This is a genomic window from Pseudoalteromonas sp. SR41-1, assembly GCF_014164015.1.
Lineage (GTDB): Bacteria > Pseudomonadota > Gammaproteobacteria > Enterobacterales > Alteromonadaceae > Pseudoalteromonas > Pseudoalteromonas distincta.
Genome location: NZ_JACJEK010000004.1, coordinates 173,015 through 221,231, shown reverse-complemented (window position 1 = coordinate 221,231; position 48,217 = coordinate 173,015). Strand labels below are relative to the sequence as shown.

The window sequence follows — 48,217 nt, the reverse complement described above, 5'->3', positions numbered from 1 at the left end:
CTCATTTTCTTCTCTTTCACTTCTCCTTGTGAGTAATATTTTTAAATACTGTTATTCACAAAGAGGTTTAGAGGCGCTGCGTTTTTAGAGTAAGTGATTGTATAAAAATAGTATTCAAATACGAGTAAGCACTGGTTTTTACCTTCTCATTTTCTTCTCTTTCACTTCTCCTTGTGAGTAATATTTTTAAGTACTGTTATTTACAAAGAGGTTTAGAGACGCTGCGCTTTTAGAGTAAGTGATTGTATAAAAATAGTATTCAAATACGAGTAAGCACTGGTTTTTACCTTCTCATTTTCTTCTCTTTCACTTCTCCTTGTGAGTAATATTTTTAAATACTGTTATTCACAAAGAGGTTTAGAGGCGCTGCGTTTTTAGAGTAAGTGATTGTATAAAAATAGTATTCAAATACGAGCAAGCACTGGTTTTTACCTTCTCATTTTCTTCTCTTTCACTTCTCCTTGTGAGTAATATTTTTAAGTACTGTTATTTACAAAGAGGTTTAGAGACGCTGCGGCTTTAACGTGAGCAAGCTCTAAACCCACAACACATCTACTTTTCTCCTGTGGCGATGGGTAATGAATCACTTGCACCCCACTCACTCCACGAACCATCATAAACGCTTAAATTACTGTAACCACATTCAGTAGCAAATAACGCTAAAACACAGGCTGTAATACCTGACCCACAGCTAAACTGTAACTGCCGCGCATCACCGATTACGTCACTAAATATCGCTTTAATTTCGGCAAGTGGTTTGACTTCACCTTTATTAAGTAAATCCATAAAAGGCAACGAGCGACTATTTGGGATATGCCCGCTACGCATGCCTTTTCGGGGTTCACTTTCTTCGCCTGTAAAACGCTTATAAGCACGTGCATCTAGCAATACAATGCTGGGCTCATCAATTGCGTCAACCACTTGTTGGCTATTGATAAAATACTCAGGATTATAGCTTGCCGTAAAATCACCTTTACCTAACGATTTACTATAACCTTGCTGTGTGGCGTAACCACTCTCTAACCACTTTTTAAGGCCACCACTGAGTACTTTTACGTTGTGATGCCCCATAGCTTTAAACATCCACCACGCCCTTGCTCCGCTAAATAAACCGCCATCTTCGTATACAACTATAAACGAATCGTTATTTACGCCTGCATTTTGCATAACATGAGTAAATTGCTGCTCGCTGCATACCGTACTTGGTAAGGGATTTGATCTATCGGCCAACTCATTTTTTATGTCAAAACGTTTAGCGTTGGGCAGCATTGCTTGTGGCGAATAAGTACCCAAAACACCTGGGCGCAGCATACCTGCATCAAATATCACTAATGCAGGATTATTAATTTGCTCGTGTAATTGCTGACAGCTAATTAGGTTTTTCACTACGATTCCTTATCACCATGATACTTAGCAAACTCGTCATTACCCGTAAAACGCGCTTCAATCGCTTTAATGTGTTTATCTTCAGTGTGTTTCCAAACGCCAGGAATACAATATACATGTTCAATAAAGCTAAAAAACTTATCCTTTAATAATGTATTTGGTTGCCAGCCCTGCATTACTTCGTTCAGATTTGCTGCAAGCTGCTCTGCAGTGCTCGCATGCTTTACCAAACCCTCAATGTTGTAACAGGCTTGTCCAAGAGTTAAAACTCGTTTATTTAGCAGTAATGCTTCTAAGCCGACCGTTGAATTAATCGTTAATACGGCTTCTGCGCACTTAATCAAATCACTCGTTTGATTTCCATTTGCAAAAATTGCAATCGGATCTTTTTCATAAAGATGAGCGTAATGTTTATGCCACGACGGATGCTCTTTAAAAACCACTTTTAAACTTGGATCATTTAAGCTTTTGACGGCTTTAATCACCTCGTCGTAAAACATGTCCATAGAGTTTATCCACGGAGAAAAGCTAGCTAATTGAGTATCGTGAGGTACTTGAAAAGGCGCAAATATATAGCGTTGTGGCACATCGGCGCACTCAAATTCACAGCGCTTTTTATGATCAGCTCTTGGAATTAAATCCGGCGCAGAAAAGTTTAACTTATTTTGTGGGTCAAAATTTAGGTAAAAAGAAGGGTCACGGCTTAACGACGCATTATAGTTAATACCATTAGGGTCTAAACTGCTTGTACCGGGTAGTAAACCATTTTCATAATAAAACTGCTTTACACCTAATGCTTTTGCAGCCATAGCAACGGTTGTATTTGGAAGTTTATTGCCGTTCCAAATGACAATGTATTCAGGATTAGTCTCGGTTAATAAGGCTAAATACTTGGCGTATCGTAATCGTTCAAATAAAACTAAACCAGCACTATAAACCGCAGTAACGATAGAATTATTCCAAGTTGTATTACGTGCTCTTTTACGTTTTAGTTGAGAGTTGACTACACCAGTAAAATTAACTTGGAACGCATCTTTTAAATATTTCACAGCAGAAAGTTTAGGCGCTCCCATGATGTGTAATTGGCAATTCATCGACAATTTTTTGATTATTTTTTTATAGTATTTTGCGTGTACATTTTTGCGAGAAATAAATAGATAAGCCATACAAGCTATATTTGCCAATTGTTGTTTTTATGAAATAATTCTATGTGGACAATGCAATCAAAGCAAGGTTCCCTTTACTTAATAATTACTTTGAAAGCTTTATAGTTACATTTTTATAATTTCATCACGAAGTGGCGCCATTCTAGAAAGAATATCGTTTTGTAAGCTATGGCTAACATCTTGCTCATTCATTGCATTTATAAGCAAATCAACAACATGATTAAAATCTTTCTCTGTAATATGCATACCAGTATGAATTGCCACCATAGAGTCACCATCGTATGTACACGGGCCCTCTACTAACATGCACATATGATTAATAAATCCTTGGCGGAAATGCGCTATATTACTGTGTTCAAAGTAATGAATTATCTGCTCGTCATTGCCTATTTGATAGATAAAGCTATCAACAATTCTGCCTATCCCAGCTTTACCATCCAGCTTTTGATAAAGTGAGAGCTTAGTAGAATTTGCACACCCACTAAGCAACCCTAAACAAATCAAAAAAATACCAACGCTTTTCATTACCAATACCCTGTAACCGATAAATACCAACCTGTTTGATCGTCAGCTTCTGCAATGCTTCCTAAATCAAGGTAAGCCGCAGTCACACTCACATGCTTGTTAGGCATCCACGCTACAAATAAGTCTTTACAATCTTGTTCGCCTAAGTTTAAGTTATTTGATTTTTGACGATACTCAACACCTACGGCTATTTCGCGACTAAAAAATATAGCTGTGCTGCCTTCAAATAATACTTTTCCGCTAGTATTTTCTCCACCGTAACCAAGTAAACCAAGTTGATTAGCTTCACTGTATCTTGTAGTTACGTTCCAAAACCAGTTATAGCCAGCAATAGCCCCTAAATGTAATTTACTAGCAGCGAGGTAGTAGTCAGTACCGCTAGTCTCTTCTGCGCCTACAAGTGTTGCAATACTGCCATCACCCAGTGATTTATGCTGAATCCCTAAGCTAAGCTGTGGCCAATCACTGTAAACAATATCGCCGTACAAACGTATTTTAGCACCTGTAATTGATTGCTCTATTTCAGCATCAAGTGCTGGTACATCAAAGCGCTGTTGGGCATAACTAAGCTCAACACGATTAAATAAATTAAGTTGTGCACCACATACGTCAAGTGTGTAGTCGGTTACATCTGCGCGACTACAAAAGCCATTTACCGAAAATTCATCATCACTTGCGTACCCAGCAAGTTGTGCCCACGGTACAATCCCCCCGCCGCCACTGCCTTCAATTTGAGAAACTCCCGGCGTAGCTAGCAGTTTTCCATTGCTTGCAATGCTCGGCACACTAACTATTAAAAACAAACTTGCTAATAAGTATTTAATTTTTTGCATAGTATTCCTCCAGCCATTCTTCTAATAGTTCTGCTTTTAAAGGCCTACTTAAGTAATAGCCTTGTGCATGGTCGCACTGCATGCCTCTAAGTAAATTTAATGAGCCAAGCGTTTCAACCCCTTCAGCTACAACCGAGAAACCTAGCTGATGTCCCAACGTAATTGATGATTGCACTATAAATTGATCTTTTTGCGATTCATCAAGTTTTAGGATAAAGCACTTATCTAGCTTAAGCTCATCAATAGGCAGCATTTTTAATCTACCAAGTGATGTTTGCCCTACACCATAATCATCTAATGATATTTTAACGCCAATTGCCTTTAGGTTTTCGAGCGCTTTAATACCTTTTTCTTCGTTTTCGATCATATCGCGCTCAGTAAGCTCAATAGTGATCAGCTTAGAATCTAATTTGTACTTTTTAAGCGTGCGAACTAATGCAGCGTGAAAGCCCGGAAATGCTATATCTTGCGCAGATACATTTATTGCAGCCTGTAAGTTTATATTTTTAGACTGCCAATCAGCTACTTGTGCTACAACCGTATTAACAACCCACCCAGTAAGCTCAACAATAAGCCCCGACTGCTCGGCTAAGTCAATAAACAGTTCAGGATTAACCCAGCTACCATCTTTTCGCTGCCAGCGAATAAGCGACTCAACTTTATCTATTTTTTGCGATTTCAAATGTAATTTTGGCTGATAAGTCATAAACAATTGACCATCGTCATCACTAATAGCCTGCTTTAGTTCATCAAGCATTATTAAGCGCTCTAAGTGCGCTTCGTCTTCGCCATTTTGATAGTAATGTATGCTCTCTTGTGTGTTTGCAGCACTTTCAACTGCAATTAGCACACGGCGCATTAAGTCATCACTTGCAATACCTTGTGAAGGATACTGCACAATGCCTGCACTAAAGCGTAAGTTAATTTTTAGTTTTTGAATGGTGTAGCACGCTTGTAATTGTGCCATTAAGCCAACAATACCGCTTTTGTGTTCACGCGCTGCCGCAGTCGGAAACACAGTTAAAAACTCATCGCCGCCAATACGGGCATGAAAGCCCCCTAACTCATCCGAAAACTCACTTATTCTGCAAGCAACGGCCTTTAGGCAGTCATCACCAATGCGCGGACCGAGCTTATCGTTTATATGGCGAAGACCTTTTATGTCTATTGCAACGAGCGTGTACTCGGCTGATGAATCTAACTCATCATCAAGCACCTCAAGCATTGCTGAGCGGTTATAAAAGCCTGTTAGGGAGTCGTGACGGGCTTGAAAGCTAATTTGTTGCTCGCGCTGATTAATATCATTACCCATGCTATCAAACGCTGCGACTAGCGTGTCTATTTCGGTACTTTGCCTTTGGCCTTTAAATTCAAAAGCATAATTCCCTTGTGCAAATTGCCTTGCTATTACAGCTAGTTGAGTAAGTGGCGTAGTTAAATTATTTGCAAATATGCTGCTTGTAATAACACCTACAAACATAGTTAAAATAGCTAAAATAATAAGTGTAAAAAGCAGTTTTTCGAAATCACTATAACTTTGTGTTAAATCGGCACTCAGCAAAATAATTATGGGATGGGTCAACAACGATGGTAAATCTATTTCTCGGTTACGAAACACTAAATACTCACCAAAAAACCGCGATGTGGTTACGGTACTAAAATAGCTAACAGGTTCAAATTGCTCAGGGCGATTAGCTAATGAGCTAATAACAATATCGTCAGCACTGCCTATAAAACTTACATCCATGCCTGTTAAGCTTTTTAGTTCATGGGCTACATTGTCGTCAATTTTAAAGCCCACCAAACTATAGGCTACTGTACGTGGCGCTTTTACAGGTAATAAAATAATTTGATACAGCTCGTTATTAAGCACCACAAAACTAGACTCTTCTGGCGCACTTAAAAGCTCTTCCATCAAGGGCTTTAAGTTGTGTGCAAAAACGTCTTCGTCAGTATTGGCGGAAATTAGCTTACCCGATAAATCAAGTAACAACATTAATTCGGCATCAATACGCTGACTGTGATTAAACAACACGCTGCTGATTGTACCTGCATCTCGCGTTGCTACAGCTTGCTTAAAACCAAAATCGGAGGTGAGTACTTTTGCAGCGGTTAACAGTAGGCTTTCTTTTGACTTTAAATATTGCTTATAAACATTTTGCGCTACGGTAATATCTTGATTTACTTTTTCTTCTTGAAATTTACTCGTAGACCACCAAAAACTAAACAAGCTGACCATAGTGGTTAATAACACTAAGCCAACACATAAAATGGTTATGCGATTTCGTAAACTATTAGTCATTACCAGCCTTAAACTTACTACCAAAGGTATTTCTGGGTGCTGGAGTTGATGTGTTTACTGTTATCTGTAACTGTTTTTGAGAATTAATTGTTATCATTTTTTTATTCTCCAATGGTGCTGTTTGTAATGGATGCCACACACTCACTTGTGCAGGCAGTGTATTAATAGGCAAATTTACATAGCCTTTTTTATCTGTTTTATATACGAATTCGCTGTTAGCTACATAAATATAGCCAACCATAGAGTCATGTATATTACACCCCAAAACAACAACCCCTTGTTGCTCAAACGTAATGGGCTCTTTTGGTTGGCCTGAATATAATCTTAGTTGAAAAGGCTTAGCTTGTGAAAAAGAATAAACATGATGGCGAATATTATCGCTGTTAGGAAAGTTAACTTTTTGACCCTGTTGTACAACTAATAATTCGGGTAAAAACTGCTTATGGACTTGATCCATTATAGCAATGGGCAAATTTGATGGTGTGGCTTGTTTACCAGCAATATTAAGCTCAACCACAGCACCTGATAACTTTTGGCCGTGTTGATCTTCTATTACTAATTCAATATTCGCACTTAAAGCAAACTGACTAAAAAACAAACCTATAGCTAAAAAGTAATGACTTTTAGCAAACTTTTGCAATGCCCGTTCAAACATAACAATACCTAAACATTAATGTTAGGTTAAGTTAATTAGAGACGAGCACTAATTGCAAGAATTATAGCCCAGTAACTAAAAATAAAGATTTATTTACTGGCTTTATTAGCACTTAAGTGCTGTTATTTAACAATTAATCCGTAATCGTTATCTAAAATAGTAATAACTTCTTGGCGAGGTTCTTCAGGGATCACGATATCTCTGCCAACAATTTTACTCGCTATGCCAACATAGGTATTTGACACTTCAAGCATTACTGATTCTGGTAAAATATAATCTTTAGCTAACTGCTCACGCTCACTCATGCGATCTTTATTTAATAATACGTCGCTCTCTGGCACGTTATTAATCAGTAATTGACGAAAGCCTTCTTTAGAATTTTCAACAATTTTACCGTCTTTGTAAGCGGCTTCATCCCAAATACGTGACGAATCAGGCGTGCCTACTTCATCAATATATATAAGCTGTTGCGCGCCATTTAAATCCTCTACATAACCAAACTCAAATTTAGTATCTACAAAAATTTGGTCAAGCTTCGCTAGTTCATCACTAATTAATTTAAAACCTTCAACTAACAGTTTTTCGTATTTGGTTACATCATCTGCCGATTTAAAGTTAAATACATCTAAGTTATTAGTAATATTAGCGCGAGTAATATTTACATCATCAACAGGCGGAATATCAGCAACGCCTTCAATAATACCTTTTGTTGACGGCGTAATTAAAACGTTATCAAGCTTTTGGTTCGCTTTTAAACCCTCTGGTAATTCAATACCACAAAAGTTACGTATGCCTTTAGCGTAATCGCGCCACATGCTACCCGTAATATATTGGCGAGCAATTGCCTCTACCTTCACTGTACTGGCTTTACGTACAATCCACACATACGGATGCGGAATATCTACAATATGATTGCCCGCAAGACCCGCTTTATCAAATAACTTAAACCAATGGGCTGCCACTGAGTTTAGCGCTATACCTTTACCTGGTACGCCATTTAAACCGTTTTCGCCCTGCCAAATGCAATCAAATGCAGAAATTCGGTCTGAAATAACCATAATCGCAAGCTCAGTACCTGTCGGTACTTGGTAGCTTTTGTCTTTGATTAATCGAGCGCTGTCTTCATCAGTTAACCAATAAACTGAACGAACTTTACCGCTGTGTACTTCACCTTTGGTACGAATGGGTAAATCATCGTTTACGTCTAAAACTTTATAGCTAGTCATGCTATCTCCGGGGTTAGGGATGCTCTTTGAGCAAAGTATGGTATGGGGTTATATGGGCTGTATAATAATCTAGCCAACCTCAAAGCTCAATCGGATGCTTAAAACAAATAAAGGCATATATTTATAAGCGAGTCGCAATGGGGTAAACTTAATGTGCTAACCAGCCTGAGGAGATAGCTTGAACTACTTAACTGCCACTAAAAATAAAAAATACTTAATGTATATTTCTCAGAATTATTCATACGCTATCTTGAGACCTTTGCAGGCGCAAATATTGACACATGGTGGTGAAGTACGCTGGTTTTTAGCGGGTAGCGAAGTAAACCCCGATTTTTTAACCACAGACGAGCCACGTTTACATACCATAAAAGATGTTAAAAGCTGGGCTCCAAACATTACATTTATACCGGGAAATATAGTACCTAGTTTTATTCCGGGTAAAAAAGTAGCTGTATTTCATGGTTTTAATTCTGAAAAGCGCAGCTCTGAAGGTAATCGTGGTCATTTTACTATTCGTGGTTGTTACGATTTATATTGTACGCAAGGCCCAAATACAACAACCCGATTTAAAGAGCTAGCTAAGCAGCATGGTTTCTTTAAAGTAACTGAAACTGGCTGGCCAACACTCGATCCACTTTTTAGTAACACTTCAAATAATCCTTATGTAAGCGACGACCCTCGCCCTACTTTACTTATATGCTCTACTTTCTCACGAAAGCTATCACTTGCTCCTAAATTATATGAGCAAATAAAACATTTTAGTGAGCAAGGTAAGTGGCGTATTTTGATGCAGTTTCATCCTAAAATGCCTGCCGAATGGGTTAATAAATATAAAGCGCTGAGTAACGAAAATCTAACATTTATTGAAACCGATAACGTTTTGCCGTTACTGCAAGCTGCTGATGTTATGCTTTGCGATACATCGTCAGTTCTTTTAATGTTTTTACTACTACGTAAACCGGTAGTCACGTTTTGTAATCAAAAACCACTTCCTCATTTACTTGATATTACCGACGCAGATGAAGTAGAAGCAGCTATTGAACACGTGCTTACTAAACCTAGTGATTTAATGCAAAATATTGAAAGCTATTGCCAGGAACTTCATCCGTATACCGATGGCCAATCTAGCCAACGCGTATTAAATGCAGCTAATGAATTTTTACAAAGTAACGAAAAACTAAAACCCAAGCCATTAAATATAATAAGACAGCTAAAAATGCGTAAAGATCTAAACTACTGGGGTTGGTAATCGGATAATGATAAACCTGAAAAACGTAACTTTTAAGTGGCATAAAAGCGATAGCTCACCCACGCTCAACATAAAAGAGTTAGTTATAGAAAAAGGTGAGCATATTTTTTTACACGGTCCTAGTGGCTCAGGTAAATCGACCTTATTAGCGATTCTTGCTGGCATTAATACAGCCACCAGCGGTGAGGTATCAATTTTAGACCAAAACCTAACTACATTAAGCAATACCACCCGTGATGTTTTTAGAGCGGATCACATTGGCTACATTTTTCAAAACTTTAACCTGCTTCCTTATTTAACTCCTATTGAAAATATAACGCTTGGGTGTGAGTTTTCAAAAAGCCGAAAACAAAAAATATTAAAGAAATCATCAAATAAAAACTCTGCCTTACAAAAAGAAGCGATACGGTTATTAAATGCTTTAGGCCTTACTGCCCAGTATCACCATAAAGATGTAGCGACACTGAGTATTGGACAGCAACAGCGCGTTGCTGCCGCTCGCGCATTTATAGGCAGCCCTGAACTAATAATTGCCGATGAGCCCACATCTGCACTCGATACAAATAACCGTGAGAGCTTTATAAAGCTACTGTTTGAACAAGCAAAGTTATCTAATAGTACGTTGGTATTTGTGAGCCACGATGAAACACTAAAGCCTTTATTTAACCGCTCCATTGATCTTATAAATTTGCAGGAGCAGGTATGATTCTCGCTAAACTTGCTTACAAAAGCTTATTAAATCGCCGCGCAAGTGTACTGCTTACATTATTTACTATCGCAATTAGTGTAATGCTACTTTTGAGTATTGAACGTGTACGAATTGATGCTAAAAGTAGTTTTAGTAATACTATTTCGGGCACTGATTTAATTGTTGGTGCGCGTACCGGCGATATACAGTTGCTGCTTTCGTCAGTATTTAGAATTGGCCATACTAATAACGGCGTAAGTTGGAAAAGTTATCAATACATAACAAGTCAGCGAGGCGTAAAATGGAGCATACCTATAAGCCTAGGCGACAGCCATAAAGGCCAAGCGGTACTAGGCACAACACTTGATTACTTTAGCCATTATCGCTTTGCAAAAAAACAAAATTTAACCTTTAACAAAGGCCACCCTTTTGCCGTAATTAACGAAGTGGTGCTAGGTAGCGAAGTTGCAAATAAACTAGGCTACAAACTTAACGACTCTATTGTTATATCGCACGGCATGGGGAACACCAGTTTTCATCATCATGACGATAACCCATTTAAAGTCGTCGGCATTTTAAACCCAACAGGCACGCCAGTTGATAAAACGCTGCACATTCCTTTGGCTGCAATCGATTTAATTCACGGCGGTAAAGCGAGCCATGAGCATGAGCATGAGCATGACGAACATAACAACCTAGTCGGTCACCCTAAGCAAATTACAGCATTTTTAATGGGATTTAATTCGCCTTTGTACACATTACAAATTAGGCGCAATATAAATCAATATAAGCCAGAAGCCCTGCTTGGCATTATGCCAACCGTAACACTTAAAGAGTTATGGGAAATGCTCGCCATAGTAGAAAAAATACTATTACTATTCTCAGCTGTTGTCGTGTTAGTTAGCTTACTTGGTATGTTAACGACATTGCTTGCAAATCTGAGCCAGCGACGTCGCGAACTTGCTATATTGCGCTCAGTAGGCGCTCGCCCTTGGCATTTATTTACACTTATAAGTATTGAGTCATTACTGACAACTTTACTTGGTTGCCTAGTGGGTAGTGCGCTTTACTATTTAGTTATTTTTTCAGCCAGCGGTTACTTACAAAGCCATGCCGGTATAAGCGTAAATATCACAATGCTCTCTTACTATGAACTGGGCTTAATCGGGGTTATTATGGCCGCAGGTTTTGTTATTGGCTTAATACCCGCTACTCGCGCTTATTTTTATTCACTCAGCGATGGCATGAGTATAAAAGCATAATTTTTAGGTATTTTATGACATTTTTTAAAACAGCTTTTCAATACATTGCTGCTATTAGCTTATTATTTATAAGCGTAGCGAGCTGTGCCAATCCACCAAAAGAAATTTTTTGGGAAGACTTAATTCCCAAAGGTCATATGCAAATAGACACTCAAGCACAAGCTAATCACGAAGGCAGCGATCAAAACTGGGTGCAACCCGATTTAGATGCTCCAGTGGTAAAAGCGCTTGATGGTCAATCGGTAAGTTTGCCAGGTTTTGTTGTGCCACTTGAGGGCGATAGCGAAGTCATTACTGAGTTTTTACTCGTGCCTTATTTTGGCGCCTGTATACACGTACCACCACCACCGCCAAATCAAATAGTCCATGTAACGATTAAAGGTGGTGTGCCTATAGATAGTCTGTACGACGCAATCGTTGTAACCGGAATAATAAGCACAGAAACATGGTCGGGCGAAATCGCGCAGGTAGGATATAAAATGAAGGCAGTCGGTGTAGCACCGTTTGAGCTTTAAAATAAAGGGCCCGCTTTTAAAGCTGGCCCTTAAATCTCATTAAATTTAGAGTCATTAAAATTCAAATAACTACTTTTGGCAATTTGAGCAAAAAATAGTACTGCGTTGCCCTAATCTAATTTCTTCTAATTCGTTTTCGCACGTCATACATGGCTTACCTTTGCGCCCATATACTAATAACTCTTGGGCAAAATACCCAGGCTTACCATCACTTTGTGCAAAGTCTTTAAGCGTTGTACCACCTTGTGTAATAGCCGCCGCAAGCGTGTCTTTTATAATAGGGATAAGTGCTTGATAACGTTTGAGCGATACTTTTCCCGCTTCTCGCTTTGGATGTATACCCGCTTTGAATAACGATTCATTCGCGTAAATATTACCAACACCAACCACCACTGCGTTATCCATAATAAATTGCTTTACGGGTACTTTTTTATTGCGCGATTGTTCGTACACGCGTTTAGCAAAAAAATCATCGGTAAGCGGCTCAGGACCAAGCTTAGAGAGTAGCTTATGCACTTCACCGGGCTCTTGCCATAAGCAACAACCAAAACGACGAGGATCGTTTAAGCGCAGCGCTTTACCGTTGCCAAAAATAAACTCTACATGGTCATGCTTTTTAAGCGGCTCACTTTTATCTACTACACGCAAATTACCTGACATACCCAAATGTAAAATAGTGCTCCCAAGCTCACAATGTAAAAGTAAATATTTAGCTCGTCGTTCAATACTAGTAACAATTAGCCCTTCAAGTTGATACACATCATCGGGCACTGGCCAGCGCATACTGGCATTGTAAATATTTACCTTTGTGACAACTTGGTTTTGTACGTGGGGAGTGATACCCATTCGGCTCACTTCTACCTCTGGTAATTCAGGCATTAATTAGACTCACTTTGTGAAAAATCAAAACTAGGGAATAACTGCTGAGCAGTTTTTAAATCGAGTGCGAGTATTCGCTGGCTTCTCTTTTCGAGTAAATAATATTGTCCATCGCCTTTGTAGAGCAAATAAACCCACGGCATACTTTCGCCAGCTAACTCAAATGTAGCAACGTATAAAGGTGCATTAGGATTAAAAACAACAGACTCATTAACCCCCATTAACGCCGCGCTTTGCCATTGGTTAACTAAATCACTAAGCTGCTGCTCAGACGCTTTCCACACGAGCGGTATATCTTTTTGTAGTGGTGTTGTACGCCAACTTGTTCCTATGCGCTCAATTTTTTGATCAACAAATTGCAGTGTGAGTACAAAACTTTGCTGGGGGAGTACAGCTTGTAACGCTGGTTTATCCTCCCCTCCTAAAAATTGCTTATGCCAGCCATTTAAAAAGAAGATCATAATCAACATCGAAAATATTATAACGTTGTTCCAACCTTTACGGCCCAGTCGCATATAAATACACCTAATAAATTCAAGATTTTAAAGTGTAACTAAAACTTAATTGCGCTGTCTATATGTTAAAGGCCGCAGACTTTGTTAGAATATCGGCAAATTTAAAGGAGTTCCGTCAATGTCTATGTATGTAGTGGGCCATAAAATCCCAGATTCAGATTCTATTTGTGGTGCAATTGCACTGGCTTATTTAAAAAACCAAATTGATGAGCCAGCAATTCCAACTCGTCTTGGTGAAGTTTCACCTGAAACTCAATTTATCCTTGATAGATTTGGTTTTGAAGCACCAGAGCTTAAGTTAAGCTACGCTGGTGAAGATGTGTATATTGTAGATCACACAGAAAAAACACAAGCACCTGATGATATCGACCAAGCTCGCGTTGTTGGTGTGGTAGATCACCATAAATTAGGTGACTTAACATCATCGACTCCGCTTGAATGTTGGATTCGTCCTGTTGGTTGTTCAAACACCATTATTAAAATGATGTATGACTTCTACAACGTAGAAATCCCTAAAGACATCGCTGGTATCATGATGTGTGCAATTTTAAGCGACACAGTTGTATTTAAATCGCCAACATGTACCACAGCCGATATTAAATGTGTTGAAGCGCTAGCTGAAATTGCAGGCATCGAAGACTTTAAAGAACTTGGTATGGATATGTTCCGCGTTAAATCTGCGGTAGAAGACACACCAGCACGTGATTTAGTAATGCGTGACTTTAAAGATTTCAACATGAACGGTAACCTAGTAGGCATTGGCCAGCTAGAAGTAATCGACCTTGCTGTTTTTGACGATATTAAAGCAGACCTTGCAGCCGATATTGCTAAGCTAAAAGTTGAGGGCAACCGCCACTCTGTATTTTTACTGCTTACCGATATAATGAAAGAAGGCTCAGAAATGCTAATTGTATCTGACGATGCAAACTTAGTTGAGCAGGCTTACGGTGTAAAACCAGAGAATGATAAAGTATGGTTAGATGGTGTACTGAGCCGTAAAAAGCAAGTAGTACCACCACTACAAGATGCATTCACAAAAATCTAATGATACCAATTTTATTAAAAACATGATTATTTTATCGCATTAAATAAATCACTAATTTAATGCTATTGGTATAACGTTTTTTGATTTAAAAGCCTTGTTGGTTATGCCAACGAGGTTTTTTTATGTCAATTCGCTAATCATAGTTTAAAAACAAAAAACCCAGCCTAAGCTGGGTTTTTAAATTCTAAAAGAAGAACTAAAATTACTTAATTTTAGCTTCTTTAAAAAGAACATGTTTACGAATCTTTGGATCAAACTTTTTGATTTCCATCTTCTCAGGCATGTTACGTTTGTTTTTGTCAGTAGTGTAGAAAAAACCAGTACCGGCAGTTGAAACTAAACGGATTTTATCGCGCATGATTCAGATCCTTAAACTTTAACGCCGCGAGCACGGATTTCTGTAAGAACCGTGTCGATGCCTTTTTTATCGATAATACGCATACCTTTAGTAGTAGTGCGTAATGTTACAAAACGTTTTTCACTTTCAACCCAAAAACGGTGTGTTTGTAGGTTAGGTAGGAAACGACGTCTAGTCGCGTTTCTCGCGTGTGAACGGTGATTACCAACCGCTGGACGCTTACCTGTAACTTGACATACTTTAGACATGTCTATATATCTCCAATAACTTCGCTCGAGCTTAATTTAATCTAAGGCCGTGTATTTCCGCCCTAGAGATAAATCGAAGGGCGCTCTTTATACAGCTTTTACAGGCAAAGATCAAACACTGATCTATCCAATCAGCTCATATATGTAAATTTGATAGCGGCTAATTATAAAGATCGAATGCCCTTAGGGAAAGTAAAAACTGCATTTAAATTAAACTAATTTGCCAAAACACGTTAAACAGCTCATTTTTAACACACTTATGTGTCTAACAAAGCTAAATCAGGCCTCGCTCGGCAAACGAAACACAGGTTTCTCCACCAACAATGATGTGATCGAGCACACTTATGTCGACCAATTGCAGTGCTTGCTGCAATTTATTAGTAATAAGTTTGTCTGCTTGGCTCGGTTCTGCAATACCACTTGGGTGATTATGCGCAAAAATAACAGCGGCTGCATTATTTTTAAGGGCAGCCTTTACCACTTCACGCGGATAAACACTGGCAGAATTAATTGTGCCATAAAAAAGTATTTCGTCTTTTACTAATCTATTTTGGCTATCTAGGTATAACACCATAAATACTTCTTGTTGCAAGCCTCGCATTTGAATTGTTAGATAGTCATAAACTGAGTTAGGCGAATTAAACACTGCATCTCGTTGGCAACGCTCCTGCATATAACGTTGGCTTAGCTCTAATACAGCTTGTAGTTGCACATACTTAGCGGTCCCTAACCCCTTTTGAGAGCAAAACTCCTCAATACTGGCATTAAACAAATTATGTAGGGTTTTATTTTCATTTAATAGATGCTGAGCCAACTCAATTACATTCATTCCTGGTAACCCTGTTCGTAAAAATATGGCAAGGAGCTCAGCATCAGTAAGCGCTTTAGCTCCTTTGGAGATGAGTTTTTCACGAGGTCGAAGTGAGTTTGGAAGTGAAGTAAGTTGCATTGTTCATCCTTGAGAGGCGAAAGTGTCTTATAAATGTAATGCAAATTTAAAATTTAGCCTGTTATTTCGAATTAAAAAACTTCGCTGTACGGGTAAAGATTTGTTATTTTAAGCCCAATATTTAATAAAAACTGATGAACATTCATGACTAACTTAACAAACAAAAAAATTGTACTAGGTATTACCGGCGGTATTGCAGCTTATAAATGCGCAGAACTCGTTAGGCGATTAAAAGACGCTGGTTGTGAAGTAAAAGTAGTTATGACTGAATCAGCTAAACACTTTATTACACCACTGACCATGCAAGCCGTTAGTGGAGAAACAGTCTCTGACTCATTACTAGACCCTTCTGCTGAAGCTTCAATGGGGCATATTGAATTTGCAAAATGGGCTGACTTAATTTTAGTTGCCCCAGCTACCTGCAATATTATTGCTAAAATGGCAGCCGGCATTGCTGACGACCTACTAACAACGTTACTGCTAGCAACGCCTGCAAAAGTAGCTGTAGCACCAGCCATGAACCAGCAAATGTATGCACACGCAGCTACACAAGCAAATTTAGCCACATTAAAAGCACGTAACGTACTTATTTGGGGCCCAGGTAAAGGTGAACAAGCCTGTGGCGATATCGGCGCTGGGCGCATGTTAGAGCCACATGAGCTAGTTGCACTATGTACAGCAAAAGAGCAACCGCAATTACTTGCAGGAAAAACAATTACAATAACGGCAGGCCCAACGCGTGAGCCTCTCGATCCGGTACGTTTTATATCAAATCACAGTTCTGGAAAAATGGGTTATGCACTGGCAGAAGCCGCTTTGCAATTCGGTGCTAAAGTTAATTTAATTTCGGGCCCTGTCACTATACAAGCCCCTACTGGCGTAAACCTTATTAATATAGAAAGCGCTGAGGAGCTATTAACTGAGTCACTTACCTATGCATCACAATCTGATGCTTTTATAGGTTGCGCTGCTGTTGCGGATTATCGAGCTGCAAACATTGCGACTCAAAAAATGAAAAAGCAAGGCGACGAACTCACCCTTACTTTAACTAAAAACCCTGACGTAATTGCAGCTATTGCAAACCTTACACAAAACCGCCCCTATACGGTTGGATTTGCCGCCGAAACTCAAAATGTAGAAAGCTATGCTAAAGGTAAACTACAAAATAAAAATCTAGATATGATTTGCGCTAATGACGTATCAAAAAGTGGCTTAGGGTTTAATTCCGATCATAATGCTTTAACACTGTACTGGCACAATGAACAACTAGAATTACCAACAACAAGTAAAGTAGAAATAGCTCGCAAGGTGATCGAACAGCTGGCTAAACATCTATAAAAAGGCTGGAAACAAACTGAATAAAACATTAACATACGCCAATCATTTGAACAAAAAATGACTAGGGTTCTTAACTGCGCCACTAAGAATAACTAATAAAAAGGAATGTTCATGCCTGCGACAAAAAGAAGTAATCGCAAAGAGCAAATACTGCAAGCACTCGCACAAATGTTAGAAACTAATTTAGGACAACGCATCACCACAGCAAAACTAGCTGCTGAGGTGGGTGTGTCTGAAGCCGCGCTATACCGTCATTTTCCGAGCAAGGCGCGTATGTTTGAGGGCTTAATTGAGTTTATTGAAGATACCCTTTTATCTCGTATAAATATTATTATTGAAAACGAAAAAGAAAGCCAAACGCGCATTTATAACATTCTATTATTACTTCTAACCTTTGCTGAAAAAAACCCAGGTATTACTCGTATTTTAACGGGCGATGCTCTGCAAGGTGAGCAAGAACGTTTACGCGAACGTGTACAAACCTTGTTTGAAAAACTAGAAACTCAGTTTAAACAAGTGCTTCGTGAGCGCAAATTACGTGAAGGTAAAAACTTTCAAAGTGATGAGCTTACACTTGCAAACTTTTTACTTGCCTACGTTGAAGGCAAAATGAATCAGTTTGTACGTAGCGACTTTAAAGCAAAACCTAGTGTTCAATTTGAAAAACAATGGCTTGAGCTACAAAAAATTTGGCTGTAATGTTTGCTAAATTAATAAATTGAATACTAAAAAACGACCTGCGGGTCGTTTTGTCGTATGTAGCTGCCATTTATCTGATCCGCTCGAATTATGAACCAAACTCGTTACAATGAAACAATGTCATAATACGAGAATCAATAATGAAAACAAAACTCACCTTATTAAGCACGGCACTCGTTGCCAGCTTAACTAGCACCGGCATACACGCCAAAGAATCGCTACAATTTAAAGACGTATTTAGTTTTAAATCAGCTAAAAGCACACAACTATCTGACAATGGTCAAGTACTCACTTTTAGTGCAACGCCGTATCGTGGAAATGCAACTGGTCAAGTTTACTCACTACAAAGCAATACACTCATCGCAGAAGTAGAACGCGGCACTAAGCCTCATATTAATAAAGCCGCTAACTGGGTCGCCTTTACACAAGTACCTACCTTACTTGAAAAAGAAACAACCAAAAAAAAAGACACACTTAAAAACAATCTGGTACTCGTAAACACACAATCAGGTGCCCAACAAAGCTTTGCTAATGTAAAAGATTACACGTTATCTGATGACGGTATGTGGCTTGCTTATCGTTTAAATAAAAAAGACGATGACGCAAAAGTAGAAGATAAAACCGATAGCACTAAAAACGAAGAAGACAACGCTATCACGCCCGATAAAAAAGATAAGAGCTATGCGCTTGTTATCGTAAATTTATCTGATAAACGCACTCATACAATAGAAAACGTATTTAGCTACGCTATTAACTCAGCTAACAGCCAGCTATTAGTGAGTCAAAGTTACAGCGATGGTAATAACAACCAAATAGCGTTAATTGAGCTCAGTGACTTTAATAGCAGCGTATTAATTGATGAACCGGGCGTAATCGCAAATAAAATAGCGTGGCACCCCTCTGACAATATTGCAGCGTTTACATTGGGTAACTATGTAAATGATGACACGCGCCGCCGAAGCTACACTTTACAGCTATATAAAAACGAGAAGCTCTCAACTATAGATTCACCTAATAAAGCATGGACGTTAGGGAAAACAGCCACCCTTGAATGGTCAGAAAATGGCGAGCGCTTATATTTTGAAAACCATCCTAAATTAGCAGCTAAAGTAAAAACTAAAGAATATACCGACGAAGCCTCACTGTACGACTTTGATACCATACGTGAGCATAAAGGTCTTAATGTATGGCACAACAACGATGCGCAAATAAAACCACGTGAAGAGCAGCAATGGAACGAAGTTAATAAAAATCGCCATTACAGTGCGGTGTATCACGTTAACTCGCAAAAAGTTGCGCAACTTAGTACACCAAACATGCCTGAGGTTGCACTAAACCCTCAGCGAGATATATCTTTACTTGGCTCATCTAACATCCCCTACCTAAAAAAAATTATGTACGGCGGTTTTTTTGCTGATTACTTTGCAGTAAATATACACACCGGTAAACAAACTCCAATTATAAGTAACTACCCGTTTAGACCGAGCCTTGCCCCTAATGGTGAGTTTGCAGCTTATTTTAGCGATAGCCAAATACAGTTAAAAGATTTAAAAAATAATAAAGTAACACCGCTTACAAAAGCGATTCAGGCAACCTTTGCTGATGATAAACACGACTACCCATCTACTCAACCTGGTTATGGTTTTGCTGGTTGGATGACCGATAGCAGCCAAGTGCTTGCTTATAGTAAATACGACATTTGGGCGTTTGATGTAAAAACGCAGCAAGCTAAACGCCTAACTAATGGTAAGCAAAGCAATACGCAGTACCGTGTTATTAAGCTTGATAAAACCCAAGTGGGCTTTAAAAAAGGCGATACATTACTTGTCTCTGCTATTAACTTACAAACTAAACAAAGCGAAGTTGCAAAGCTCGACTTAACCACTAACACACTAACTAAGGTGCTTAGCGGTGATAAACGCTTTGATATGGTTAAAAAAGCCAAAAAGGCTGACAAGTACTTATTTACCTCGCAAACTTATAGCCAATTTCCTGATTACTACCAAACAGATTTTAGCTTTAGTTCACCAAAACAAGTGACCACGCTAAACCCACAAATTAGTAATTTTGCTTGGAGCGAAAAGCCAGAACTAATAAGCTATAAAGGCTTTGACGGTGAAGATTTACAAGGTGTATTAATAAAACCAGCGGGATATAAAAAAGGCGATAAAGTACCTGTGGTTGTGTATTTTTATCGTTACATGAGTCAACGCATGTTTGATTTTCCTAAAATGGAATTAAACCATCGCCCTAATTTCCCTATGTTTACCTCAAACGGTTATGCGGTATTTTTACCTGACATTCGTTTTGAAATAGGTCACCCGGGTAAATCGTCAACGCAAACCATGATCAACGCCACCCAAAAATTAATAGATTTAGGCATAGCCGACCCAGATAAAATAGGCTTACAAGGTCACTCTTGGGCAGGCTATCAAAGTGCGTTTATGATAACCCAAACAGATATGTTTAAAGCGGTTGTATCTGGCGCGCCAGTATCAAACATGACCAGTGCTTACAGTGGCGTACGTTTGAAATCAGGTCTTGCTCGTCAGTTTCAATACGAAACAGGACAAAGCCGTATAGGTAAAAACTTATTTGAAGCACCAGAGCTGTACATAGAAAACTCACCGGTGTTTTTTGCAGATAAAGTAAATACCCCTATTTTAATTATGTTTGGCGATAAAGACGATGCAGTGCCTTGGCACGAAGGCGTGCAGTACTACTTAGCGCTTCGTCGCGCAGGTAAAGATGCAACCTTTTTACAATACGAAGGTGAACCACACCACTTGAAAAAGTTTCCTAATCAGGTCGATTTTTCAGTACGTATGATGCAGTACTTTGATCATTACTTAAAAGGCAAACCTGCTGCTAAGTGGATGACACAAGGCGAAGCATTCGTTGAAGAGTAAATAACCCACACAAAAAAGCCGATATTGCATAAAACAATATCGGCTTTTTTGTTTTTAAAATTTGTATTTCTTATACCAATTCGCTTAATTAAATAAGCTATTTTGAGGCTGGAAAAACGTGTTGATAGCTAGGCAAAAAATTCGATATTTAGTTGTTCTCGGCAATTGCTCCTGCATTGCTCTACCTTCTGCATCCATGCAGTCGTAAATGAGAATTTTTTAACGCAGGTAACGACACGTTTAGCCCCGCAAAATGATTAAGTATTATTGCGGATTGGTATTAAGCTACAAACACAACTCTCTAAATGGTAATGTGGCTGCGCCAATTGATACCGGAAAATTATCAATATTAGATACCACCAGCTTTGGCATAGGGCGTTTAGCGCCACGTCTAAATTGTGCATAAACCTCAGTTCGTGCAATAACTTTTTCAGCCAACTCTTTTGGAATATGGCCACCAATAATAATCGCTTCAGCATCTAATAATGCAGAGCAACAGGTTGCCACTAAATCAAATGAGTCTTGAACTTTAAACAACCACTCTTCAACGCCAGGCCAATCGGGGTCAAAGTTGTCATGCAGGTCGTAAATAGAAGTAACCGCTACGCCATTTTTTTTCAAAATACGTTTTAGTAATTCAAGATTGGGGTGGGCATATAATTTAGGCGGTAGCATGTCGCCAAGCTCACCTGCGTTTCCGTATGTACCGCGCAGTACGTCGCCATTATTTACAATACCACCACCAAATGCGGCCGACACAAACATATAAACAAAGTTTTTATACTCGCGTCCAATACCAGCAACACCTTCACCTGCGGCTGCACCTGTAGCATCGTTAACAACCCAAGTAGGGAGTTGAAAATGCTGCGACACAATATCGATAATATCAACCTGCGACCACTCTTCTAGCATATGGTGGGTATTCATTTTCCCATCCATTGAGCTAAAAAAGCCAGAGATACCCACGCCCATTCCCAGTACTTTTTCACTTGGAATGTCACGCTCAGCGCTTATATCTTCTACCAGCTTTTGTGCACATTTAAGCACATTATTAATGCTCATATCCGACATTAGCTGCATATGGGTGTAAACCACCTTTCCCGTAAAATCCATTACAGCAAGCGAAATAGCATCAAGCAAAATAGCTAAGCCAAAGGTAAATCCGTAATCGGGATTAAGGGCAATGCCAAACCCAGGCTTACCTTTTTTATTAGGAATTAGCGTATCAGTTTGTACAATTACACCGTGTTGGGTTAACGACTTAAGTAAACGCGACACAGTTTGCTGTGGAATACGAGTTGCGCTCACAATATGACTTTGGGTTACGCACTTTTCCCAAAACACCACTTTTATAATATCGCGCTCAATATCTTGAAATAGCTTTTCGCCTTTTCCAAGCTCAAAACCAGAGCGTAATAAGTTACTGTTGTTTAACGAAAACATAGGTATTAACCCTAACAAAATTGGAGCACAAGATTACGTGAAACCATTATAAAGAACAAGTGGGCAAACTGCGCCTACTCAATCACTATCACTCTAAAATCATTCACATTTGTGTTAGTTGGCCCAGTAATAATTAAATCATCAATGGCTTTAAAAAACTGATGGCTATTATGACCTTCTAACTGTGCGTGTAAGTTTTCGCCAGCGTCTTGTGCGCGAGCAATTGTACTGCTATTTATATACGCACCCGCTACATCTTTACTACCATCTACACCATCGGTATCACAAGCAAGTGCGTAAATACCCGCTTCGCCATTAAGCGCCTCAGCCAACGCCATTAAGTATTCTTGATTCGGCCCGCCATCGCCATAAACATCAGCAACGGTTACGGTAAGCTCGCCACCAGAGAACAACATAGCGCGCTTGCCTTGGGCTTTTTGATCAAGAGCGATAGCCGCATGTTGCTTTGCAACCTCTTTAGCCTCGCCTTGAATATCATACCCTAGTACCTGGGTTTCCCAGCCTTGATGCTGTGCAACACCTATTGCGCTATCAATAGCATGCTGCGCATTTGCAACAATAAAGTACTCCCCCACGGTGTCAGCAACTCGTTCTTGCTCTGGTTTTAATAAATGCGCTTCAACCTCTGCTATTACCGGCCAATTGTACTTTTGTAAAATAGCCAGTGCATCGGCTTTAGTACTGCCATCGCTAATAGTAGGGCCCGATGCTATATCACTTGGTTTGTCCCCTACTACATCTGAAATAATGAGCGTAACATAATCCGACTTAGCGGCCTGCGCTAACTTACCGCCTTTAACAAGTGACAACTGCTTACGCACTACATTTATTTCATCAACGCTTGCACCACTTCTAAGTAAAAACTGATTAAGCTTTTGCTTTTGTGAAAAAGGCACATCATCAACAGGTAAGCACATCAACGACGAACCGCCCCCCGAAATAATGAACAAAATAGGAATATCAGCCGGATTATTTTTTACAAGCTCCAATAACTCTTTGCCAGCAGCTAAGCTGTTATCGTCTGGTGTTGGGTGGTTTGCACTAAGTACTTTAATTCGCCCAGTATCACCGCTACTTTCGTAGCCATAACGCGTTACCACTGCGCCAAAACATTTATCACCATAAAAGCGATTAACTTCGGCAGCCATTTCAGCGGCGGCTTTACCCGCCCCTACTACACACAAACCTTTGCTTGCATCTATATTTTCTAAATACTTACTCATGCAAGCACTTGGTTTACAGGCATTTACCGCAGTGGTAAATAAATCAATTAAAAACGACTTTTTAGAATCCATTAGTCACAGCTCACGAAAAAATTGAAGGAATAGCTAAACAAATTAATATCATCACAACAAACATGCTAAGTAGCATAACGATATCTTTGCCAGTTAAAATTGAGTTTGATACGGTCTCGGCATTTTGTACTTTTGTGACTTCGTTTACCTCTCTTGGAATTAAACGACTCGTAACATAAATAATCACCGCAGCGCTTACAAAACCAATAAAGTTCCACCAAAACCAAAAAACATCTGGCGCAAATACCGACACCAACAAATTAATTAATACACCACTAATTAAGCCAATATTGGCATGCAATGCAGCACTGCGTTTACTTAATACAGCAACTAAAAATACCGCCAGTATTGGGCCATAAAATAACGAGCCGACTTTGTTAATAGCTTCAATAATGGTCGGCGCAATGTCACCGGCAAAAAGTGATAGTACTAAGGTAATTGCGCCCCATGCTAAACCTAAGTATTTAGCTAACTTTAAGTAAGATGGTTGGTCTAGCTCTTTATTAGATATACGGCTGTAATCTTCAATACTTACCGCCGAAAGTGAATTAATTGCAGAGCTAAGTGACGACATCGCTGCCGACAAAATAGCGACAACCAATAAACCAATTAAGCCATGCGGTAGGTAATCTAAAATAAATATAGGCATCATCCAATCAGGGTTATCTGCTGGAATTTTTGCTAAAAATTCAGGGTTGCTCATTGCCAGAGTGCCAACAATTAAACCCGACACGCAATATAAAATAGTAATAGGGAAGCGCACTACACCATTTGCTAAAATCATGTAGCGTAGGTTTTTAGGATCTTTTGCACTGAGCGCACGTTGCGCTTGCGTTTGGTCACACCCATAGTAAGAAGCGTAAAGTACCACACCACCAAAAATCATCGGTAAAAAGCCAAAGCCATCACCACTAAAACCAAATGAATCAAACTTAATCGCTTCTAATCGGCTCGAATCAACATTGGCAATAAAGGTATCAACCCCACCTAAGTGATATAGTCCAAATCCAATACAAGCAATAGTACCCAGTACAATGATGATCATTTGAATTGCATCACCGTACACTACAGCTTTCATCCCACCTTGCAGTGAATACAAAACGGTTATAACACCCGTTAATACAATAGCTTGCCATGCTTCTATTCCCATGGTGCCTTGTAAAATAAGCGATACCGCGTAGATCATAATGCCGGTGGCAAACGCACGGCTAAATTGAAACACCACACTAATAAGCACACGGGTTGAGCGGCCAAAGCGCATTTCTAAATAATCGTAAATACTGACAATGCCGCTTTTATAAAGCTTGGGTAAAATAGTCGCTAAAATTAAAATCATCGCCAGCGGAACACCCAACTCATACGAGAGCCATTGCATACCACCGCCTTCACGCAAACCAACAAATGCAGGAGCCGAAATAAAGCTAATAGCCGAAAGCTGAGTGGCCATTACCGACAAAGCCAAAGGTTTCCAACCTAAGCTTTTACCCCCTAAAAAGTAATCACTTTTGTTGGTTTGTTCGCGTAGCATAAATCCCATTACCAATAAGGCACCAAGATAAAGAGCAACTATTGAAAAATCTAATATATTCATAATTTATTCGCGTATTCACAATATGAAAACACTGCGCCTTTTCAAAATTAAAATACCAAACGGCTACCTGCCCTTACCTTTTTGAATAAACGAGCCTAGTCAAAAAGATAAACCTGTAGCTAACTTAGCTGAAAAATGCATCACAATGCAAAAAGCCTATTAACCCCAAAGTGAGTTAATAGGCATAAAGCATTTATTTAAAAGTCGTATTTAACTCTTAAAGTAACGCGTCGTGGGAGAATTGGGCGACCTACAAAGTATGGGTTATCTGCCGTTTGGCTGTTACCTAGACGAGGCGAACCTTCAGTAACACCGTCAGAATCAAACAGGTTAAATACCCCAACGCTTAAGCGTACTGTTTGCTCTGGTGCAACTTGCCAGTTATAGCCTGCATCAAATCTAAATAAGTGGAATGAATCAAGTTCTACCGAGTTTGAGTCATTTGCAAAGTTTTTACCGGTAAAGTTATGGTAAATCGATGCATCCCAGTTATCTGCGGTGTAGCTAATAGATGAGTTAAATAGTATTTTTGGTTTACGACGTAATTCGTTACTAATAATAGAAGGGTCTGAGTCAAATTCAGTAAATTCGTGATCGGTATAGGTCATGTTGGCATCAACAGCCCACTCATCGGTAATATCGTAACGACCGGTAAGCTCAACACCCGTTGCTTTAGTTGATTGCATAACTGGCAGCTCTAATACGCCCCCATTACCATCATTTACAAAGTCTACGCTGCGTCTGTCTTTTAAGTCAGTTCGAAATAACGCAATGCTGCCGCTAAAGTCGTTATCAAAAAACTTAACACCTAGCTCGCCTTGCTCAACAATTTCGGCTTCGTAGCTGGCAGGCTCGCCTAAATCATTAAACTGAATACCTCTAATTTCTGGGAAGAAAAACCCGCGAGATGCATTGGCATATACATTTAAATTATCAGTTAAGCGATATAACGCCGCCCCTGATACAGCAAATTCAGACGTGTCGACTTCGCCGTAAGTCATTACACCACTGCCCGTAGTGTTAACTTGTAAGTTAGGTGCAAGCGTTGGATCATCAGAAATCTGAACTACTTGGCTGCCTTCACGACTAATTTTGCCTTCAATTTCTTCGTAGCGAACACCAAAGTCAAAAATCCAATCGTCACTTTCCATTTGATCCGCTACGTACAATGCTCTGCGGGTAGCGCTAATGGTTTGGTTAGTATAAGAAATGCCTGGGCCACTAATACCATTTTGAGTGTACTGAACCTCATCGCCATTAACATCGGTATACGTTAAGTCGATTAAGCGAGGGTTGTTATTAAACTCACCTAAGTAAGTTGTAATAACGTTATCGTCGTCGGCTTCACTGTGCGAGAAAAATGTACCGACTGTAATATCGTGGCTAAAATCACCTACAAAAATACTTTTGATGATATTAAATTCTGCAGAAAAATCTTCAGCTGGGCGGTCGCGGTCTAAAATACGGTTAGCAAATAGTAAGTCATCACTTGCAAGTACGACACCTGAATTAACATAAGAAAACTCAGCACCGCTTGCATCACCTAGCCCTCTGTTAGCTAAAAAGTCGTCTTGGCTTTCAGGTACATTAATAATACCGTCGCCGTCTAAAAATAAATTAAATTCGTGTTGGTATTTAGCGTATTTACTGCGCATATTAATGGCAAAATCGTTAGCGAGTTCTTTTTCAAACACTACTGAAATAGAGCCACCTTTAGTAACTACACCATCGCTGATTGGCGATTCATAACGACCATTTGCTGTATCGTACGTTAAGTTAGATACTTGCGCCGTTTGCAGTGATTCGACTTCACGACCATCGTTACCAATTAAGCGCTCGCGGCTGTCGCCATCAAGTGGAATAGGTAAGTAAAACTGAGCTTGGTCGTCAATGTACTGTCCGTAAACAGTAAATGAGCCAGAGCCATCATTAAATTCTTTACGAATATTACCACGCAACTGTGTACCTTTAGTCTCAAGGCCTGTATCTAAAGGGCCCTCGTCGTAACGGTAAAAACCAGAAAGCGCATAATATAAGCCGTCTTCGTTAAGTGGACCGCTCGTTGCAAAATCTAAGCGAGTACGCCCTTGGTCAGAAAGCTCCATTTGTACGGTACTTTGCGGATCATCACTGCCCGTTTTAGAAATATAGTTAATAATGCCGGCCACAGAACCTTGGCCAAATAAATTAGATACACCACCACGCACAAACTCTACGCGCTCAATACCCAAATCATTACGGTAATACACATCAAACGCCGATGAGTTTAAACCAAAAACACTCAAACTAGGTGAACCGTCGTACGACAGTGGCGTAAACTGAAACTGACCCGATGAAGGTAAGCCTCTTACTTGTAGGTTAGTAGCGACTTCACCGCCACCGCCTTCTACTTTAATACCCGGAATATAGCGAAGCACATCCGCTTGGCTACTTGAAGACAGCTTTACCAGCTCGTCTTCACTAATAGATGTTACTGATTGTGGAGTGTCTGAAATAACACGCCCTTTACTGGTACCAGAGACGATAATACGCTCAACGTTGTTAGCTTTTTTTGCTGTATCTGGTGCAGCTTCTTCTGCTGCATAAGCGCCCTGTGCGAGGCATAAAGATACAATAGAGGCGATCGTTGTTTTATTCACGGGTATTCTCCAATTGTGCTAGTTGTCTGTGTGTATTTACTTAGAGTGTGGCTAAGCAAAGCCGAAATAATCAAGTAAACATGTTAGTTTTTTGTTACTTCGAACAGGATTTAAGCACAGAAAAAAAACATTTACAACCCATAATGAGTGCTTTAATATTATCCAAATCGGAAATAACACACAAAGAGCACCCAATATGACTACTATAAACAGCGGTAAAATTGACTCAGCAACGGCTTCATCGCTTGCAGACCTTGCTACTAAAACACTTATAGCAAACGACTTAGGTGGCTATACAGTACCAACACATGGCCTATACCCGTTTCAGTGGAACTGGGATTCAGCCATTACAGCGCTAGGCTGGATGAAATCAGACGAAAGCCGCGCATGGCAAGAAATTGATGTGTTATTTTCAGGCCAATGGGATGATGGCATGGTGCCGCACATCTTGTTTCATAAAGATTCTAATACTTATTTTCCTGGTCCTGACGTATGGGGTTCGGATAAAAAAATTAAAAGTACATCTATTTCACAGCCGCCAGTAGTCGCCACCGTAATGAAAGAAATGCTTGCCAGCGCGAAAGATAAAGCACTTGCAGAACAAAAAGTTAAAGCGTTATTTTCACAAGTAGTTGATTATCATTTATGGTGGTACAACGACCGAGATCCTGAAAAAACAGGTTTAGTAGTAACCTACCACCCGTGGGAATCGGGCATGGATAACAGCCCATCGTGGGATGACGCTCTTCATGCTGTGCCATGTGTAGATTGGGAATATACGCGCCGTGATACAAGTCATGTAGATTCTTCTCAGCGTCCACATAAAAGTGAATACGACCGATTTTTATACCTTGTAGACTTTTTCAAACGTAACAACTTTGACAGCAAAGTAATCTACGAAACCTGTCCGTACAAAATGAATGACCTAGGTATTATTGCTATTTTGCACCGTGCAACCAAAGATTTACTCAAAATGGGTGAACAGCTTGGCTTAAACGATGCTCGCACTGATTACTTAGCACAGCGTTTACAAATAACAGAGCAAGCCATAAATACTTTATGGTGTGAACAAAGCCAGTACTTTTACTGCAGAGATGTATTAACTAACAGCTTGGCTAAAGTTAAAACATCAGCCGCGCTATTAACTGTATATGCAGGTTTAACAAGCGATGAGCAAACTAAAATAATTAATACAGCCACCGAAGATTTTATTGAGTCAAGCCAGTTTAGTGTGGCTTCTACTCACCCTAAAGAGGAAAAATACGAGCCACAACGCTACTGGCGTGGCCCGATTTGGTTACACATCAACTGGATGATAGCCATAGGCCTTAAAGAAGCAGGCTTTGCAACAACGGCTGACAAAATTCAAGATGACACTCGCAACCTAGTTGTTAAGTCAGGCTACTACGAATATTTTAACCCAGAAACAGGTGCAGGCTGTGGTGGTAAAGATTTCTCGTGGACAGCTGCAATTGCATTACATTGGCTACTTGACTAATAACTAAGGCAAGATCATGAAACACACAATATGCTTTGGTGAAGTACTGGTTGATTTACTTTCAAATAAATTGAGCCAAAACAGCAACGAACACGAAGCGTTTACAAAGTTTGCAGGCGGTGCGCCTGCAAACGTAAGCGTTGCTATTGCAAAGCTAGGCGGTAATGCCTACTTTGCAGGAATGCTAAGCACTGATAGCTTTGGCGACTTTTTACATAATGCATTAAAAGAGCAAGGTGTAAAAACCGACTTTATGCGTTTTACCAACCAAGCAAAAACAGCTCTCGCGTTTGTATCACTCGATAACGATGGCGATCGCACGTTTGAGTTTTACCGTGATAACACCGCCGATTTGCACTTTAGTAACGATGACTTTAGTCGCGAATGGTTTGAGCAATGCGATATTTTTCATATTTGCTCAAACACATTAACCGACAAAAACATCAGAAACACCACCGCTTACGGTGTTAAATTTGCAAAACAAAATAACTCAATTGTGAGCTTTGATATTAACTTGCGCCTCAATTTATGGCCAAGCGATGCCAACCCTCGCGAGCATATTTTACCGTTATTAAAAGACTGCTCAATTATTAAAGCCTCAAAAGAAGAGCTTGAATACTTAGCGGGTGAGCAATCGAGCGATGAGTTTATTGCCCAAACACTTAATAACGGTTGTGAGCTATTTGTAGTTACCGATGCAGGCAACCCTATGCATTGGTATACAAAAAATGCCAAGCAAACGCTTCACCCTAAAAAGGTTACTATGGTTGATGCCACCGCTGCAGGAGATGCGTTTGTAGGTGGACTGCTGTATCAACTAGGCTTACAAAACCTAACACCCAGCTCTTTTAGCGAGCTTTGCAACACGCCCGAAACACTAACAACTATTTTTGAATTTGCTTCGTTATGTGGTGCCCATGCCGCATCTTACAAAGGGGCATTTAACTCCCTACCTAACCAAAAGTCTCTACACGATTTTAGGAGCGAACTATGAAAAGCACACCTGATAACTTTAAAAACCGTGAATTTTTAACGCAGCACATTAGCGACACGTTAGCGTTTTATGAGCCAAATATTGACGATGAACACGGTGGTTTTTACCAAAACTTTTCTGATAACGGTGAGGTATTTGATAAACACACGCGCCATTTAGTAAGCTCTACTCGTTTTGTATTTAACTATGCGCGTGCGTACCAAACCTTTAATGACGAAAAGTACCTAAACCGTGTTAAATCGGGAATTGAGTTTATTCGTAAGCATCACCTTGTTGAGCAAACAGGCGGCTATAACTGGTTATTAAAAGTTGAAAACGCTCAAGCTACCGTGCTTGATAACACCAATCATTGTTATGGCTTTGCATTTGTTATTTTAGCGTACAGCTGGGCATATCGCGCAGGTGTTACAGAGGCGCGCGAATACCTCAACGATACATTTCAAACAATGGAAACACATTTTTGGGATGCAAAAGCCGGTTTATATAAAGATCAGCATAACAGCGACTTCACAAAATGTGATTCATACCGCGGCCAAAATGCCAATATGCATACTTGTGAAGCACTTATTGCCGCTTATGAAGCCACAAGAGACGAAATATTTTTAAACCGTGCGCTCACACTTGCCGACAACATGGTTAACCGCCAAGCTAGTTTAATGGGTGGGCTTATTTGGGAGCATTACGATATAAATTGGCAGGTCGATTTAGAGTACAACAAAGACGATCCTAAAAATTTATTTCGTCCGTGGGGCTTTCAACCTGGCCATCAAACAGAGTGGTCAAAACTGCTTATGCTTTTAAATAAGCATAAGCCACAAAAATGGCTTATTGAACGCGCTCAAGCCTTATTTGATAACTCAATAAATGTAGCATGGGATAAAAAGCACGGCGGTATTTGCTACGGCTTTGCCCCTGATAAAACTATTTGCGATGACGATAAATACTTTTGGGTTCAAGCCGAAACTCTGTGTTGTGCAGCGTATCTTTATCAAGCAACAGGGGATGAAAAATATCAGCAATGGTATGACAAAATTTGGCAGTATTCGTGGCAGCATTTAGTTGATCATAAATACGGAGCCTGGTTTAGAATTTTAACCGCTGACAATAAAAAAATAGACACGATGAAAAGCCCAATAGGTAAAACTGATTACCATACAATGGGTGCCTGTTTTGATGTGCTCGAACTATTAAAGTAACTATGTAGTTATAACTTTTACAGTGTTGTGTAGACCTTTTAACCGCCAGCTTGGCGGTTTTTTTTGCGCTGGATTTAATTCACCTCAAAAAGGGTTATCAACTTAACAAAATAATATTTTTTTACAGCCATTTTTTTAAACCTAATCTTTTGAATACCACACCAATAATAGAAAATTTTGCACGCCAGCAGCGTATAGTAATATTAAAGATATAAAAATAAGAGAACAGGTAATGCCCAACGAGAAAGATCCCCACGCCATATGCACAAGCGAACAAGTTGCTTGGCCACGTATTGCCGCAATTGCTGCAATGCTAAGCTTTTCATTACCCACATTTATAACCGGCTTAGAAATTCATCAAAGTTCAAGTGTGAGTAATACACTTTGGGCATTAGTTATTGGATCTATCATTTTAACCGTAATTGGCGGTGCCATGGGCACAATAGGTGTAAAAAGTCGCTTAAGCTCTTATCTGTTAGTAAAAATAGCCTTTGGTAATGCAGGTGCTGGCATTGTAAATATAGCTTTTGCTTTGTCATTAATTGGCTGGTTTGGAGTAAATATTGACTTGTTTTCGAATGCAGTAGTACGCCTACTGAGCGCTGAATTTAATATTATTATGCCTGAGTGGCCAATTGATATAGCTGCTGGCTGCGCCATGCTCATAACCACATTATACGGATTTAAAGCTATTAATGTACTGGCCTCTATTATGATCCCCATTTTAGCTGTTGTGACCGCAATGATGCTATTTGGCGCATTAGATAACATGCCATTTATTGATTTTATTAATTTAGAAAAGTCAGCAGACTTATCACTTGAAGATGGTGTAGCCGCCATTGTTGGTGGCGTTATTATTGGCGCAATTATCTTGCCCGATATAACCCGTTTTTCTAAACAAAAACGTGGCGGCATATACACCTCTTTTATTGCTTATATGATTATTGAACTGCTCGTTATTTTTGTAGCTGTATTTGCAGCAGCCGCCATGCAAGAAACCGAAATACTCAGTTTAATGCTTGCGCTCAACCTAGGATTTTCGGCTTTTTTTATTGTGATTGCAGGAAGTTGGATTTTAAATTCACTAAACTTATACAGTACCGCACTCAGTGTAGAGGCAACTTTTCCGCATTGGCATAAAAAGTGGGTTATTGTTTTATTAGGGCTAGTAGGAATTGGCGCGGCATTTATAAATATTTTAGATATGTTTATTAGCTTTTTAGCATTTTTGTCAGATATTTTTGTGCCCGTTGCAGGCGTTATTATTGTTGATGCATTATTTATAAAGCCTGATGCGTACAACGCCAGTACGCTTACCAATAACGCGCGCTTTTCTGTACCTGCATTTACGGCTTGGTTTGTAGGTGCGGCATTTGCAGTGTGTAATGGGGCGATATTTAACGTGTCATTGAGTGGCATTACTGTTATTGATGCCATTATTTTAACCGCAATTATTTATACTTTTTTTGTAAAATTGATTAAGCCAAAACCGGTTAACAAGCACTAAGCACTTATAACTAACCAAGGCGCTTAATCAGCGCCTTGTTCGTCTTCTTCTATTTTCATTTCGTCTCGCCATCTTAGTTTTTCAAGCGGGTAGCCTAAAAAGAACTTGGCTCGCTCAAGCACGATACGTGTGGTTAATTTTTTAATCGTATAATTACTACTGCCCGTTAACTTATCGCACATTGCATTAAGCGCCTGAATATCTGCAAAACAACAAAAAGAAATATAATCAATATCACCACTTAACTGCATGCAATCCATTATTTCAGGGATATCGTGTATTTCAGCTAAAAACTTACGCCTAGCAGCTAAATTATTGTCCTCAAGCGTAAATTCCATATAAGCAAACACATGTTCACATATTTGTTCAAGATTAATATCGGCATGAAATGTACGAAAATACCCAGCTTCTTTTAATGCTTTAACGCGTTGAAAACAAGCGCTGGGAGAAAGGTTTACTCGCTCTGCCAACTCTACATTAGTGAGATCGGCAGTAAGATGCACTATTGCTAATATTTTTTGGTTATATCTGTCTATTTTTATCGTTTTTTTCATAACTGGTTTCACATTGAAAAATAATTAATTTTGTAAACCTATTGTCAAAATGTACATAAAACTTAGCGCCTGCTAGATATTTTCACAATATGTTTGTGCTCATTTGAGGTTTTACAAAATATTATTTTGTCTGAAAAAGCGACAATGTTTGTACGTTAAAAACATTACCTTAGTCGTGACATTAGGACATATAACATGAGCAGATACAATAGAACAAAATTCCATAAAACGCTTTTAGCATCGGCGGTGAGTTTATCGTGCTTGTCACACGTTAATGCACAAGAACAAAATAATACAGCCAACACTATCGAAAAAATTTCTGTTATCTCTCGAGGACGTGTTGAGTCAATTCAAAACGTGCCAGACTCTGTTACCGCCTTTAGCGCCGATACGATTGAAAAATCTCGTATTACCAGCTTTCGCGATGTTGCTAATTTAACGCCTAATTTGTCGCAACTTGATAACTTTAGACCCGGCCTTGCGCGCATAACTATTCGAGGGTTAATTACACCGCAAGTGGGCGATCCGCCGCTTGCATTTGTTGTTGATGGTGTAACTGCCCCCGATTTAGAGTTTATTAACCAAGACTTGGTAGATATTGAACGCATTGAAGTTATGCGTGGCGCGCAAGGCGCACTGTACGGCCGTGGTGCCATTGGTGGTGCGGTTATTGTTACCACAAAAAAACCAATTGAAGACTTCGAAGGTAAAGTTAAAGGATCAATTGGCAACGGCAATACCTATAACCTAAATGCAGTTGTGTCAGGGTCGTTAAATGATGAAAACACGGCTTATTTTAGAGCCGGTGGTTACATTAAAGATACCGATGGCCTCATTAAAAACACCTACACAGGCGATAAAGCCGATCCATTAAAAGAGCAATCAGTATTTTCTCAATTAGAATTTGAATTAACTGAAGACACATCAATAAACCTTAAAGGTAAATACACGTCGAGCGAAGCGGGTTTTGCTTACTATCAAGGCGTAAACGATGACACTATTGAAGACTTCTCAATTAATACCTCGCAAAATATTATTAACGAAGACGAGCGTGATGTGTATGAGCTAAGCGCTAAACTTACCCAACATTACGATTTAGGTAAGTTTGAGTTTGTAACTGCCTACAGCAATTCAGAAAACGAGCACTTTTACGATGGCGACTACTCTGCCGATGCAACCTTTATTGACGAAGACGGTTTTTTTAGAGCACCGTTTGGTACTGAAGGATTATACGATGTTGAATCGTTAACTGTTGAGTCTCGATTTATATCCCAGTCAGATCAGGAGTTTAGATGGTCTGTGTCGGCATTTTATCAACAGCGCGACCGCGACACTGCGGTACTTTTTTACGATGACTTTACCGATGCACAAATACTCACCCGTAAAGACTTTGCAAACGATGAACCTTACTTATCTATTATCGATAATAACAGCAGTGATGCGTGGGCTCTTGCGGGGCAATTTAACTACGATATTACCTCGCAGTTAGAGTTAACCGGCGCACTACGTTACGATCACGATACACGTGAATCGTTCGACCCAACTAATAAAACAGATACTTACGCTAAAAAGTCGTTTAGCCAACTACAGCCAAAAGTAACTTTAGGATACCAAGTTACGGATGACTTTTTACTTTATACAGGTTATTCGCACGGATTTAGAAGTGGCGGCTTTAATGAGCCTGCAGAAGGAATTAGCCGTACCTTTGATCAAGAAGTGTCTGATAGCTACGAAATGGGTTTTAAAACGTCTTTGTTTGATAGCAAATTAACCCTTAATGGAGCTGCGTTTATTATTGACCAAGACGATGCTCAATTTACGCAATTTAATGTAGATACATACACCCTCGAAAATCTATCAATTGATGAAGTGCGAACCAAAGGCTTAGAGCTAGAAGCGGCCTATGCAGCCACCAGCAATTTAAGCATAAACCTAAGCGCCGGTATTATTGATTCAGAAATAAAAAGCTTTGCACTGCGCCCTGAGCTTACTGGCAGACCACAGTTTTGGGTCCCTGAATACAACTACAGCATATCGGCCAATCATAATACGCAATTAAACGGCCAGTGGTCACTGTTTTCCCGCGCGGAGGTATTAATAGAAGGGCCTAAAACCTTCAGCATTGATATTCCAGATGTAGAGTCATCACGCTACACCTACCTTAATGCCGGGGTTGGCATTAAATCTGAGCAATGGACAGTGCAAGTTTACGTAGACAACCTCACTGATGAGCGTGCCATTGAAGATATATTTTTATATGGCGATGGGATTACTGAACTTGCGCGCCAACCTAATAAACCACGTAGTTACGGCGTAGAGCTAAGCTACGATTTTTAATTTCAACTCTCAAATAGCTGCTTTAAACAATCTTAAGGCAGCCTCTTTTTTAGATAACCAATAGCGATACACACATGCAAATTCTTAATCGTGAACAACTAATTGATATTTTATACGGCTGCGCCATTTTAGGTACCGGTGGTGGCGGTGAGCTAAGTGAAGGCATAAATTACATTGACGAAGCCCTTGCACTAGGTAAAACGTTTAAACTTATTAGCGCAGATGAAGTACCCGCAGGCGAACTTGTATGCACACCTTATATTTTAGGGGCAATCTCGCCACTAACAGATACGGAAGAGCGCGCTTACGCTAATCTCCCACGTACAGGTAAGCATTCTATTTTAGCGGCATACGATCGCGCCCTTGAGTACATGAATAAAGAATCTATTTACGGAACGATTTGTTGCGAACTAGGTGGCGCTAACACTGCGGTATCGTTTTATTTAGCGGCTATGTTTGATGGCTACATCATTGATGCCGACCCTGCTGGACGAGCAGTTCCTGAAATTACCCACTCAACCTATTATTTAAATAATTTACCCGCAGCACCAATTATTACCGCAAACGAATTTGGCGAATGCTTTATTTGTGAAAACGTTATGGATGACTTACGCGCTGAAACCGTAGTGCGTGCCCTTGCCAAAATAAGCCGTAACGACATCGCAGCCATTGATCATATTCTTCCTATTGACCAGATGAAAGATGCGGTTATTCACGGCACGATAAGTAAAGCATTAAAGCTTGGAAGAGCCATGCGTGAAGCCAACAACTCAAATGAAAACACTATTAATGTAGTTGCCGAGCAAGGTAATGGATTTGTCGCGTTTGAAGGAGTTGTTAGTGAGTTTGAATTTAAAACACTTGAAGGCTTTACTATAGGCGAAGTTATGCTTGCTGGTACTGGCGAGTTTGCTGGTAACAGTTATAAAATTACGGTTAAAAACGAAAATATGGCTGCGTTTTTAAATAAAGAAGTACACGTTACCATCCCTGATTTAATTTGTTGCCTAAACACACAAGCGGGTACGCCAATCACCAACCCAAATTATGAAATAGGTATGCCTGTATCCGTTATTATTTTGCCAGCACCTGTTGAGTTTACAACACCAAAAGGACTTTCTATATTTGGCCCTAATTACGCAGGCGTTAAGAGTGATTATCGCCCTGCTATAAATAGTTAACTATTCAGCTCTAACCTGAATTATTATAAAGCTTAGCGTGGTTAGCGTTTAACCCGTTAAGCTTTTATATAAATAACTCACTTCCAACCTGTAATACTCTTTTAATCAAAGTTAAAAAGCTATAATAAAAATCTTATATAGGTAATAATCTTTAAATTAATGGACTCAAGGGTTATTTGGTATGTTAGGTTTTTGGTATAAGGAGTTTCCGCAATACCCTAAAGATCATAAAGACTTTTGGCGTACTCGTTTAATAGCCCACTCTTTACTAATAACTACGAGTTATTTTTTAGTTTTAACACTCCTCAACCTTTTCTACTTTGAAAGCTATGACATTGCTTTAATTGATGCCCTAGGGCTGACTATATCACTAGGTATCTATACTTGGTTTAATAAAACAGCCAACGTAAATGCAGCAGCATGGGCCGTTGCCCTTATGGTTGTTAGCTTAATAATGCTGTTTGTGATTTCTGTAGGCGGACATGCGCATTCTTTATTTTGGGCAACGTTGATCCCGCCTTTTAGCTTTTTTTTAGTTGGAAGGAACTGGGGAAGCCTATTTAGTATAGTCGCTTTTGCTATTTGTGCGTATCTTGTGTATTTACAACAACAGCAAACTGTAACAATTGGCTTAGGCTCTTTATTTAATCTTATAGAGGTAAGCCTTGCTCATATTTTAATTTTTAGGTTTTACGAAAAAACACGGTTTTCGGCATACACTCGATTATCTATCCGTAACTTAGAAATTCAACACTTAGCAGAAACCGATAAGTTAACGGGGCTTTATAACAGGCAAAAATTTGATTTTGAATTATCACAGTTAATTGCTAAAAATGACGTTTTTAAAACCCCATATTGCTTACTTATTTGCGATATAGATCACTTCAAAAATATAAACGATACCTACGGGCATTTGGTTGGTGATAACGTGCTAACTGAATTTGCAAAAATATTAAAAAGCCGTATGGGAAATGACGCACTTATTGCGCGATGGGGTGGAGAAGAATTCACTATTATTTTATCCAACACCTCTTTAAATGATAGCGCTAAAAAAGCCGATGACCTGATAAAGTATATTGCCGAAAACACAGTTACAAATGTAGCATTTACTATAAGTATTGGATTAGCAACGATACAAAAAGACGATACAGTGCTAAAACTACTGGAGCGGGCTGATACAGCGCTATATAAGGCTAAAAATAATGGACGCAATAAAGTATGTGTTAGCGATAACGATTCAACCGTTATCGCTCAATCAACTTACTTAGATGGGTTTATAGCCTAAACTTAAGCGTGCTGCCCACAAGCAAATCCACAGCTCCACGCATATTGGAAGTTGTAGCCTCCAAGCCACCCTGTTACGTCAGTTACTTCGCCTATAAAGTATAGGCCTTTAGCTTTTTTAGCTTCAAAGGTTTTTGAGCTCAACTCGTCGGTATCTACACCGCCCAATGTTACTTCTGCTGTTCTATAACCTTCTGTGCCATTGGGTTTAATTTGCCACGCATGAATATAATTTACTAACTCATTTATTTGAGCATGGGTAAGCTGATTAATATTACAATCTGGTATCGCTTTGCTTTCGTGCAGTATTTCTATAAAGCGTTTAGGTAAAATAGTTGCAAGGCTATTTTTTAAGGACTTTTGGGCTTGCGTTTCTCGCCAATCAGCAAGTTGCTGCCTTAAATCAATTTCAGGTAATAAGTTTATAGTTACAGCCTGCCCTGCTCGCCAAAATGAGCTTATTTGCAATATTGCTGGGCCCGATAACCCTCGGTGAGTAAAGAGGATGTTTTCTTTAAATACGGTGCCGTCTTCGCTTGAAACTTCACAAGGGATACTAATTCCCGAGAGCCCTTCAAAACGCTCTTTATCATGCTGATGCAAAGTAAACGGCACAAGTGCAGCCATAGTTGGTAACACGCTTAAGCCAAACTGCTCTGCAATTTTATAACCTATTGGTGTAGCCCCTAGTTTTGGCATAGTTAAGCCACCTGATGCTATAACTAACGACTCACAGCTTAAGGTTTCTTGCTCTGTGGTAACGCTATAGCCGGTTTCGGTTTTTGATACGCTGATCACTTCACTGCGTAGTTTTATATTTACCCCGGCCCACTCACATTCGGTCAGTAAAATATCAACAATGTCTTGTGCATTGTTATCGCAAAAAAGCTGACCTAGTGTTTTATGGTGATACGCCAAGCCATGTCTGTCTACCAGCTCAATAAAGTCATGCTGTGTATAGCGACTTAAACATGATTTAACAAAATGAGCATTTGCGCATAAGTAGTTATCAGGGGTTGCGTTTTCATTTGTAAAATTACAACGCCCACCACCACTTATTAAAATTTTACGACCTGGTTTTTTCCCCATATCAAGTACTGTAACGCTTCGGCCACGGTATCCAGCTTGCGCTGCACACATTAATCCTGCAGCTCCCGCACCTATTACAATTACATCTACTTGACTCATTATTTTACCCTACTAAAAAATTTTTCCGATTATAGCAAAGTTTGATAGCTAACAACGTAGCATTTAAATTATTAGCAATAACACAACAAAAACGCATCAGTAATAAGTCGGGAATAATTACCCGCACAATAAACCAACCCTTTATACTTATTTTTAATTTATATGACAAATACTAAACAACGAGTAAACCGCTAAAAACCTGAGTTATAACTAAATGAAAGAGGTACATAATAAATTGATATTTTAACCTAGTTAACAGATCGTTTACTTTTGTTCCCGCATCGTGATCCTACATCACGAAATAATAAATAAAAATCTAGGGATAATTATGACAACAAGTAAAACTTTTAAAAGATGCGCAATTGCAATTACAGTTAGTACGCTTTTTGCTGCAACATCTGGCATGGCTCAATCAGTTTCAAGTTCAATGGCTGAAACATCGGCTAAACTACAAAGCCAAGGCGGTTTCGAAACTCAGTTCATTATTAAATATAAAAATAATAACGAAATGGCGAGCCTCTCAACTGCAGACGCAAGCCCAGCTAGCATGAAAAAGCGCGCACAAAGCTTTGTTAAAAACTTCGCTTCTAAAAAAGGCAAAGTAAAAGCAAAATACGTTCGTGCAATGGCACTTAATAATCATCACGTAATGCGTGCTGATAAAAAATTAAGTGCGGCTGAGGCCCAAGAGTTTATGCAAGAAATGGTTGATTCTGGCAATGTTGAATACATTGAAGTGGATCAAATGCTAAAGCCGTTTTCAACTCCTAACGATCCACGTTTTGATGACCAATGGCACTACTACGAGCAAGCCGGTGGTTTAAACTTACCGACCGCATGGGATACCGCAACGGGTAGCGGTGTAGTTGTAGCTGTACTAGATACGGGCTACCGCCCTCATGCTGATTTAAACGCTAATATTTTACCGGGTTACGATATGATCTCTAACCTTTCGGTAGCTAATGACGGTGGTGGTCGCGATAGCGATGCACGTGATCCTGGTGATGCAGTTGCTGCGAATGAATGTGGTACTAACGGTGCACAAAACTCTAGCTGGCATGGCACGCACGTAGCAGGCACAGTTGCTGCGGTAACCAATAACGGTGAAGGTGTTGCAGGCGTAGCTTATAACGCAAAAGTAGTGCCTGTTCGTGTACTAGGTAAGTGTGGTGGTTTAACCTCTGATATTGCAGACGGTATTATTTGGGCATCTGGTGGAAGTGTTTCAGGTATTCCTGCTAACTCAAACCCTGCTGATGTAATTAATATGAGTTTAGGTGGGAGCGGTTCATGTAGCTCTACAACTCAAAATGCAATTAACACAGCACGTAGTAACGGCACTGTGGTAGTTATTGCTGCAGGTAACGATAACGATAACTCAGCAAACTACAACCCAGGTAACTGTAACGGTGTAGTAAACGTAGCCTCAGTGGGCCGTAATGGCGGCAGAGCTTATTACTCAAACTACGGTAGCAATATTGATGTTGCAGCACCAGGTGGCGCACAAAGCTTTGCAAACGACTCTGAAGGCGTTCTATCAACTTACAATTCAGGTTCGTCTACACCTTCAAGCGACAGCTATGGCTTTTCACAAGGTACATCAATGGCTGCGCCCCACGTAGCAGGTGTTGCGGCACTTATTAAGCAAGCAAAGCCAGATGCAACGCCTGACGAAATAGAAAGTATTTTAAAATCAACTACCCGTTCGTTCCCTGCAACATGTACTAGCTGTGGTACGGGTATTGTTGATGCTGCCGCAGCTGTTGCAGCAGCAAGTGGCGGCACTACTCCACCTACCGGTGGCGATAGCGAGCTTATTAATGGTGAAGCTAAAACAGGTTTAAGTGGGGCTGCAAATGCACAAGCATTTTACACGATGACAGTACCAAGCGGTGCAACTAACGTAACATTCACTATGAGTGGTGGTACTGGCGATGCTGATTTATACGTACGTGCAGGCAGTAAACCTACAACTACTACCTATGGTTGTCGTCCATATAAAGGCGGTAATAGCGAAGAGTGTTCTATTGATAACCCTACTGCGGGAACTTACCACGTAATGCTTAACGGCTACTCTGCGTATTCAGCTGTTAGCTTAGTAGGTAATATTACTGGTGGTTCATCATCGGGTGGCGGTTCAGGTACTCCACAAGCAGGTGGCGGCACTATAAGCGATGTGTCAGCCAATACTGGGCAGTGGAAACATTACACGTTAGATGTACCAGCTGGAATGACTACGTTTACAGTAACAACATCGGGTGGCAGTGGCGATGCTGATTTATTTGTAAAATACGGTAGCCAACCAACAGCAAGCTCATACGATTGCCGCCCTTATAAAAATGGCAATGCAGAAACATGTACATTTACTAATCCACAAGCAGGTACTTGGCACTTAAGCGTTAACGCTTATAGCACTTTCTCTGGTTTAACGCTTAGCGGGCAATACCAACCGTAATTTAAAGTTTGGGCCTTTAATAAAAAAAACCGATGTTGCTGCCAACATCGGTTTTTCAATAATAACTAGCAGATTAGTTAAAACTAAAATCTACACTTTATTACTGTTATAGCTTCTCTAGTACTGATTCTGCGCGGCTTACAACAAACTCTTTGTCTTGTTCTACAAATAAACCTGTTACTAGCGCATTTTCAATAATCATAGCGTAACGCGTTGAACGTATACCACCAAAACTAGCAGTATCTTTATCAAGCCCTAAAGATTTAGTGAAACTTCCATCGCCATCCCCAAGCATTGTAATTTCTTGCGCGTTTTGTGAGTCACCCCATGCTTTCATAACAAATGCATCATTAACAGATACACAGTAAATAGCATCAACACCTTTTGCTTTAATTTTATCAGCAAGGGTAATAAATTCAGGTAAATGGGCATTTGAACACGTTGGTGTAAACGCACCAGGTACTGCAAATAACACGACTTTTTTACCTTCAAACAATTCTTTATTTGTAAGAGATTGCATACCGTCGTCAGTTAATTGCGTTAACGTCACTGCTGGTAATTCTTGGCCTTGCTCAATCATGGTAATTCCTTGAAAAGATTAATACAGAATAAGTAACAATCGTACTACGTAGCCTACACTACTAGGTATAAAAAGTACGGCTAACTTAGTAGCTCAAAATAGCCTACCATAGAACGAAGAATACGCGCTGTATTAAGGTAAATTCAAATCATTTATAAAACTTGAAAAATCATTACCTAGCTTTTCATCTCGCAGACTGTACTCAACAATTGCTTTTAAGTAGCCTAACTTGTCTCCACAATCGTGAGAGCGACCACTCATATGAAATGCTTCAACGGTTTCTTGTGCCATTAATGCGTCAATAGAATCTGTAAGTTGTATTTCACCGCCAGCACCTACAGACGTTTTTGCAAGTAGAGGCCAAATATTCTTACTCAGTACATATCGCCCTACAACAGCTAGATTAGAAGGCGCTAAATCTGCATCAGGTTTTTCAACCATTGCTTTAATTGCAGCACTTTTACCGGGCATTAACTCAACACCGTTTATATCAGCAATACCATATTTACTAACGTCTTCTTTAGCTACCGGCTCAAGCATTATTTGGCTTGCTTGAGTTTCTTTAAAGCGTTTAATCATGGCCGCTAAGTTTTCAGTTTCTTGATCCGCAGTATAGGCATCAAGTATCACATCAGGCAGGAGCACAACAAAGTTGTTATCACCAACTATTGGTTTAGCGCATAAAATAGCATGCCCTAGCCCTTTAGCTTCACCTTGGCGTACACTCATAATAGTTACATCATTTGGACAAATAGAGCGAATTTCATCTAATAAAGCTCGTTTAACACGCTTCTCAAGAGTCGCTTCTAGTTCATAACTTGTATCAAAGTGGTTTTCGATTGCATTTTTAGAGCTATGCGTAACTAACACAATATCTTTAATACCAGCGGACACACATTCGCTGACAATATATTGAATTAGAGGCTTATCGACTATTGGGAGCATTTCTTTTGGGATAGCTTTTGTCATAGGGAGCATTCTCGTCCCTAAGCCAGCTACTGGAATTACAGCTTTCATATCTGTCCTTAGTGATTAAGTTTGTAAATAATATCAATTCGCTTAATTAAGTGATCTATTTTTAGGATGGAAAAACGTGTTGATAGCTAGGCAAAAAATTCGCTACTTAGTTGTTCTAAATGAGAATTTTTAACACAGGTGCGACACGTTTAGCCCCGCAAAATAATTAAGTATTATTGCGTATTGGTACAAACTAGCAGATACAAAATAGATACCAGCTGAATAAAGTTACCTCTTTTGAAGAAGTAAATTTGAAGCTGTTTATTAAACAGAGTCTCTACATTTTTGGTTATTTAAAATGAGCAGGTAAGTTATGAAGTTTATTAATGATTTTGTTGTGGGGTGAGATTACATTAGCTAAACGAAAAAAGCCTGGGTTTGCTATAAATAACAAACCCAGACCAATAAATTTCTAACTAAAGGTCGCGTTACAAAACCTTTTTATAATTAAAGACCTGCACGCTCTTTAATTACTGCAATAAGCGGTGAGCTGGCAAAATTCCCTTCAGCCCAAGCAATATCAGCACCATCTGTTAACGCACTTTTTGATAAGTTTTTAACTATATACTCACCAGTATCTACTGCATTACTAGCAACAGCATGACGTAATAAGTTATTACCATTACATTGTACTGCATCATAAATATTACGAATTTTTACACGAGAGCTTTTAAGCTTGCTGCGTAATCGGTTTTTATCGTCTGCCGCAATATATTCACAAATAGATACTGCTAATTGATCTTCAGCATTTACAGGTGCTGTATACGAAAACGAACTAACAGCTACAACGGCAGTAAGTGCAACTAGCTTTGGTAATTTAAACATGACAAACCCTTTATAATACTTTGTTCTTATATAGACTATCGAATATTATATCAATCTATCAAAATTTACGCAATAATGTTAACGTTCTTTATATAAAGTTACGAATTTATAACTAGATAAATTCTTGTCATCCGGATGGTTTTCTTGCTCTTCTTTCACGTACCAATTAGCAACTTTATTGTAATCTGGAAACTGTGTATCGCCTTTAACATCTAAATCAATAAAAGTTAGATACAGGCGTTCTGCTTTTGGTAAAAATTGCTCATAGATATTACCACCACCAATAATCATTACTTCTTCAGCAGTAGTAACGAGTTCTAATGCGGCATCTGGCGTAGTTACTACTTCAATACCCTGTGCAGTATATTCGCTGTTTCGAGTAATAATAATATTACGGCGCCCAGGTAATGGACGGCCTATAGACTCAAAAGTTTTACGACCCATGATCACAGGCTTACCCGTAGTGACCTTTTTAAAATGCTGAAGATCTGCAGGTAAATGCCATGGCATTTTATTATCTAGACCAATTACACGGTTATTTGCCATTGCTGCAATCATTGAAATTATCATAATAAACACCTAGTACTTTATTCTTAAACAAAGAAAAAGGAGCATAAGCTCCTTTTTAGTAAATTCTATTTAATTAACGCTCGTAGACAACTTCTACGTCGTAATCATCTTCATCCCAGTCATCCCAATCATCATCATTGCCCTTACCTTTAGTGGCTTTTTCATGATAGGTATCCCACTTAAATTCAACTTCTTCATCTTCCACTTGTACAAACTTCTCTTTAGGCATGCTATCAAGTAGTGTCATTATGTTGTGGATTAATGGTTGAGTGTTAAGTTTATTAATTGCTGAAATGTGATAGATATTTTCAGTTTCGCCCAGCTCTTCTGCAATCGATTCGCATAACGCTTTTGCTTCATCCTCTGGTAATAAATCTATTTTATTAAATACTAACCAGCGTGGCTTCTCAGCTAATTTAGGGCTGTATTGGTGCAGCTCGTTAATAATCGAAAACGCATTATCAACAGGGTTTGAACCATCTACCGGCATTACATCAATAATGTGTAATAACACACGACAACGCTCTAAATGTTTCAAAAAGCGAATACCTAGGCCTGCGCCATCAGATGCACCTTCAATTAGACCCGGAATATCGGCTATAACAAATGATTTATTTGCTTCAGGACGTACTACACCTAAATTAGGAATAAGCGTCGTGAATGGGTAATCAGCTACTTTTGGTCTTGCTGCAGATACACTGCGGATAAACGTAGATTTACCGGCATTTGGCAATCCAAGTAAGCCAACATCAGCTAATAATAGTAACTCTAATTTTAAGTTACGTACTTCACCTGGTGTGCCTAATGTTTTTTGACGAGGTGCTCGGTTAGTACTTGATTTAAAACGCGCATTCCCCAAGCCGTGGAAACCACCTTTTGCAACCAAAATTCGTTGACCATGTTGCGTTAAATCGCCAAGTCCCTCTTGGGTATCAACATCCATGATGCGCGTGCCCACAGGCACCATAACAAATAAGTCATCAGCTTTTCGGCCTGTACAGTTACGGCTACGACCGTTAGTACCACGTTCAGCTCTATGGAAGCGCTCAAACTGATAATCAATTAAGGTATTTAAGTTTTCATCAGCTTGTAGATAAACACTACCACCGTCTCCACCGTCACCGCCGTCTGGTCCACCATCTGGAACATATTTTTCACGACGGAAAGACACGATGCCGCTGCCACCGTCTCCAGCTTCTGCGCGAATTTCTACTTCATCTACAAACTTCATGATTACTCACTTTAGGGATTGGCTTGTTTAATAACTCTATTATATACCCAAGCCAGCACAAATGCAGGCTTGGGTATATATTGGCTGACTACAAAACAAAAAACCCCGCAAAGGCGGGGTTTTTAACTACCTTACTGATTACTCAGTTACGATAGTTACGTATTTACGGTTTAAAGGACCTTTTTGTTCAAACTGAACTTTACCATCTGCTTTTGCGAAGATAGTGTGGTCTTTACCGATACCTACGTTAGTACCAGGGTGGAAACGAGTTCCACGCTGACGAACAATGATGCTACCCGCTAGAACTGATTCGCCACCAAAACGCTTAACACCAAGGCGTTTGCTTTCTGAATCGCGACCGTTACGAGTACTACCAGCTGCTTTTTTATGTGCCATTTCTAAGTACCTCTAATTAAGCGCTAATGCTAGTGATTTTAACTTCAGTGAACCATTGACGATGGCCCATTTGCTTACGAGAATGCTTACGGCGTCTAAATTTAACAACCTTAATCTTCTCACCGCGACCATGTGAAACAACCTCAGCTGTTATCTTGCCACCGTTTACGAACGGTACACCGATCTCGATTTTCTCACCATCAGCAACTAAAAGTACTGAATCAAATTCTACTGCCGCACCAGTTTCAACGTCTAATTTTTCAAGACGAATCGTTTGACCTTCAGTCACACGATGCTGTTTACCACCACTTTGGAAAACCGCGTACATAATTAACTCCGTCTGTGCACCCTCAAATCGGCGCAACTAAAATATTCTTCGATAGGGCGCGAAGTTTACGCTAACGCGAAATAACTAGCAAGCCTATTTTGTAATTAAAATGAATAAAAAGTAGCTGCTTTGAGAGCAATTCAATATTTACCCCATTTTATATTAATTGGCCCTTTTGCCAAGCGCTTTTTAACTCTTAGCCGAAATAAATTAATGTACTCAAATATGACCCTCACAGCTCAATATCTAAGCACACCATAAACTCTATATTGATTATCAATTAATCAGTTATCTTGGCTAATTCAGTCTAAATTAAGTACTTTAATAGTGTTTTTTCAATCAATCGTCACAAAATATCGAGCTAGTGCATTTTTTGTTGTACAATCTGCGCCGTTCACACATAAAAATTGGCTCGGAGATCAATGGATATAAAAGCTATCCAGGCGTTAATCGAAAGCGATATGAATGACGTCAATCAACTTATACATGCGCAAATGCGCTCAGATGTGGCGTTAGTTAATCAGCTTGGTTTATATATAGTTAGCAGTGGCGGCAAACGCGTTCGTCCAATGCTGGCTATTTTAGCAGCCAAAGCGCTCGGTTATCAGGGTAAAGATCACATAACACTTGCAACAATTGTTGAGTTTATCCATACAGCAACGCTATTGCATGATGATGTTGTAGATGAATCAAACTTACGACGTGGCACGCCTACAGCAAATGCTGAATTTGGTAATGCTGCTAGCGTATTGGTCGGTGACTTTATTTACACTCGCTCATTTCAGCTTATGGTTGGCCTTGGAAAAATGCAGATTATGCAAGTACTTGCCGATGCAACAAACATTATTGCTGAAGGTGAAGTATTGCAGCTGATGAACTGCAATGACCCAGATACGACTGAAGCCAGCTATATGCAGGTTATTTACTCTAAAACGGCTAAATTATTTGAAGCAGCTACAGGCCTTGCTGCCATTATCACAGAGCAAGACCAAGCGACACTTGATGCACTAAACCTATACGGTATGCATTTAGGTACTGCGTTTCAACTAGTAGATGACGTACTCGATTACAATGCAGATGCTGAGCAGCTAGGTAAAAACATTGGCGATGATTTAGCTGAAGGCAAACCAACCCTTCCGCTTATTTATGCTATGCAACATGGTAGCGAGCAGCAAACACAGCTCATTCGTGATGCAATAGAGCACAGTAATGGTATGGAGCATTTAGAAGAAATTTTAACTGCACTAAAACAAACTAATGCGCTTGAGTTTACAATGCAAAAAGCAGAGCTTGAGGCCGAAAAAGCCATTGCCTGTTTAGATTTTTTAGCTGAGTCTGAC

The 48,217-nt window shown here is 39.5% G+C and carries 42 protein-coding genes (1 of these 42 only partly in view); 17 read left to right on the top strand and 25 right to left on the bottom strand.

From position 1 onward, the window contains the following. Nucleotides 1–552: 552 nt before the first annotated feature. From H5118_RS05145 to H5118_RS05115, 7 genes are all read right to left on the bottom strand, one after another. Nucleotides 553–1,386 (bottom strand): sulfurtransferase, encoded by an 834-nt coding sequence (locus H5118_RS05145; RefSeq protein WP_182748013.1) that lies wholly within the window; start codon nt 1,384–1,386, stop codon nt 553–555. After that, nucleotides 1,386–2,552 (bottom strand): capsular biosynthesis protein, encoded by a 1,167-nt coding sequence (locus H5118_RS05140; RefSeq protein WP_182748011.1) that lies wholly within the window; start codon nt 2,550–2,552, stop codon nt 1,386–1,388. Before H5118_RS05140 ends, H5118_RS05145 begins: the two co-directional genes overlap by 1 nt. A gap of 105 nt (nt 2,553–2,657) precedes the next feature. Beyond that, nucleotides 2,658–3,077, bottom strand: coding sequence for a group 1 truncated hemoglobin (locus tag H5118_RS05135; RefSeq protein ID WP_024597015.1), 420 nt, complete (start codon nt 3,075–3,077; stop codon nt 2,658–2,660). Further along, entirely contained in the window at nt 3,077–3,910 is an 834-nt protein-coding gene (locus H5118_RS05130) for a DUF3034 family protein (protein WP_182748009.1), read from the bottom strand. The genes H5118_RS05135 and H5118_RS05130 overlap by 1 nt, the downstream gene beginning before the upstream one ends. Then, nucleotides 3,897–6,212 carry an EAL domain-containing protein gene (locus tag H5118_RS05125; RefSeq protein ID WP_182748007.1) on the bottom strand — a complete coding sequence of 772 codons (2,316 nt, stop codon included), beginning with the start codon at nt 6,210–6,212 and terminating at the stop codon, nt 3,897–3,899. Before H5118_RS05125 ends, H5118_RS05130 begins: the two co-directional genes overlap by 14 nt. Next, complete coding sequence (locus tag H5118_RS05120) at nt 6,205–6,867, bottom strand: methylamine utilization protein (RefSeq protein WP_004335512.1); 663 nt, start codon at nt 6,865–6,867, stop codon at nt 6,205–6,207. Before H5118_RS05120 ends, H5118_RS05125 begins: the two co-directional genes overlap by 8 nt. A gap of 122 nt (nt 6,868–6,989) precedes the next feature. After that, nucleotides 6,990–8,093, bottom strand: coding sequence for a phosphoribosylaminoimidazolesuccinocarboxamide synthase (locus tag H5118_RS05115; protein WP_182748006.1), 1,104 nt, complete (start codon nt 8,091–8,093; stop codon nt 6,990–6,992). A gap of 178 nt (nt 8,094–8,271) precedes the next feature. On the opposite strand from H5118_RS05115, the gene H5118_RS05110 reads away from it, so the two are divergent. The 4 genes from H5118_RS05110 to H5118_RS05095 are packed head-to-tail and all read left to right on the top strand — an operon-like array spanning nt 8,272 to nt 11,807. Next, the gene (locus tag H5118_RS05110) at nt 8,272–9,342 is read left to right on the top strand and encodes a CDP-glycerol glycerophosphotransferase family protein (protein ID WP_182695555.1); all 1,071 of its coding nucleotides are present in this window, start codon (nt 8,272–8,274) and stop codon (nt 9,340–9,342) included. 7 nt (nt 9,343–9,349) lie between these two features. Beyond that, nucleotides 9,350–10,048, top strand: a complete 699-nt coding sequence (locus H5118_RS05105) for an ABC transporter ATP-binding protein (protein ID WP_024597019.1) — start codon at nt 9,350–9,352, stop codon at nt 10,046–10,048. Beyond that, entirely contained in the window at nt 10,045–11,292 is a 1,248-nt protein-coding gene (locus H5118_RS05100; RefSeq protein ID WP_182748004.1) for an ABC transporter permease, read from the top strand. Before H5118_RS05105 ends, H5118_RS05100 begins: the two co-directional genes overlap by 4 nt. Before the next feature lie 14 nt (nt 11,293–11,306). Then, nucleotides 11,307–11,807, top strand: coding sequence for a DUF3299 domain-containing protein (locus H5118_RS05095; protein ID WP_039488291.1), 501 nt, complete (start codon nt 11,307–11,309; stop codon nt 11,805–11,807). 69 nt (nt 11,808–11,876) lie between these two features. Here H5118_RS05095 and mutM read toward each other — a convergent pair whose 3' ends face one another. Both mutM and H5118_RS05085 read right to left on the bottom strand, forming a co-directional pair. Next, nucleotides 11,877–12,686, bottom strand: a complete 810-nt coding sequence (mutM, locus tag H5118_RS05090; RefSeq protein ID WP_004335526.1) for a bifunctional DNA-formamidopyrimidine glycosylase/DNA-(apurinic or apyrimidinic site) lyase — start codon at nt 12,684–12,686, stop codon at nt 11,877–11,879. Continuing rightward, complete coding sequence (locus H5118_RS05085) at nt 12,686–13,201, bottom strand: hypothetical protein (protein WP_004335529.1); 516 nt, start codon at nt 13,199–13,201, stop codon at nt 12,686–12,688. The genes mutM and H5118_RS05085 overlap by 1 nt, the downstream gene beginning before the upstream one ends. Nucleotides 13,202–13,319: 118 nt before the next feature. Here H5118_RS05085 and H5118_RS05080 point away from each other — a divergent pair, with 118 nt between their 5' ends. Next, on the top strand, nt 13,320–14,246 hold the full coding sequence (locus H5118_RS05080; RefSeq protein WP_182748002.1) for a manganese-dependent inorganic pyrophosphatase: 927 nt from the start codon (nt 13,320–13,322) through the stop codon (nt 14,244–14,246). Between the two features lie 202 nt (nt 14,247–14,448). Here H5118_RS05080 and rpmG read toward each other — a convergent pair whose 3' ends face one another. The 3 genes from rpmG to radC all read right to left on the bottom strand — a co-directional run bounded on the left by rpmG (nt 14,449) and on the right by radC (nt 15,801). After that, nucleotides 14,449–14,604, bottom strand: a complete 156-nt coding sequence (gene rpmG, locus H5118_RS05075; protein ID WP_004335545.1) for a 50S ribosomal protein L33 — start codon at nt 14,602–14,604, stop codon at nt 14,449–14,451. Between the two features lie 11 nt (nt 14,605–14,615). Next, nucleotides 14,616–14,852: a 50S ribosomal protein L28 gene (gene rpmB, locus H5118_RS05070; protein WP_004335549.1), complete on the bottom strand. Its 237-nt coding sequence runs from the start codon at nt 14,850–14,852 to the stop codon at nt 14,616–14,618. Between the two features lie 274 nt (nt 14,853–15,126). Next, complete coding sequence (radC, locus tag H5118_RS05065) at nt 15,127–15,801, bottom strand: RadC family protein (protein WP_024590645.1); 675 nt, start codon at nt 15,799–15,801, stop codon at nt 15,127–15,129. Between the two features lie 144 nt (nt 15,802–15,945). On the opposite strand from radC, the gene coaBC reads away from it, so the two are divergent. The 3 genes from coaBC to H5118_RS05050 all read left to right on the top strand — a co-directional run bounded on the left by coaBC (nt 15,946) and on the right by H5118_RS05050 (nt 20,747). Then, a complete protein-coding gene (coaBC, locus tag H5118_RS05060) occupies nt 15,946–17,139 on the top strand; it encodes a bifunctional phosphopantothenoylcysteine decarboxylase/phosphopantothenate--cysteine ligase CoaBC (RefSeq protein ID WP_182724350.1) in 1,194 nt (397 codons plus the stop codon). 111 nt (nt 17,140–17,250) lie between these two features. Beyond that, nucleotides 17,251–17,838, top strand: a complete 588-nt coding sequence (gene slmA, locus H5118_RS05055; protein WP_004335558.1) for a nucleoid occlusion factor SlmA — start codon at nt 17,251–17,253, stop codon at nt 17,836–17,838. A gap of 140 nt (nt 17,839–17,978) precedes the next feature. Continuing rightward, a complete protein-coding gene (locus H5118_RS05050) occupies nt 17,979–20,747 on the top strand; it encodes a prolyl oligopeptidase family serine peptidase (RefSeq protein ID WP_182748000.1) in 2,769 nt (922 codons plus the stop codon). 285 nt (nt 20,748–21,032) lie between these two features. On the opposite strand, the gene H5118_RS05045 is transcribed toward H5118_RS05050, so the two are convergent. From H5118_RS05045 to H5118_RS20800, 4 genes are all read right to left on the bottom strand, one after another. After that, a complete protein-coding gene (locus H5118_RS05045; RefSeq protein WP_002957728.1) occupies nt 21,033–22,190 on the bottom strand; it encodes an ROK family transcriptional regulator in 1,158 nt (385 codons plus the stop codon). Nucleotides 22,191–22,264: 74 nt separating this feature from the next. Continuing rightward, on the bottom strand, nt 22,265–23,506 hold the full coding sequence (locus H5118_RS05040; RefSeq protein WP_182747998.1) for a glycerate kinase: 1,242 nt from the start codon (nt 23,504–23,506) through the stop codon (nt 22,265–22,267). Nucleotides 23,507–23,516: 10 nt separating this feature from the next. After that, nucleotides 23,517–25,097 carry a sodium:solute symporter gene (locus H5118_RS05035; protein ID WP_182692782.1) on the bottom strand — a complete coding sequence of 527 codons (1,581 nt, stop codon included), beginning with the start codon at nt 25,095–25,097 and terminating at the stop codon, nt 23,517–23,519. 197 nt (nt 25,098–25,294) lie between these two features. After that, nucleotides 25,295–27,736 (bottom strand): TonB-dependent receptor domain-containing protein, encoded by a 2,442-nt coding sequence (locus H5118_RS20800; RefSeq protein WP_182747997.1) that lies wholly within the window; start codon nt 27,734–27,736, stop codon nt 25,295–25,297. Between the two features lie 196 nt (nt 27,737–27,932). Between H5118_RS20800 and H5118_RS05025 the strand changes: the two genes are divergently transcribed. The 4 genes from H5118_RS05025 (at nt 27,933) to H5118_RS05010 (ending at nt 32,931) form a co-directional block, all read left to right on the top strand. Then, complete coding sequence (locus H5118_RS05025; protein ID WP_182692784.1) at nt 27,933–29,234, top strand: MGH1-like glycoside hydrolase domain-containing protein; 1,302 nt, start codon at nt 27,933–27,935, stop codon at nt 29,232–29,234. A gap of 16 nt (nt 29,235–29,250) precedes the next feature. Beyond that, on the top strand, nt 29,251–30,228 hold the full coding sequence (locus tag H5118_RS05020; protein WP_024604532.1) for a carbohydrate kinase: 978 nt from the start codon (nt 29,251–29,253) through the stop codon (nt 30,226–30,228). Then, the gene (locus tag H5118_RS05015) at nt 30,225–31,424 is read left to right on the top strand and encodes an AGE family epimerase/isomerase (RefSeq protein WP_182747995.1); all 1,200 of its coding nucleotides are present in this window, start codon (nt 30,225–30,227) and stop codon (nt 31,422–31,424) included. Before H5118_RS05020 ends, H5118_RS05015 begins: the two co-directional genes overlap by 4 nt. A 232-nt stretch (nt 31,425–31,656) precedes the next feature. After that, nucleotides 31,657–32,931, top strand: a complete 1,275-nt coding sequence (locus H5118_RS05010; protein WP_182747993.1) for a cytosine permease — start codon at nt 31,657–31,659, stop codon at nt 32,929–32,931. Nucleotides 32,932–32,954: 23 nt separating this feature from the next. Here H5118_RS05010 and H5118_RS05005 read toward each other — a convergent pair whose 3' ends face one another. Then, nucleotides 32,955–33,485 carry an Lrp/AsnC family transcriptional regulator gene (locus tag H5118_RS05005; protein WP_002957736.1) on the bottom strand — a complete coding sequence of 177 codons (531 nt, stop codon included), beginning with the start codon at nt 33,483–33,485 and terminating at the stop codon, nt 32,955–32,957. A 195-nt stretch (nt 33,486–33,680) separates the two neighbouring features. Here H5118_RS05005 and H5118_RS05000 point away from each other — a divergent pair, with 195 nt between their 5' ends. The 3 genes from H5118_RS05000 to H5118_RS04990 all read left to right on the top strand — a co-directional run bounded on the left by H5118_RS05000 (nt 33,681) and on the right by H5118_RS04990 (nt 38,288). Beyond that, the gene (locus H5118_RS05000; RefSeq protein ID WP_182747991.1) at nt 33,681–35,822 is read left to right on the top strand and encodes a TonB-dependent receptor; all 2,142 of its coding nucleotides are present in this window, start codon (nt 33,681–33,683) and stop codon (nt 35,820–35,822) included. A 74-nt stretch (nt 35,823–35,896) separates the two neighbouring features. Further along, nucleotides 35,897–37,003 (top strand): DUF917 domain-containing protein, encoded by a 1,107-nt coding sequence (locus H5118_RS04995; protein WP_182747989.1) that lies wholly within the window; start codon nt 35,897–35,899, stop codon nt 37,001–37,003. Between the two features lie 181 nt (nt 37,004–37,184). Next, nucleotides 37,185–38,288: a GGDEF domain-containing protein gene (locus H5118_RS04990; protein ID WP_182747987.1), complete on the top strand. Its 1,104-nt coding sequence runs from the start codon at nt 37,185–37,187 to the stop codon at nt 38,286–38,288. 2 nt (nt 38,289–38,290) lie between these two features. On the opposite strand, the gene H5118_RS04985 is transcribed toward H5118_RS04990, so the two are convergent. After that, entirely contained in the window at nt 38,291–39,475 is a 1,185-nt protein-coding gene (locus H5118_RS04985; RefSeq protein ID WP_024595536.1) for an NAD(P)/FAD-dependent oxidoreductase, read from the bottom strand. 328 nt (nt 39,476–39,803) lie between these two features. On the opposite strand from H5118_RS04985, the gene H5118_RS04980 reads away from it, so the two are divergent. Further along, complete coding sequence (locus H5118_RS04980; RefSeq protein WP_182747985.1) at nt 39,804–41,930, top strand: S8 family peptidase; 2,127 nt, start codon at nt 39,804–39,806, stop codon at nt 41,928–41,930. 106 nt (nt 41,931–42,036) lie between these two features. On the opposite strand, the gene H5118_RS04975 is transcribed toward H5118_RS04980, so the two are convergent. The 7 genes from H5118_RS04975 to rplU form a co-directional block, all read right to left on the bottom strand. Next, a complete protein-coding gene (locus H5118_RS04975; RefSeq protein ID WP_024594812.1) occupies nt 42,037–42,510 on the bottom strand; it encodes a peroxiredoxin in 474 nt (157 codons plus the stop codon). A 132-nt stretch (nt 42,511–42,642) separates the two neighbouring features. Further along, entirely contained in the window at nt 42,643–43,527 is an 885-nt protein-coding gene (gene galU, locus H5118_RS04970; protein WP_024594811.1) for a UTP--glucose-1-phosphate uridylyltransferase GalU, read from the bottom strand. A gap of 447 nt (nt 43,528–43,974) precedes the next feature. Then, nucleotides 43,975–44,352 (bottom strand): DUF3718 domain-containing protein, encoded by a 378-nt coding sequence (locus H5118_RS04965; protein ID WP_024594810.1) that lies wholly within the window; start codon nt 44,350–44,352, stop codon nt 43,975–43,977. A 78-nt stretch (nt 44,353–44,430) separates the two neighbouring features. Further along, a complete protein-coding gene (gene folA, locus H5118_RS04960; protein WP_002957745.1) occupies nt 44,431–44,922 on the bottom strand; it encodes a type 3 dihydrofolate reductase in 492 nt (163 codons plus the stop codon). Between the two features lie 73 nt (nt 44,923–44,995). After that, nucleotides 44,996–46,153, bottom strand: a complete 1,158-nt coding sequence (gene cgtA / locus H5118_RS04955; protein WP_002957746.1) for an Obg family GTPase CgtA — start codon at nt 46,151–46,153, stop codon at nt 44,996–44,998. A gap of 138 nt (nt 46,154–46,291) precedes the next feature. Continuing rightward, complete coding sequence (gene rpmA, locus H5118_RS04950) at nt 46,292–46,549, bottom strand: 50S ribosomal protein L27 (RefSeq protein WP_002957747.1); 258 nt, start codon at nt 46,547–46,549, stop codon at nt 46,292–46,294. Nucleotides 46,550–46,565: 16 nt separating this feature from the next. Then, complete coding sequence (gene rplU / locus H5118_RS04945) at nt 46,566–46,877, bottom strand: 50S ribosomal protein L21 (protein WP_002957748.1); 312 nt, start codon at nt 46,875–46,877, stop codon at nt 46,566–46,568. Between the two features lie 422 nt (nt 46,878–47,299). On the opposite strand from rplU, the gene ispB reads away from it, so the two are divergent. Further along, a protein-coding gene (ispB, locus tag H5118_RS04940) for an octaprenyl diphosphate synthase (protein WP_024596483.1) crosses the window boundary here: on the top strand, nt 47,300–48,217 show its 5' portion. The gene runs 54 nt beyond the window's last position; the window shows 918 of its 972 coding nt (coding positions 1–918); it begins with the start codon at nt 47,300–47,302; its stop codon lies off the right edge, out of view.

Bases quoted from the DNA above. Each gene is read 5' to 3' on its own strand.
- rpmG (WP_004335545.1), bottom strand. From the start codon at position 14,604: ATGCGCGATAAAATCCGTTTAGTTTCAACTGCCGGTACTGGTTTTTTC.
- rplU (WP_002957748.1), bottom strand. From the start codon at position 46,877: ATGTACGCGGTTTTCCAAAGTGGTGGTAAACAGCATCGTGTGACTGAA.
- H5118_RS05020 (WP_024604532.1), top strand. From the start codon at position 29,251: ATGAAACACACAATATGCTTTGGTGAAGTACTGGTTGATTTACTTTCA.
- H5118_RS05015 (WP_182747995.1), top strand. From the start codon at position 30,225: ATGAAAAGCACACCTGATAACTTTAAAAACCGTGAATTTTTAACGCAG.
- H5118_RS05080 (WP_182748002.1), top strand. From the start codon at position 13,320: ATGTCTATGTATGTAGTGGGCCATAAAATCCCAGATTCAGATTCTATT.
- H5118_RS04995 (WP_182747989.1), top strand. From the start codon at position 35,897: ATGCAAATTCTTAATCGTGAACAACTAATTGATATTTTATACGGCTGC.
- radC (WP_024590645.1), bottom strand. From the start codon at position 15,801: ATGCAACTTACTTCACTTCCAAACTCACTTCGACCTCGTGAAAAACTC.
- H5118_RS04980 (WP_182747985.1), top strand. From the start codon at position 39,804: ATGACAACAAGTAAAACTTTTAAAAGATGCGCAATTGCAATTACAGTT.
- H5118_RS04990 (WP_182747987.1), top strand. From the start codon at position 37,185: ATGTTAGGTTTTTGGTATAAGGAGTTTCCGCAATACCCTAAAGATCAT.
- H5118_RS05045 (WP_002957728.1), bottom strand. From the start codon at position 22,190: ATGTTTTCGTTAAACAACAGTAACTTATTACGCTCTGGTTTTGAGCTT.
- H5118_RS04985 (WP_024595536.1), bottom strand. From the start codon at position 39,475: ATGAGTCAAGTAGATGTAATTGTAATAGGTGCGGGAGCTGCAGGATTA.
- H5118_RS05120 (WP_004335512.1), bottom strand. From the start codon at position 6,867: ATGTTTGAACGGGCATTGCAAAAGTTTGCTAAAAGTCATTACTTTTTA.
- H5118_RS05040 (WP_182747998.1), bottom strand. From the start codon at position 23,506: ATGGATTCTAAAAAGTCGTTTTTAATTGATTTATTTACCACTGCGGTA.
- H5118_RS05125 (WP_182748007.1), bottom strand. From the start codon at position 6,212: ATGACTAATAGTTTACGAAATCGCATAACCATTTTATGTGTTGGCTTA.
- slmA (WP_004335558.1), top strand. From the start codon at position 17,251: ATGCCTGCGACAAAAAGAAGTAATCGCAAAGAGCAAATACTGCAAGCA.
- folA (WP_002957745.1), bottom strand. From the start codon at position 44,922: ATGATAATTTCAATGATTGCAGCAATGGCAAATAACCGTGTAATTGGT.
- cgtA (WP_002957746.1), bottom strand. From the start codon at position 46,153: ATGAAGTTTGTAGATGAAGTAGAAATTCGCGCAGAAGCTGGAGACGGT.
- H5118_RS05140 (WP_182748011.1), bottom strand. From the start codon at position 2,552: ATGGCTTATCTATTTATTTCTCGCAAAAATGTACACGCAAAATACTAT.
- H5118_RS05130 (WP_182748009.1), bottom strand. From the start codon at position 3,910: ATGCAAAAAATTAAATACTTATTAGCAAGTTTGTTTTTAATAGTTAGT.
- H5118_RS05085 (WP_004335529.1), bottom strand. From the start codon at position 13,201: ATGCGACTGGGCCGTAAAGGTTGGAACAACGTTATAATATTTTCGATG.
- rpmB (WP_004335549.1), bottom strand. From the start codon at position 14,852: ATGTCTAAAGTATGTCAAGTTACAGGTAAGCGTCCAGCGGTTGGTAAT.
- coaBC (WP_182724350.1), top strand. From the start codon at position 15,946: ATGACTAACTTAACAAACAAAAAAATTGTACTAGGTATTACCGGCGGT.
- H5118_RS05000 (WP_182747991.1), top strand. From the start codon at position 33,681: ATGAGCAGATACAATAGAACAAAATTCCATAAAACGCTTTTAGCATCG.
- H5118_RS05105 (WP_024597019.1), top strand. From the start codon at position 9,350: ATGATAAACCTGAAAAACGTAACTTTTAAGTGGCATAAAAGCGATAGC.
- H5118_RS05050 (WP_182748000.1), top strand. From the start codon at position 17,979: ATGAAAACAAAACTCACCTTATTAAGCACGGCACTCGTTGCCAGCTTA.
- H5118_RS05135 (WP_024597015.1), bottom strand. From the start codon at position 3,077: ATGAAAAGCGTTGGTATTTTTTTGATTTGTTTAGGGTTGCTTAGTGGG.
- H5118_RS05035 (WP_182692782.1), bottom strand. From the start codon at position 25,097: ATGAATATATTAGATTTTTCAATAGTTGCTCTTTATCTTGGTGCCTTA.
- H5118_RS05010 (WP_182747993.1), top strand. From the start codon at position 31,657: ATGCCCAACGAGAAAGATCCCCACGCCATATGCACAAGCGAACAAGTT.
- H5118_RS04965 (WP_024594810.1), bottom strand. From the start codon at position 44,352: ATGTTTAAATTACCAAAGCTAGTTGCACTTACTGCCGTTGTAGCTGTT.
- H5118_RS05100 (WP_182748004.1), top strand. From the start codon at position 10,045: ATGATTCTCGCTAAACTTGCTTACAAAAGCTTATTAAATCGCCGCGCA.
- rpmA (WP_002957747.1), bottom strand. From the start codon at position 46,549: ATGGCACATAAAAAAGCAGCTGGTAGTACTCGTAACGGTCGCGATTCA.
- mutM (WP_004335526.1), bottom strand. From the start codon at position 12,686: ATGCCTGAATTACCAGAGGTAGAAGTGAGCCGAATGGGTATCACTCCC.
- H5118_RS05095 (WP_039488291.1), top strand. From the start codon at position 11,307: ATGACATTTTTTAAAACAGCTTTTCAATACATTGCTGCTATTAGCTTA.
- galU (WP_024594811.1), bottom strand. From the start codon at position 43,527: ATGAAAGCTGTAATTCCAGTAGCTGGCTTAGGGACGAGAATGCTCCCT.
- H5118_RS05115 (WP_182748006.1), bottom strand. From the start codon at position 8,093: ATGACTAGCTATAAAGTTTTAGACGTAAACGATGATTTACCCATTCGT.
- H5118_RS05025 (WP_182692784.1), top strand. From the start codon at position 27,933: ATGACTACTATAAACAGCGGTAAAATTGACTCAGCAACGGCTTCATCG.
- H5118_RS04975 (WP_024594812.1), bottom strand. From the start codon at position 42,510: ATGATTGAGCAAGGCCAAGAATTACCAGCAGTGACGTTAACGCAATTA.
- H5118_RS05005 (WP_002957736.1), bottom strand. From the start codon at position 33,485: ATGAAAAAAACGATAAAAATAGACAGATATAACCAAAAAATATTAGCA.